General features: G+C 57.6%; 68 protein-coding genes, 3 tRNA genes and 2 pseudogenes (1 of these 73 only partly in view). 49 read left to right on the forward strand and 24 right to left on the reverse strand.

Going from position 1 to position 53,775, the window contains the following annotated elements; translation table 11 throughout:
• Window positions 1-194 (reverse strand): annotated as a pseudogene (locus Q1K07_RS01660) (capsid portal protein); the annotation flags it as partial.
• Window positions 191-1,969 (reverse strand): terminase family protein, encoded by a 1,779-nt coding sequence (locus Q1K07_RS01665; RefSeq protein WP_300306862.1) that lies wholly within the window; start codon window positions 1,967-1,969, stop codon window positions 191-193. The gene Q1K07_RS01665 and the pseudogene Q1K07_RS01660, both read right to left, overlap by 4 nt.
• Before the next feature lie 144 nt (window positions 1,970-2,113).
• On the opposite strand from Q1K07_RS01665, the gene Q1K07_RS01670 reads away from it, so the two are divergent.
• From Q1K07_RS01670 to Q1K07_RS01795, 26 genes and pseudogenes are all read left to right on the forward strand, one after another.
• Entirely contained in the window at window positions 2,114-2,926 is an 813-nt protein-coding gene (locus tag Q1K07_RS01670) for a GPO family capsid scaffolding protein (protein WP_300306864.1), read from the forward strand.
• A 12-nt stretch (window positions 2,927-2,938) separates the two neighbouring features.
• On the forward strand, window positions 2,939-3,949 hold the full coding sequence (locus tag Q1K07_RS01675; RefSeq protein ID WP_300306867.1) for a phage major capsid protein, P2 family: 1,011 nt from the start codon (window positions 2,939-2,941) through the stop codon (window positions 3,947-3,949).
• Between the two features lie 10 nt (window positions 3,950-3,959).
• Entirely contained in the window at window positions 3,960-4,694 is a 735-nt protein-coding gene (gene gpM / locus Q1K07_RS01680) for a phage terminase small subunit (RefSeq protein WP_300306870.1), read from the forward strand.
• A gap of 104 nt (window positions 4,695-4,798) precedes the next feature.
• The gene (locus tag Q1K07_RS01685; RefSeq protein ID WP_300306873.1) at window positions 4,799-5,269 is read left to right on the forward strand and encodes a head completion/stabilization protein; all 471 of its coding nucleotides are present in this window, start codon (window positions 4,799-4,801) and stop codon (window positions 5,267-5,269) included.
• Window positions 5,269-5,478 carry a tail protein X gene (locus tag Q1K07_RS01690; RefSeq protein WP_149282585.1) on the forward strand — a complete coding sequence of 70 codons (210 nt, stop codon included), beginning with the start codon at window positions 5,269-5,271 and terminating at the stop codon, window positions 5,476-5,478. The genes Q1K07_RS01685 and Q1K07_RS01690 overlap by 1 nt, the downstream gene beginning before the upstream one ends.
• Before the next feature lie 37 nt (window positions 5,479-5,515).
• On the forward strand, window positions 5,516-5,863 hold the full coding sequence (locus tag Q1K07_RS01695; RefSeq protein ID WP_149282583.1) for a putative holin: 348 nt from the start codon (window positions 5,516-5,518) through the stop codon (window positions 5,861-5,863).
• A complete protein-coding gene (locus Q1K07_RS01700) occupies window positions 5,860-6,150 on the forward strand; it encodes a phage holin family protein (protein ID WP_300306881.1) in 291 nt (96 codons plus the stop codon). The genes Q1K07_RS01695 and Q1K07_RS01700 overlap by 4 nt, the downstream gene beginning before the upstream one ends.
• Window positions 6,150-6,962, forward strand: coding sequence for an N-acetylmuramidase family protein (locus Q1K07_RS01705; RefSeq protein ID WP_300306884.1), 813 nt, complete (start codon window positions 6,150-6,152; stop codon window positions 6,960-6,962). The genes Q1K07_RS01700 and Q1K07_RS01705 overlap by 1 nt, the downstream gene beginning before the upstream one ends.
• Window positions 6,959-7,330: a hypothetical protein gene (locus tag Q1K07_RS01710; protein WP_300306887.1), complete on the forward strand. Its 372-nt coding sequence runs from the start codon at window positions 6,959-6,961 to the stop codon at window positions 7,328-7,330. Before Q1K07_RS01705 ends, Q1K07_RS01710 begins: the two co-directional genes overlap by 4 nt.
• 105 nt (window positions 7,331-7,435) lie before the next feature.
• Complete coding sequence (locus Q1K07_RS01715) at window positions 7,436-7,924, forward strand: phage tail protein (RefSeq protein ID WP_300306890.1); 489 nt, start codon at window positions 7,436-7,438, stop codon at window positions 7,922-7,924.
• Window positions 7,917-8,363, forward strand: a complete 447-nt coding sequence (locus tag Q1K07_RS01720) for a phage virion morphogenesis protein (RefSeq protein WP_300306893.1) — start codon at window positions 7,917-7,919, stop codon at window positions 8,361-8,363. The genes Q1K07_RS01715 and Q1K07_RS01720 overlap by 8 nt, the downstream gene beginning before the upstream one ends.
• Window positions 8,364-8,424: 61 nt before the next feature.
• A complete protein-coding gene (locus Q1K07_RS01725; RefSeq protein WP_300306896.1) occupies window positions 8,425-8,916 on the forward strand; it encodes a phage baseplate assembly protein V in 492 nt (163 codons plus the stop codon).
• An 8-nt stretch (window positions 8,917-8,924) separates the two neighbouring features.
• On the forward strand, window positions 8,925-9,215 hold the full coding sequence (locus Q1K07_RS01730; protein WP_149282569.1) for a PAAR domain-containing protein: 291 nt from the start codon (window positions 8,925-8,927) through the stop codon (window positions 9,213-9,215).
• 3 nt (window positions 9,216-9,218) lie between these two features.
• The gene (locus Q1K07_RS01735; protein WP_300306902.1) at window positions 9,219-9,554 is read left to right on the forward strand and encodes a GPW/gp25 family protein; all 336 of its coding nucleotides are present in this window, start codon (window positions 9,219-9,221) and stop codon (window positions 9,552-9,554) included.
• Window positions 9,551-10,516 carry a baseplate J/gp47 family protein gene (locus tag Q1K07_RS01740; RefSeq protein WP_300306905.1) on the forward strand — a complete coding sequence of 322 codons (966 nt, stop codon included), beginning with the start codon at window positions 9,551-9,553 and terminating at the stop codon, window positions 10,514-10,516. Before Q1K07_RS01735 ends, Q1K07_RS01740 begins: the two co-directional genes overlap by 4 nt.
• On the forward strand, window positions 10,509-12,287 hold the full coding sequence (locus Q1K07_RS01745; protein WP_300306908.1) for a phage tail protein I: 1,779 nt from the start codon (window positions 10,509-10,511) through the stop codon (window positions 12,285-12,287). Before Q1K07_RS01740 ends, Q1K07_RS01745 begins: the two co-directional genes overlap by 8 nt.
• On the forward strand, window positions 12,284-12,694 hold the full coding sequence (locus Q1K07_RS01750; RefSeq protein ID WP_300306911.1) for a hypothetical protein: 411 nt from the start codon (window positions 12,284-12,286) through the stop codon (window positions 12,692-12,694). The genes Q1K07_RS01745 and Q1K07_RS01750 overlap by 4 nt, the downstream gene beginning before the upstream one ends.
• 15 nt (window positions 12,695-12,709) lie before the next feature.
• On the forward strand, window positions 12,710-13,858 hold the full coding sequence (locus Q1K07_RS01755) for a phage tail protein (protein ID WP_300306914.1): 1,149 nt from the start codon (window positions 12,710-12,712) through the stop codon (window positions 13,856-13,858).
• A 4-nt stretch (window positions 13,859-13,862) separates the two neighbouring features.
• Window positions 13,863-14,447, forward strand: coding sequence for a DUF4376 domain-containing protein (locus Q1K07_RS01760; protein WP_300306917.1), 585 nt, complete (start codon window positions 13,863-13,865; stop codon window positions 14,445-14,447).
• 868 nt (window positions 14,448-15,315) lie between these two features.
• Window positions 15,316-16,371 (forward strand): annotated as a pseudogene (locus Q1K07_RS01765) (phage tail sheath protein); the annotation flags it as partial.
• An 18-nt stretch (window positions 16,372-16,389) separates the two neighbouring features.
• Window positions 16,390-16,899, forward strand: coding sequence for a phage major tail tube protein (locus tag Q1K07_RS01770; protein WP_300306920.1), 510 nt, complete (start codon window positions 16,390-16,392; stop codon window positions 16,897-16,899).
• Between the two features lie 56 nt (window positions 16,900-16,955).
• Window positions 16,956-17,276 (forward strand): phage tail assembly protein, encoded by a 321-nt coding sequence (locus tag Q1K07_RS01775; protein WP_300306922.1) that lies wholly within the window; start codon window positions 16,956-16,958, stop codon window positions 17,274-17,276.
• Between the two features lie 2 nt (window positions 17,277-17,278).
• On the forward strand, window positions 17,279-17,437 hold the full coding sequence (locus tag Q1K07_RS01780) for a GpE family phage tail protein (protein ID WP_300306925.1): 159 nt from the start codon (window positions 17,279-17,281) through the stop codon (window positions 17,435-17,437).
• Between the two features lie 38 nt (window positions 17,438-17,475).
• Entirely contained in the window at window positions 17,476-20,151 is a 2,676-nt protein-coding gene (locus tag Q1K07_RS01785) for a phage tail tape measure protein (RefSeq protein WP_300306928.1), read from the forward strand.
• A gap of 15 nt (window positions 20,152-20,166) precedes the next feature.
• The gene (locus Q1K07_RS01790; protein WP_300306931.1) at window positions 20,167-20,610 is read left to right on the forward strand and encodes a phage tail protein; all 444 of its coding nucleotides are present in this window, start codon (window positions 20,167-20,169) and stop codon (window positions 20,608-20,610) included.
• A complete protein-coding gene (locus Q1K07_RS01795) occupies window positions 20,607-21,620 on the forward strand; it encodes a phage late control D family protein (protein ID WP_300306934.1) in 1,014 nt (337 codons plus the stop codon). The genes Q1K07_RS01790 and Q1K07_RS01795 overlap by 4 nt, the downstream gene beginning before the upstream one ends.
• 5 nt (window positions 21,621-21,625) lie before the next feature.
• Here the strand turns inward: Q1K07_RS01795 and Q1K07_RS01800 are convergent, their stop codons facing one another.
• On the reverse strand, window positions 21,626-22,288 hold the full coding sequence (locus Q1K07_RS01800; protein ID WP_300306937.1) for an SOS response-associated peptidase family protein: 663 nt from the start codon (window positions 22,286-22,288) through the stop codon (window positions 21,626-21,628).
• Window positions 22,289-22,321: 33 nt separating this feature from the next.
• On the opposite strand from Q1K07_RS01800, the gene umuD reads away from it, so the two are divergent.
• Window positions 22,322-22,756 carry a translesion error-prone DNA polymerase V autoproteolytic subunit gene (umuD, locus tag Q1K07_RS01805; protein ID WP_300306939.1) on the forward strand — a complete coding sequence of 145 codons (435 nt, stop codon included), beginning with the start codon at window positions 22,322-22,324 and terminating at the stop codon, window positions 22,754-22,756.
• Window positions 22,740-23,990, forward strand: a complete 1,251-nt coding sequence (locus tag Q1K07_RS01810) for a Y-family DNA polymerase (protein ID WP_300306942.1) — start codon at window positions 22,740-22,742, stop codon at window positions 23,988-23,990. The genes umuD and Q1K07_RS01810 overlap by 17 nt, the downstream gene beginning before the upstream one ends.
• A 124-nt stretch (window positions 23,991-24,114) precedes the next feature.
• On the opposite strand, the gene Q1K07_RS01815 is transcribed toward Q1K07_RS01810, so the two are convergent.
• From Q1K07_RS01815 to Q1K07_RS01830, 4 genes are all read right to left on the reverse strand, one after another.
• A complete protein-coding gene (locus tag Q1K07_RS01815) occupies window positions 24,115-24,852 on the reverse strand; it encodes a hypothetical protein (protein WP_300306944.1) in 738 nt (245 codons plus the stop codon).
• Between the two features lie 48 nt (window positions 24,853-24,900).
• Window positions 24,901-25,254, reverse strand: coding sequence for a S24 family peptidase (locus Q1K07_RS21235; protein ID WP_366945011.1), 354 nt, complete (start codon window positions 25,252-25,254; stop codon window positions 24,901-24,903).
• Window positions 25,255-25,284: 30 nt separating this feature from the next.
• On the reverse strand, window positions 25,285-26,124 hold the full coding sequence (locus Q1K07_RS01825) for a hypothetical protein (RefSeq protein ID WP_300306948.1): 840 nt from the start codon (window positions 26,122-26,124) through the stop codon (window positions 25,285-25,287).
• A gap of 86 nt (window positions 26,125-26,210) precedes the next feature.
• A complete protein-coding gene (locus Q1K07_RS01830) occupies window positions 26,211-26,927 on the reverse strand; it encodes a S24 family peptidase (protein WP_300306950.1) in 717 nt (238 codons plus the stop codon).
• 348 nt (window positions 26,928-27,275) lie between these two features.
• On the opposite strand from Q1K07_RS01830, the gene Q1K07_RS01835 reads away from it, so the two are divergent.
• Genes Q1K07_RS01835 through Q1K07_RS01890 form a run of 12 tightly spaced genes read left to right on the forward strand, consistent with a single transcriptional unit; the run spans window position 27,276 to window position 33,429 of the window.
• Window positions 27,276-27,479, forward strand: a complete 204-nt coding sequence (locus tag Q1K07_RS01835) for a hypothetical protein (protein ID WP_300306953.1) — start codon at window positions 27,276-27,278, stop codon at window positions 27,477-27,479.
• Between the two features lie 36 nt (window positions 27,480-27,515).
• Window positions 27,516-27,710, forward strand: coding sequence for a hypothetical protein (locus Q1K07_RS01840; RefSeq protein ID WP_300306955.1), 195 nt, complete (start codon window positions 27,516-27,518; stop codon window positions 27,708-27,710).
• A complete protein-coding gene (locus tag Q1K07_RS01845; RefSeq protein WP_300306958.1) occupies window positions 27,707-27,946 on the forward strand; it encodes an ogr/Delta-like zinc finger family protein in 240 nt (79 codons plus the stop codon). The genes Q1K07_RS01840 and Q1K07_RS01845 overlap by 4 nt, the downstream gene beginning before the upstream one ends.
• Window positions 27,947-27,969: 23 nt before the next feature.
• Window positions 27,970-28,362, forward strand: a complete 393-nt coding sequence (locus Q1K07_RS01850) for a hypothetical protein (protein ID WP_300306961.1) — start codon at window positions 27,970-27,972, stop codon at window positions 28,360-28,362.
• Window positions 28,363-28,411: 49 nt separating this feature from the next.
• Window positions 28,412-28,834: a hypothetical protein gene (locus Q1K07_RS01855; RefSeq protein ID WP_300306964.1), complete on the forward strand. Its 423-nt coding sequence runs from the start codon at window positions 28,412-28,414 to the stop codon at window positions 28,832-28,834.
• A complete protein-coding gene (locus tag Q1K07_RS01860) occupies window positions 28,831-31,152 on the forward strand; it encodes a replication endonuclease (RefSeq protein ID WP_300306967.1) in 2,322 nt (773 codons plus the stop codon). The genes Q1K07_RS01855 and Q1K07_RS01860 overlap by 4 nt, the downstream gene beginning before the upstream one ends.
• A 23-nt stretch (window positions 31,153-31,175) precedes the next feature.
• A complete protein-coding gene (locus Q1K07_RS01865; RefSeq protein ID WP_300306970.1) occupies window positions 31,176-31,391 on the forward strand; it encodes a hypothetical protein in 216 nt (71 codons plus the stop codon).
• Window positions 31,384-31,605 (forward strand): hypothetical protein, encoded by a 222-nt coding sequence (locus Q1K07_RS01870; RefSeq protein ID WP_300306973.1) that lies wholly within the window; start codon window positions 31,384-31,386, stop codon window positions 31,603-31,605. The genes Q1K07_RS01865 and Q1K07_RS01870 overlap by 8 nt, the downstream gene beginning before the upstream one ends.
• The gene (locus Q1K07_RS01875; protein WP_300306976.1) at window positions 31,598-31,819 is read left to right on the forward strand and encodes a TraR/DksA C4-type zinc finger protein; all 222 of its coding nucleotides are present in this window, start codon (window positions 31,598-31,600) and stop codon (window positions 31,817-31,819) included. Before Q1K07_RS01870 ends, Q1K07_RS01875 begins: the two co-directional genes overlap by 8 nt.
• Window positions 31,812-32,048, forward strand: a complete 237-nt coding sequence (locus tag Q1K07_RS01880) for a hypothetical protein (protein ID WP_300306978.1) — start codon at window positions 31,812-31,814, stop codon at window positions 32,046-32,048. The genes Q1K07_RS01875 and Q1K07_RS01880 overlap by 8 nt, the downstream gene beginning before the upstream one ends.
• Window positions 32,045-32,260 (forward strand): DUF4224 domain-containing protein, encoded by a 216-nt coding sequence (locus tag Q1K07_RS01885; RefSeq protein ID WP_149282505.1) that lies wholly within the window; start codon window positions 32,045-32,047, stop codon window positions 32,258-32,260. Before Q1K07_RS01880 ends, Q1K07_RS01885 begins: the two co-directional genes overlap by 4 nt.
• Entirely contained in the window at window positions 32,257-33,429 is a 1,173-nt protein-coding gene (locus Q1K07_RS01890) for a hypothetical protein (protein WP_300306982.1), read from the forward strand. The genes Q1K07_RS01885 and Q1K07_RS01890 overlap by 4 nt, the downstream gene beginning before the upstream one ends.
• Window positions 33,430-33,522: 93 nt before the next feature.
• Here the strand turns inward: Q1K07_RS01890 and Q1K07_RS01895 are convergent.
• The 7 genes from Q1K07_RS01895 to Q1K07_RS01925 all read right to left on the reverse strand — a co-directional run bounded on the left by Q1K07_RS01895 (window position 33,523) and on the right by Q1K07_RS01925 (window position 38,370).
• Window positions 33,523-33,598, reverse strand: a tRNA-Thr gene (locus Q1K07_RS01895).
• A 63-nt stretch (window positions 33,599-33,661) separates the two neighbouring features.
• Window positions 33,662-33,736: transfer RNA gene (locus Q1K07_RS01900), tRNA-Gln, on the reverse strand.
• A gap of 7 nt (window positions 33,737-33,743) precedes the next feature.
• Window positions 33,744-33,819, reverse strand: a tRNA-Phe gene (locus tag Q1K07_RS01905).
• A gap of 90 nt (window positions 33,820-33,909) precedes the next feature.
• Entirely contained in the window at window positions 33,910-34,185 is a 276-nt protein-coding gene (locus Q1K07_RS01910) for an oxidative damage protection protein (RefSeq protein ID WP_300306984.1), read from the reverse strand.
• A 128-nt stretch (window positions 34,186-34,313) separates the two neighbouring features.
• A complete protein-coding gene (gene mutY, locus Q1K07_RS01915; protein ID WP_300306988.1) occupies window positions 34,314-35,432 on the reverse strand; it encodes an A/G-specific adenine glycosylase in 1,119 nt (372 codons plus the stop codon).
• A gap of 92 nt (window positions 35,433-35,524) precedes the next feature.
• Window positions 35,525-37,924, reverse strand: coding sequence for an AsmA family protein (locus Q1K07_RS01920; RefSeq protein ID WP_300306991.1), 2,400 nt, complete (start codon window positions 37,922-37,924; stop codon window positions 35,525-35,527).
• Window positions 37,921-38,370 carry an acetyl-CoA sensor PanZ family protein gene (locus Q1K07_RS01925; RefSeq protein ID WP_300306994.1) on the reverse strand — a complete coding sequence of 150 codons (450 nt, stop codon included), beginning with the start codon at window positions 38,368-38,370 and terminating at the stop codon, window positions 37,921-37,923. Before Q1K07_RS01925 ends, Q1K07_RS01920 begins: the two co-directional genes overlap by 4 nt.
• A gap of 151 nt (window positions 38,371-38,521) precedes the next feature.
• Between Q1K07_RS01925 and hisB the strand changes: the two genes are divergently transcribed.
• The 5 genes from hisB to Q1K07_RS01950 all read left to right on the forward strand — a co-directional run bounded on the left by hisB (window position 38,522) and on the right by Q1K07_RS01950 (window position 42,001).
• Entirely contained in the window at window positions 38,522-39,115 is a 594-nt protein-coding gene (gene hisB / locus Q1K07_RS01930; protein WP_300306997.1) for an imidazoleglycerol-phosphate dehydratase HisB, read from the forward strand.
• 15 nt (window positions 39,116-39,130) lie between these two features.
• Window positions 39,131-39,772 carry an imidazole glycerol phosphate synthase subunit HisH gene (gene hisH / locus Q1K07_RS01935; RefSeq protein ID WP_300306999.1) on the forward strand — a complete coding sequence of 214 codons (642 nt, stop codon included), beginning with the start codon at window positions 39,131-39,133 and terminating at the stop codon, window positions 39,770-39,772.
• Window positions 39,773-39,851: 79 nt separating this feature from the next.
• Window positions 39,852-40,592 (forward strand): 1-(5-phosphoribosyl)-5-[(5-phosphoribosylamino)methylideneamino]imidazole-4-carboxamide isomerase, encoded by a 741-nt coding sequence (gene hisA / locus Q1K07_RS01940; protein WP_300307002.1) that lies wholly within the window; start codon window positions 39,852-39,854, stop codon window positions 40,590-40,592.
• A 39-nt stretch (window positions 40,593-40,631) separates the two neighbouring features.
• On the forward strand, window positions 40,632-41,405 hold the full coding sequence (hisF, locus tag Q1K07_RS01945) for an imidazole glycerol phosphate synthase subunit HisF (protein ID WP_300307005.1): 774 nt from the start codon (window positions 40,632-40,634) through the stop codon (window positions 41,403-41,405).
• Window positions 41,406-41,491: 86 nt separating this feature from the next.
• A complete protein-coding gene (locus Q1K07_RS01950; protein ID WP_300307007.1) occupies window positions 41,492-42,001 on the forward strand; it encodes a hypothetical protein in 510 nt (169 codons plus the stop codon).
• 20 nt (window positions 42,002-42,021) lie between these two features.
• On the opposite strand, the gene Q1K07_RS01955 is transcribed toward Q1K07_RS01950, so the two are convergent.
• Window positions 42,022-42,606, reverse strand: a complete 585-nt coding sequence (locus tag Q1K07_RS01955; protein ID WP_300307010.1) for a YjaG family protein — start codon at window positions 42,604-42,606, stop codon at window positions 42,022-42,024.
• A gap of 39 nt (window positions 42,607-42,645) precedes the next feature.
• Window positions 42,646-42,939, reverse strand: coding sequence for an MGMT family protein (locus tag Q1K07_RS01960; protein ID WP_300307013.1), 294 nt, complete (start codon window positions 42,937-42,939; stop codon window positions 42,646-42,648).
• Window positions 42,940-42,987: 48 nt separating this feature from the next.
• Between Q1K07_RS01960 and Q1K07_RS01965 the strand changes: the two genes are divergently transcribed.
• Complete coding sequence (locus Q1K07_RS01965; protein WP_300307016.1) at window positions 42,988-43,671, forward strand: type 1 glutamine amidotransferase; 684 nt, start codon at window positions 42,988-42,990, stop codon at window positions 43,669-43,671.
• A 76-nt stretch (window positions 43,672-43,747) separates the two neighbouring features.
• On the opposite strand, the gene mnmH is transcribed toward Q1K07_RS01965, so the two are convergent.
• From mnmH to Q1K07_RS01990, 5 genes are all read right to left on the reverse strand, one after another.
• Window positions 43,748-44,839, reverse strand: a complete 1,092-nt coding sequence (gene mnmH / locus Q1K07_RS01970) for a tRNA 2-selenouridine(34) synthase MnmH (protein WP_300307019.1) — start codon at window positions 44,837-44,839, stop codon at window positions 43,748-43,750.
• Window positions 44,836-45,873 carry a selenide, water dikinase SelD gene (gene selD / locus Q1K07_RS01975; protein WP_300307021.1) on the reverse strand — a complete coding sequence of 346 codons (1,038 nt, stop codon included), beginning with the start codon at window positions 45,871-45,873 and terminating at the stop codon, window positions 44,836-44,838. The genes mnmH and selD overlap by 4 nt, the downstream gene beginning before the upstream one ends.
• Before the next feature lie 149 nt (window positions 45,874-46,022).
• Window positions 46,023-47,396, reverse strand: a complete 1,374-nt coding sequence (gene radA, locus Q1K07_RS01980) for a DNA repair protein RadA (protein WP_300307023.1) — start codon at window positions 47,394-47,396, stop codon at window positions 46,023-46,025.
• A 110-nt stretch (window positions 47,397-47,506) separates the two neighbouring features.
• On the reverse strand, window positions 47,507-47,959 hold the full coding sequence (locus tag Q1K07_RS01985) for a copper resistance protein NlpE N-terminal domain-containing protein (protein WP_300307026.1): 453 nt from the start codon (window positions 47,957-47,959) through the stop codon (window positions 47,507-47,509).
• Window positions 47,960-48,059: 100 nt separating this feature from the next.
• Window positions 48,060-48,956, reverse strand: a complete 897-nt coding sequence (locus tag Q1K07_RS01990; RefSeq protein WP_300307029.1) for an AEC family transporter — start codon at window positions 48,954-48,956, stop codon at window positions 48,060-48,062.
• A gap of 181 nt (window positions 48,957-49,137) precedes the next feature.
• On the opposite strand from Q1K07_RS01990, the gene hisC reads away from it, so the two are divergent.
• Window positions 49,138-50,196: a histidinol-phosphate transaminase gene (gene hisC / locus Q1K07_RS01995; protein WP_300307032.1), complete on the forward strand. Its 1,059-nt coding sequence runs from the start codon at window positions 49,138-49,140 to the stop codon at window positions 50,194-50,196.
• 103 nt (window positions 50,197-50,299) lie between these two features.
• On the opposite strand, the gene Q1K07_RS02000 is transcribed toward hisC, so the two are convergent.
• Window positions 50,300-50,971, reverse strand: coding sequence for a hypothetical protein (locus tag Q1K07_RS02000; protein ID WP_300307035.1), 672 nt, complete (start codon window positions 50,969-50,971; stop codon window positions 50,300-50,302).
• Between the two features lie 286 nt (window positions 50,972-51,257).
• On the reverse strand, window positions 51,258-52,184 hold the full coding sequence (locus Q1K07_RS02005) for a LysR family transcriptional regulator (RefSeq protein ID WP_300307038.1): 927 nt from the start codon (window positions 52,182-52,184) through the stop codon (window positions 51,258-51,260).
• Between the two features lie 185 nt (window positions 52,185-52,369).
• Here Q1K07_RS02005 and Q1K07_RS02010 point away from each other — a divergent pair, with 185 nt between their 5' ends.
• Window positions 52,370-53,146: a ferredoxin--NADP reductase gene (locus Q1K07_RS02010; protein WP_300307041.1), complete on the forward strand. Its 777-nt coding sequence runs from the start codon at window positions 52,370-52,372 to the stop codon at window positions 53,144-53,146.
• Between the two features lie 83 nt (window positions 53,147-53,229).
• Here Q1K07_RS02010 and Q1K07_RS02015 read toward each other — a convergent pair whose 3' ends face one another.
• Complete coding sequence (locus Q1K07_RS02015) at window positions 53,230-53,634, reverse strand: VOC family protein (protein WP_300307044.1); 405 nt, start codon at window positions 53,632-53,634, stop codon at window positions 53,230-53,232.
• Between the two features lie 108 nt (window positions 53,635-53,742).
• Here Q1K07_RS02015 and Q1K07_RS02020 point away from each other — a divergent pair, with 108 nt between their 5' ends.
• Window positions 53,743-53,775: the start of a putative quinol monooxygenase gene (locus Q1K07_RS02020; RefSeq protein ID WP_300307047.1), read on the forward strand. Its footprint extends 270 nt past the window's final position; only the first 33 of its 303 coding nucleotides appear in the window; the start codon lies at window positions 53,743-53,745; its stop codon lies off the right edge, out of view.

The raw sequence follows: 53,775 nt of genomic DNA on the forward strand, positions 1-53,775 counted from the left end.
ATCTCCAGAGGGATCGGTGGTTCGTACCACTCATCCGGAGTGAGCAGCAGCCCTTCATAGAAGATGTCACGCATAGAGGTCACCGGCTCGGCATCGCCGAAGGTGAAGGCTTCGGCCTTTGGCGTACTCGGTGCCGGCTGGTGGCGGTACCCAGAGGGTACGCGGATACGGGGTTTGGCGGCTGTCTCGATCATTCGGAAAACTCCACTACGGATTGGCCGGTGCCCTGAGCGGGACCGTCGATAGGTTCGTGACTGAGGGCATGCATGGTGGCCCAGGCAAGGTCGGCGTGGCCGGTCGCCTTACTGCGGCCCGAGGTGTAGGTATACTGGCGACCGCTGGCGGTGAGCTCTTTCTTGATGGACATGAAGCTCTGGAGGAGATCCCTCCAGCCGGCATCGAACTCGAGGCGGCCCTTACGCATGATCTGCTGTGCCTGCATGACCAGTCGGCCCTTGACTGCGGGGTCATAGCGGAACCGAGTAAGCGTCGGGAACCACTTCTCAACGTGCTCGGCGACCGCTTCGCCCAGTCCGGTGACATCAATGCCGATATGCTCGATGCGGTACCGGTCGAGGAACCCTTTGATGAAGTCAGCTTGCGCCTCGTAGTCCTCGCCCTTGAGGCGGTGGCGTTCGAGAATCCGGTGCTTATCGTCAGCAGTACGCGCCGGCAGCACCACGACAAGCCCGGCACCATCGCCATCCTCTCCGGTGCCTGTGGGGTCGTAACCGATCCAGACACCAGCATCGCCAGCAGGGCGTGGTGCAAACGGCCGGTAGTCGCTCCACACTTCCCAACTGTCGACCATGCAGGGATGCACCATTGTCAAGGGGAAAGCTGACTGGCTGTCGTCGACAAACTGGCACATGAGCAGATTGGCGAATTCCTCGTCGCTGTACTCAAGCCGTAGCTGCTCAAGGTCGAACAGGTCACAGCCACCGGCAATGGCGTCCTCGACGGTGACGATCTGTCGCCACTGGCCATCCGGACATACCAGGCCTCTCGCCAGTGCTGTGTGGGAGACGTCAAACTCGGCCCGGTCCTTCTTCGCCCGGCGCTTGTTGAACATCTCGCCCGACCAGAACGGATAGGCTTCATGCCCCAAGCTGGATGGCGTGCTGAAGTACGTCTGGCGCCACTTCTTGTGCATCGCCATGCCGGAAGTGACCTTGCGGAACTCGGCAAAGCGATGGATCCAGAAGTACTCGTCAAGGTAGACGTCACCGTGATAGCCCTGGGCCGTCTTGCTGTTGGTGCCGAGGAAATGCAGCTCGGCGCCGTTGTCGAGGACCAGAGGATCGCCCTTGAGCTCAATGTCTGTGACTTCCTTCACGAACTGGATGATGTAGTTCTTGAAGATGTGAGCCTGAGCCTTACTGGCCGATAAGAAGATCTTGTTTCGCCCGGACTCGAAAGCATCGACGATAGCTTCGCGGGCAAAATACCAGGTCGCGCCGATCTGTCGGCTCTTGAGGATATTGCGAATCCGGTGCTTCTGACCCGCTTCATGCCACTCGACCTGGTAATCGAAAAGCGAATCCAGAAACGCTGCCTTCAGCGCCTCTACCTGCTCTTCGTCGAGGAAATTACGCCGTGCTTTTCGCTTCCGAGGAGCTTCGTTCCGGGCACCAATGTTCGGATTGAGATCCGACTCGCGTCCGGTCTCGCTGTACTTCCGCACCCGAGCCAATCGCTCGAGCTGTCGGCCGAGCAGGTCGATTTCCTTGTAGTCCTTACCCTCCTTGTCAGGCTTGGCGATCAGCTGAACCATCCGCGCCTCGAGCGTTTGCTCGACACGCTCGATGGGCGCGGCGGCTTCCCAAGCGTCACGGGCTTTCCAACTATGCACCGTAGCGGGCTTTTCGCCGATGAACTCGGCAATACGCGCCACTCGCCAGCCCTGCCAGTACAGGTGGCGAGCCGTCAGGCGCGGCGATTCGGTGAGGTCTGGGGGCATCGTAGTCATGCCGCCAGCCTACCCTCGACTCCCTTCCAACCAATCAGGCTGTTGTTGTAGATCGCGGATTTACAACGCCAGTTTGTTGAGTCATTCGACGGGCACGCGGAACCTGACGGCAACGTTTGCCCCGTACCCAGTCGAGGAAATCACATGCCCTGGTTCCGAGTCGCCACCGAAGGCGCAACAACAGACGGCCGAGAGATCTCACGCGAGTGGATCGAACAGATGGCGGCCAACTACGACCCGAAGAAGTACGGCGCTCGTGTATGGATGGAGCACATGCGCAGCCTGTTTGCCGACGGCGCTTTCCCTGCCCTGGGTGATGTCACCGCCGTCAAGGCCGAAGAGGTTGAGGACGGTAAGCTTGGCCTGTTTGCTGATATTGATCCCACCGATCAATTGAAAGAGATCAATGGCAAACGCCAGAAGGTCTACACCTCCATTGAAGTCAATCCCAGTTTCGCTGATACCGGCGAGGCCTACCTCGAAGGCCTGGCAGTCACCGACTCTCCGGCCAGTCTCGGTACCGAGATGCTGAAGTTCTCTCGCGAGGCTGGAAATGCCTCTCCACTCGCCGCACGTAAACAACACCCAGGCAACGTCTTCTCTGAGGCGGTCGAGGTTGAGTTCGACTTTACCGAGGAGCCGGAAGAGCAAGGCCCCACATTGGCTGAACGCGTCAAGGCGCTGTTCCGCAAGCAAGATGCCAAGACCAAGGAAGGATTCTCTGCCTTCCGTACCGAACTTGAACAGACCCTCGAGATGTTCGTGCAAAAGCACGGAGAGCTGACGGATGAGCTGAGCAAGCGCCCGACCACCAAAGCTTTCGCCGACCTGAAGGCCGCCCACGACGAACTGAAAGGGCGCTTCGAAGAGCTCTATACCCAGCTCGACAACACTCCTGACACCCCGAATCGCGGAACCGCCACTGGCGGCGATGCCGCTGTAACCACTGACTGCTGAGGACCGCCGCCAATGCGCAACGATACACGTCAAGCCTTCAACCAGTTCCGCACGCAACTCGCCAAGTTGTCTAAAGTGGAAAGCGCTGCCGAGCAGTTCAATGTAGACCCCTCGGTACAGCAGACACTGGAATCCCGCATTCAGGAATCCAGCGAATTCTTGAGCCGCATCAATATCATTGGTGTTGACGAGCTCAAGGGGCAGAAAGTTGGACTGGGTGTTACTGGCCCCATCGCTGGCCGAACCGACACCAGCCAGAATGACCGCATCCCTCGCGATGTCACCGACCTGACTGATCAGAGTTACGAGTGTGTCTCCACCGAGTACGACACCTACATCAGTTGGGCGAAACTCGATGCCTGGGCGCGCTTCCGTGATTTCCAGACCCGAGTCCGTAATGCCATCGTTCGCCAGCAGGCACTCGACCGCATCATGATTGGCTTCAATGGCACCTCGGCTGCCGTGGAAACCGACCGGGTGGCTAACCCGCTGTTGCAGGATGTGAATATTGGATGGCTACAGAAGTACCGCAGCCACGCTCCGGCCCGAGTGATGTCCGAAGTGGTGGCGTCTTCTGGCCAGGTCACCGTCGGTGACGGTGCTGATTACGAGAGCCTCGATGCCCTTGTTTATGACGCTGTCAACGAAATGGTCGACCCATGGCATCGTGAGTCTACTGACCTAGTCGCGATCATGGGCCGACAGCTGCTCGCGGATAAGTATTTCCCGCTGATCCAACAGCACTCGCAGACTCCCACCGAGGCCCTTGCCCTTGACATGCTGGTCAGCCAAAAGCGTGTTGGTGGCCTCCAGGCGGTTCGAGCGCCCTTCGTGCCCGATGGCGCCATGCTGATCACCAGTCTGGAGAATCTCTCCATCTACTGGCAGCGCAGTAGCCGTCGCCGCTACATGATCGACAACCCGAAACGCAACCGGATCGAGAACTACGAGTCCAGCAACGACGCCTACGTCGTCGAGGACTACGGATTCGGCTGTCTGGTCGAGAACATCACTCAGGTCTGAGGTCGAGAGAATGACTGACAAGAAAGCTCGCATCAGCCCCGCTCGTCGTCACTTCCAGCGCATCACCGCCGCACAGGCGGCGAGTGATGCGCAACCGGGGAAACCCCAAACCGGCCAGCAGTACGAGCTGTTTGCGGCCGCCCTCTGGGAAGCCCGCCAGGCACTCAAGGGCATCAAGTCCGTCGAGGCCAAGATTGCCCGCAAACGTGAATTGCTGCCTCAGTTCGCCCCCTATGTTGATGGTGTGCTGTCGGCTGGTACTGGTGCCCAGGACGACGTGCTGGTCACGGTCATGCTCTGGCGTCTGGATGTTGGGGATATCGCCGGTGCTCTGGCCATCGCCGAATATGCCATCAAACATGACCTCGACACTCCTGACCGCTTCGAGCGCGATACCGCCTCTCTGGTGGCAGAACAGGTCGCCGAGGAAGCGCTCAAGCAATTGCAAGCCACCAGGGGAGAAGGTGGCGACAGCGATAACAGTGAAGCTGCTGCCCACCTCGTCATGCACCTGGTAACTGCCGAAGCACTGACACGCGACGCCGATATGCACGACCAGGTGCGCGCCAAGCTGCATAAGGCCCTCGGCTATGCCTATCGCGACAAGGGCAACAGCATCGATGAAGCCCTCAAGCATCTCCGTCGTGCTCTTGAGCTCAACGACAAGGTCGGTGTGAAGAAGGACATTGAGCAGCTGGAGCGCCAGGCCAAGCAACAAAACGCCGGTGGTCAGGCTAACACCTGATCATCCAACCGAGTCGCACGCCGACGCCAAGGGGGCGCCGGGAAAGATCGGACCACGGTCCCACATCTTAGATCCCGGCCCACCCCCTTCCTATCGAGGCCGCCATGTCTCTCATCGACGCGGGATACAACCCAGAACCAGCTCCGTCAGCGCCGCTCGATAACAACGGCTTCTGGCCCCAGGTCGAGCCGGACGACTTTCGAAAGGCGGAACGCCTGATCGATACGGTACCCAACGAGCGCATCGAGTATGCCTTGCGCGTGGCCATGGCGGACATCAACCGCCAGCTCCGGACATGGCAAGCCGAGCAACAAGGACAGGGTGCCGCCACCATTAATGATGTCACGCCCCCCAACTGGCAGTCGCCAGGTATCTATCCATTGCTGTATCGCCGCGCGGTCTACGCCACGGCACATGCTTCTCTGCTCGAGCGCTACCGTGAGATATCAGCAACCCGTGAGGGTGACGAACGTGGCGAGGCCAAGGACCTGGCCGCCGATGATTACCGGCGAGACGCTCGCTGGGCCGTTGCTGAAATCCAGGACCGCAACCATACCGTTGTGGAGTTGATCTAGTGCGTACCGTACGTGCCCACCAGGGCGAGACCCTCGACCAGATTTGCTATCGCACCTTTGGTGTGACGGCAGGGATCACCGAGCAGGTGCTCGACCTCAACCCGGGTATTGCGGAATTAGGACCATCACTGCCCCAAGGCACCCCCGTGCAGTTACCCGATACCTCACCCCAGCCGCAGCGCACAAGCACCGTGCAGCTGTGGGATTGATATCGCCTCGAAGAGGCGAGAAGACGCAGAGGACTCCATGGCCGAACCCAGCTCCACTACCTTCGCCGGCATTGCCACCGTTGGCGCCACGCTGTTCGGGATGATGCCCGGTGTCGACGCCAATGCCGTGATTGGCGCTTTGTGTGGTGCCGTCCTGTTCTTCATCAGTTCGAAGCAGGAGTTCGCCCTGTGGGTCCGGATCACCTATCTGCCGATCTCGTTCGTCATCGGCTACCTGGGCGGACCTTCCGTACTCGGGGACTATCTGGAGGCGTCTGCGGTGTCGGCTTTCATCGGTGCCGCCGTCACGGTCACTGCTGGGCAAAGGTTCATTGATGTGGTGCGTACCGTTGACCTGAAAGCCTGGTTGGGAGGGAAAAAGTGAATGTCTTCCTGATCGACATCGCCGTGATGGCCGCCCTCGTCATCGTGGGGCGCATCCTCACCTTTCAGCGCCGCGGCAGTCGCTATCGTCGAGGGATCTCCTTCGTCGCGTGGCTGGTGACCTGCGCGAACTTCACCCTGATCGTCAAATTGCCCGGCATGCCGCCACCTGAACCAGTGACCGCGTTGCTGGCCATCTGGCAGGTGGCCTTCGCCATCCTGCTGCTGCGCCATGACGGCAATCTTGCCCACCTGCTGCGTTCCTTACACCTGACCCGGAGACACTGATGCTGCTGAAACATGGAGATACCGGTTACCGCGTCGAATCGTTGCAGCGCGATCTGCTGCGTGCTGGCCATGACATTGCCGTGGATGGCTGGTTTGGGGAAGCTACCGAGGCTGCCGTGCGGGCAGAACAACGTGAATATGGTCTCGTCATGGACGGGATAGTCGGCCCCAAGACACGCCAAGCCCTGCAGCGACACGCTGACCCCAAGGCGCTGAAACAGATCGACCTGGTCAATGCCGCCGACCAACTGGATGTCGAACTGGCCGCGATCATGGCCGTCAACGAGGTCGAGTCGCGTGGGCGCGGCTTCTACGTGGGTGGGCCTCGTCATGGTCAGCCGATCATTTTGTTCGAGCGTCATATCATGCGCCGCAGATTGATTCATCACGAGGTCAATCCGGTACCGCTGCAGCAGAAGCATCCTGACTTGGTCAACGACAAGCCTGGGGGCTATGTCGGCGGATATCGAGAGCACGACCGCCTTGAGCGTGCTGCCAACCTGCATGTGACATCCGCGCTCGAATCTGCCTCCTGGGGTGCATTCCAGATCATGGGCTTCCACTGGTCGGTACTGGAATACGCCAACGTGGGCGAGTTCGTCGGGGCTATGGAAGAGAGCGAAGCCACCCAGCTCGAGGCCTTCGTGCGTTTCATTGAGGTGGATGCGGGCTTGCACCGTGCGCTGAAGCGTCAGGACTGGCGAGATTTCGCCCGCCGTTACAACGGCCCCGCCTTCGAGCGCAACGACTACGACACTCGCCTTGCTGCCGCCTACCGACGACATGATCGACAACTCGAGGTGGCAGCGTGACTCGTCTGCAGCTGGTGATAGGAGCTGGCCTGCTGGCCGCCAGTGTCGCGGCAGGCTGGTATTCACGGGGCTGGCTCGAGGACAGCCAACGCCTCACGGCCATGCAAGCCGTGGATGCCGCCATAGAAGCGACCATGGTGCGAGAGTCAGATATCGCCCGTCGTGTGGAAGAACGGCTGGCCCAACTGCAGACCAGCGAACGTGTCATCGATCGAGGAATCATCCGTGAGGTCGAGAAACCTGTTTACCGCCGCGTGTGTCTTGAGCCTGACGCTATCCGCCTGCTCAACCACGCCGCCGCCGGCACCGTCCCCGATTCAGCAGACTCTGCTGACGCCTTGCCCTTCAGCACTGCCACCTCTGACTGACGGCACCGGTGGGGATGTGGCGCTGACCATGACTGCCTGGGCCAGCCAATATCACCGCTGTGCCACACGACATAATGGCCTCATCGAGGCGCTGGAGGACCGCCAGTGATCAAACTGCAGTCTCTACGAAAGCACCTACTCGCCAGCATTCCGGCCTTACGAAAGGACCCCGACCGTCTGCTGACGTTCATCGAGCGCGGCGCCATCCAGTTTGCTCGTGGTCAGCACCTGTCTCACCAGTACCGTGTGCCAGCACGCATCGTGATCACAGAACTGGGCGGATCAATCGACGTGGTGATGATTCCGTTACTGCAATGGCTCTCTCACTATCAGCCAGACCTCGATGCTAATGAGGCCGTGCGCTTTGATGCGGAGCTACTGGCCAATGATCGATGGGATCTCGCCATCGAGGTCACGCTCACCGAGCGTGTGGTGGCCAAGGTCAACTGTGACGAAGGCAAAATCGAAAGCGAGCACCGCATGCCGGAATTCCCTATCGATGCTTGCCCGGCCAAACATTGGACGCTCTATGTAAAGGCACCAGGTGAAACCCAACATCAGCTGATCAGTGAATGGGATTCCCCGAATGGATGACCTGCAGCAGTTGGAGGAATGGGTAGCGCCACTGCTGGCGAAGTTGGCACCCAAAGAGCGCCGAAAGCTGGCCCGCACCATCGCCACGGCATTGCGCCGCCGCCAACGTGAGCGAATCGCACACCAACGGAATCCTGATGGCAGCGAGTTTGAACCACGCAAGCCGAAAAAGGACCAGACCGGTTTCGTTCGTCGTCAACCGATGTTCATGAAGATCCGTCAAGCCAAATACATGAAAACCCAGTCAGACCCGCATAGCGCTGAGGTCAACTTCATGGGTCGGGTGGCACGCATCGCACGCATACACCAGATGGGGCTGAGGGCTCGTGTTCAACCTGGTGGGCCATCCTACGACTACCCCCAGCGCGAACTACTCGGTTATAGCGAGGAAGACCAGCGCTTCATCCGGGACATGGTCATCGACCACCTCACGTTGTAGATCGGCCATTTACAACATCCATCGCTGGAGTGCTCAGCGAATGGCGGGGGAACATCCTTGCATGAACAACACCGCCGAACTTCTCCGCCTGATCAACAACCTGATCCGCTTTGGCACCATCGCCGAGGTGGACCATGGTGAGCCCGGCAAACGCTTGCCTTGTGTGCGAGTAAAGATCGGCGAACTGCTCACAACCTGGCTGGTATGGCAGGAAGCCCGAGCAGGGACAACACGAACCTGGTGCCCGCCTACGGTGGGGGAGCAGGTCCTCGTATTGGCTCCAGGTGGAGACCTCGCCGGCGCGGCAGTGTTGCCCGGATTTTTCAGAACACAGCACCCAGCACCCAGCAACAGTCCCGACCTTTTCCATGCCGTCATGCCGGATGGTGCCAGCTTCGAATACAACCACGCGGCACATCGACTGCATGCCGTCACCGGGCCGAGCAGCATCACCATGGACCGCTCCAGAATTCTGCTTTCTACCAACGGCAGCACCCTGGAGATGGACGCCGCCGGCATTCGACTGAATGGCTCACGCATCGACCTGAACTGAGGACACCCATGCCAGCAATCACACGCAAGGGCGACACATGTACTGGACATGGCAGTTTCCCGCCACGCAACAGCACTGGTGGCAGTGGCAATGTCTACGTCAACGGCATTGCCGCTCACCGGCAGGGTGATGGCTGGGCCACTCATTGCAACAACCAACCAACCTGCCACGGCGGTGCTCTGGCATCCGGATCAGGCAGTGTTTTCGTCAACGGCAAACAGCTCGGTCGAATCGGAGATCCCGTCGATTGCGGATCTTCCGTCGCAACCGGCAGCAGCAATGTCCATGCAGGGGGCTGATACATGGCCGGAATGAACGCCACCACCGGGACGTCACTGGATGGGGTCGAGCACATTCGGCAAAGTGTGGGGGACATTCTCATGACACCCATTGGCTCGCGTGTCATGCGTCGCGACTACGGCTCACTCCTGCCTGAGTTGATTGATGCGCCTCTCAATGACACCACCCTGCTGCAGGCCTACTCAGCCACCATCATGGCCTTGATTCGTTGGGAGCCGCGGATTCGCGTCACTGCCGTGCGCCGCCATGTCAGTACTGACCTACATGGTGCCGCCACGCTGGAGATTGAAGGGCAGACCGTGGACGGTGATCCGGTGACGCTGGAGGTTCCGCTATGACCACCGCCATCGACCTTTCCCTGCTGCCCGTTCCCGCGGTCGTCGAGAATATCGACTACGAAGTCATCTTGGCGGAAATGCTGGATGATCTAACCCATCGCTATCCGGTCTTCGACGTGCCAGCAGAATCGGATCCGGCCTACAAGATCCTCGAAGTCGCCGCCTATCGAGAAATGCTGGTACGTCAGCGCGTCAACGAGGCGGCGCGGGCTGTCATGTTGGCGTACTCGCTCGATGAGGATCTCGATAACCTCGGGGCTCTCTTCAACGTGAAGCGTTTGCAGATCGACCCAGGCGATCCGAATGCGATTCCACCGATTTCCCCTACCTATGAAGAGAACAGCGATTTTCGCCGCCGCATCTTGTTGTCGTTGCAAGGGCTAAGCACAGCAGGTCCCGAAGGTGCTTATATCTTCCATGCCCTGTCAGCGGATGGTGGCGTGTTGGATGCCAGTGTCGATGCCCCACGCTTCACCCTCGTTGAGCAGACGGCAACGACGATCACGTTACAGGTGGACTACGATGCCGGACTGGCAGCGCCTCGCCCAGGGGATGTGGTGATCAGCGTGCTGGCTCGTGAGGGGGACGGTACACCTGACCAGCCCCTTCTGGATGCTGTAGACAGCCGTCTCAGTGCTGAAGACGTCCGCCCTCTGACAGATCGGGTGAATGTGCAGGGACCCGAGATCCTGCCCTATACCATCGAGGCCACGCTCTATTTCTACCCTGGCCCGGATAGCCAGGTGGTCCTGGCCGAAGCCCAGGAAATGGCCCAGGCCTACGCCGATAGCCAGCACCGCTTGGGCATGGATGTCACCCTCTCCGGTGTCTATGCCGCTTTGCACCGTCCTGGTGTGCAGCGTGTTGAACTAGCTAGCCCTATCGCCACGATCCCGGCCAACCGTCAGCAGGCCACCTACTGCACGGGCATTCATCTCATTGATGGGGGTGTCGATGAGTGATGCGAGCCTGCTGCCCCCCAATGCCACACGCTATGAGCGGGCACTCACGGGTGTAACCTCTCGGGTATCCAAGGTGCCGACACCACTGCGCGACCTCTGGAACCCCGATACCTGCCCTGCCGAGTTGCTGCCGTGGCTGGCCTGGACCTTGGGAGTATCGGCCTGGAAGCCGTATTGGTCGGATGCCGTCAAGCGGGAACAGATCCGTCAGGCGGTGGAGATTCATCGTCATCGCGGCACCGTGCAAGCTGTCAGGCGCGTGGTGAATTCCTTTGGCGCCGCGTTGTCGTTACGTGAATGGTGGGAGAGCTCTCCGGTCGGTGCCCCCCATAGCTTTGCCATCACCCTGAACGTCAACGATAGCTCAGATCGCAGTGCAGACCTGCAGCAAGACATCATCAACGAGATCACGAGGGTCAAACCAGCACGCAGTTATTTCACCCTGACGCTGGGCATTAATGCCGATGGCGGCATGGGCCTGCAGGGCGTGTCTCGCTTTGCTGTTTACCGTCGCCTCGATATGTTCGAAGGGCCTTTCGCTTGGCGTGGGGATATGGGGCTTCAAGGGGCATCTCGTTCTGCCAACTATCTGCGCCTGAGCTCGGTAGAACACTCGAGCCCTATCGATAACGTTATTGCGGCCTTTGCCAATGGTGAGGACGGTGCCTGTTATATCCCGCGCCCTGTCATGTTGGGCAAACAAGTGTTGTTCCAGGATCAGTGGGGGCGCGAGCCCGTGACCAGCGATGGAGATCCAGTGGGGCTGATGATGGATTTCTCCCGCCGTCAGAAACGCGGTCCAGAACTGGTGTCTGATCCTGGCTTCGACAACGCATCGGTCTGGGTCTACTCCGCCGGCTGGAACGTGTCGAACGGGATTGCCTCAGCCGATGGGAGCCAGGCCTCCAGTTCCAGTATGCCCAAGGTCACCTATGACCTAGTGCAAGGCCGGATGTACGAGGTACAGCTCGAGGTGTTGTCCATCTCTGCAGGCGTGGCCCAGGTCGTGGTCGGCAACCATGGGACCATCATCAACGCGGCTGAACCAGGGATCTACAAGGCGCTCTTTGTGGCCAACTCCACTGCGACACGTACGCTGTTCTTTGGAGGCCGAACCGACTTCGTCGGTAGCGTGGACAATGCTTCCCTGAAGGAAGTCTATGGTGCTCATGCCATCCAGAGTGTCAGTGCCGCACGACCCACCTATCGCACAGATGGTGTGATGCACTGGTTGGAGTTCGATGGCGTCGACGATCACCTCACAATTCCAGGTACCGCATCTACGTGGGCGTTTCTCCATGACGGTAGCGATGCTTATGCCTCGCTCGGCATGGAACTGGCCACCGAAAATCCTTATCAGCAGTTGGCTGGCACGGCAGACAGATCTGTCACTACGTCCATTGGCATGACGATCGGACGCTATGCCTCGGGCGAGCGCTACCGGACCACTATCCATAACGGCCCCCCTTTGGGCTCCATTGCTGCTGACCTGGATGTGTCCGGCTACCCGATTGCCCCCTTGGTAAGCAGCACATTGGTCGACAGCAACGATGCCCAGTTCCGCCTGAATGGAGAGATCGTGGCGGCAGATGCGATCACCTCGCCATCTACCGAGGTAGCGACCTATGACTTCACGATCGGCGGGGATGGTGGTGGAGCCTCTTATGCTGCGCTGACCTTCTTTGGTGCGGTGATTCATGAGGGAGCCACGGGTGTTGCCGATACCGAGTCTTACCTGCAGAGCTTACTGGAGCCAGGAGGAGCACCATGACGGACTATGTACATCGCGTGACGATCGCGGTACCAGAAGCCTGGATGGCCGAGGCCAACCAACTAGCCCTGTGCCTAGGGGAATCCGGCGCCGATAGCACGACATTCACCCTGCCCAGCTACCAGGATGCCGATGGCCATCGTTATGCCGTCTGCTCCACGGTAGTGAAGACCGTCTTTATTGATCTGGCCACCCAAGAATTGATCGCGCCAGAGTTTGCTCCTGATGTTGACCTGGCAGCAGCTGGCCGGGCGCAAGACCTGTTGGTCATTGGGTCGCTGGCCACTCCTGAGATCGCAACTCCAGATCATATTGCTTGCCTCCTGGGGACCAGGACAGAGCGTCCCCAGGACCATATCACCGCCTTGGGGATCTCCCCGATCGGCGAGCTTCCGCTTTCCCAATAGAAGGTGAATGACCACATGGCATCTCTACAGATCACTATCACCGACGCCGGGCGTGCTGAAGTCATCAACGCCGCCAATAATGGTACAGCTCCCATCACGATCACTCAGGTTGGTGTGGGGACGGGGCAATACTCTCCAGACCCAGCCGCTACAGCTCTGCAAGCCGAGCTCAAGCGACTGGATACCATGTCTGGCACCGTGGTGGCGGACGATACCATCAGCGTGACGATCACCGATGAATCGAACGACGCCTACACGGTGAATGAGTTTGGTCTCTACACCGATAACGGCACGTTGTTTGCCGTCTACTCCCATCCGACAGATTCCGTGGTTCAGAAATCGACTTCCGGCAACCTGCTGATGACGGTCGATGTGGTGCTGAGCACTCTGGACGCCACGAATCTCACCTTTGGGGATACCTCATTCAGTAATCCCCCGGCCAGTGAGATAGTCAAAGGCGTTATTGAAATTGCCGATGAGGATGAAGCACTCGCCGGCACCGATGATCTACGGGCCATGACCCCCGCGAAAGTCTTCCAGGCTTTCCAGCAGTTTGGCCTAGGGACGACAAGGCAAGCATTTGTTGAAGACTTCCATGACGCAAGTATTCCATCAGGCTTTTATAACTGGAATGAAACATCCTTGAATCCGCCGCCATTTACCGGGACAGGTGGCACAGGTGGTGGTGCTGTGAAATTCAGTCGCACTCTGGCCAATGATGACCCGAACCAAGCAGCTGGTTGGATCGCATGTTTTGCCTCTGGAAACGGTGCCGATAGCACAGAGGCCGCCTGGTATATCTGTAACTCCAACGCTGCTGGTGAATGGGGGCCGTGGAGAAGGGTTGTTCATGAAGGGGACTTCGACAGTTCCTTTGGTGCCAATGGCTCTTACCAGAAGCTCCCAGGAGGCTGGATCATCCAGCGTGGAAAGCGTGGTGGTATAGCTGATGGAGACACGGTGACATTTACTATTCCATTCCCGGCTGCATGCGAAGGCGTCCTGCTGACAGACGTAGCAAATTCCAACGCCGAGTCGGATGTTGAAATCATGTCTGTCAGGTCAGGCTCTCCGACAAGGAATGGGTTTGTCGTTCACGGACGTCGTTCCGATGGAGTGGTTGTGTCGTATAGCAGTTTGGAATATCTGGCCATTGGGAGATAACGCAGTGTTTTATTTTAGCGCAAGAGAAAATGCTTTCTTCCCGTTTGCACTGAAAGGGGATTATGACCAAGCAGGCACGTGGCCAGATGACGCTATCGAGTTGAGAGAAGATGAGCTTTTGGCGTATGTCATGGGCGAAGCTCCAACAGGTTATCGGCTTGGCAGTGATGGTAATGGCCGGCCAACTTGGACTCCTATTCCTCCGATTCCTATAGAAAAACTCGCCACTCTTAAGCGATCTGAAATCGATTCGGCGCTCATCATGGACCTGGAAAAGGGTATGCCCTGGACGATGCCAGACGGTACCAAAGAAGTCGTGCAAACCCGGCCACAAGATGAACCCAACCTGATTCGCCTGGCCATCGAAGCACGGGATCTACGCGACCAGGACATCACAGTGCCAGCACAATACATTCGTGTTCTGTCCAACAGGATGTATCAGCTGACACCTGGACAGATGATCGAGCTGACAGACTCCGCCACGGCATTCAAGAAACAGTTGCAGGACAAGTCTTGGCAATTGAAAGGCGCTATCGAGCAAGCTCTAACGACCAATGACCGAGAAAGTATCGAAGCTATTACCTGGTAGTCCATCCTAGTCCCTTCCCCGCCCGCTACCCGGCGGGCTTTCTAATGCTTACCTCGCTGACCCGGACTATAGAAGACGGCGCAAAACTGCCTCTTCTAACTCTACACAAAGCGAGGAGGTACCATGCGCAAAGCGGAAGCACTGAGCCTAATACTTGAGTTAGCTTCGTTTCTATGTGAACACACACTAGGCCATGACTGCGGGATAGCCATTTACCTGCCATGGCTACTGATATGGATTATCAATTCGATACTGGACCAGCCCGCCACCCGGCGGGCTGGTCCGTTATTGCGCCTGCTACCCGTTGTAAATCGCCGATCTACAACCGCCAACGCTCGCTCCCCTGGAGGCGAATGGGCAAGCATGTTCGCACATATGCCAACTGCCCGATCCACGCCTGCAGGAGCTGATCATGGCCCAGGACTATCATCACGGCGTCCGCGTCGTTGAAATCAATGAAGGCACTCGACCGATTCGCACCGTATCAACGTCGGTGATCGGTATGGTGGCCACAGCACCGAATGCCGCAGCCGGTACTGCCGCAACCTTGACCATCGACTTTGCCGCGACAGGATCCGGCGTGACCTTTACTGCCGTTGCCGCTGGCACCGATGCCAACGGTATTCGCATCCGCTATACAGACCCCGGTACCGAGTCTGCTGCACTCGCAGTCTCAGTATCCGGCAGCGATATCACCGTCAGTCTGGCCACAGATGTAGCAGGCGATGTCATCAGCACCGCTGCCGAGGTCGCCGCCGCCGTCAATGGCGAACAGGCTGCAGCTGATCTGGTCAGCGCCACCGAGGCAGGCTCTGGCGCGGCTACTGTCTCCGCAGTAGGGTTCCAGAATCTCACGGGTGGACAGGACGAGCCATTCCCGCTGGATACTCCGGTGCTCATCACCGATCCGCGTGGCGCTGCTGGCAAGGCCGGTACCGAGGGAACACTTGCCCGTGCACTGGATACCATTGCCGACCAGACAAAGGCCATGGTAGTCGTGGTCCGTGTCGCGGAAGGTGCTACTGAAGCGGACACCAAGACGGCCGTTATCGGTGGCACAGATGCTAACGGCAAGAAAACTGGCATGCAGGCATTGCTCGCGGCTGAGCAGCGATTCGGGGTCAAGCCTCGCGTCCTCGGCGTTCCTGAGCTGGATGATGCCGATGTGGTCAGCGAACTGATCGGTATTGCTCAGAAGCTGCGTGCTTTTGTCTATGCCAGCGCTGGTGGCAGTGCAACTAAGGAAGAAGCGGCGATGTACCGCGAGAACTTCGGAGCTCGCGAAGTGATGGTGATCTGGCCGGACTTCACCGGCTGGGACACGGCCACCAGCACCACGCGCAACCTGTCTGCCGTGGCTCGCGCACTCGGCATGCGTGCGAAGCTCGACAACGAGATTGGCTGGCACAAGACCTTATCCAACCAACCAGTCAATGGCGTCACCGGCATCTCTGCCGATGTGTTCTGGGATCTGCAGGATCCAGCCACCGACGCGGGTTACCTGAACAGCCACGAAGTTACCACCTTGATCAATCGCGGCGGCTTCCGGTTCTGGGGCTCCCGCACCTGCACTATCGATCCGCTGTTTGCTTTTGAGAACTACACCCGCACAGCGCAGGTGCTGGCCGACACCATTGCCGAAGCGCACCTCTGGGCAGTCGATCTGCCGATGCATCCGTCCCTGGTCAAAGACATTGTCGAGGGTATCAACGCCAAGTTCCGCGAGCTCACCCGTCAAGGTTACATCCTCGGCGGTGTCGCCTGGTTCGATCCCGAGCTCAACAGCCCCGAGGTGTTGAAGGCTGGCAAATTATACATCGATTACGACTACACCCCGGTGCCACCTCTCGAAAACCTGATGCTCCAGCAGCGCATCACCGATCGTTACCTGCTGGACTTCGCCGACCGCGTTGCCGCCGCCTGATCCCTAGGAGACTGAACTATGGCACTTCCGCGCATCCTCAAGGATTACAACCTGTTCGGTGACGGCCACAACTGGCAGGGCCTGATCCCGACACTCACCTTGCCCGAGCTCACTCGCCGTATGGTCGAGTACGAAGGCGGCGGCATGGATGGCCCTGTCGAGATTGATCTCGGCCAGGAAAACATCGAGTTCGAATGGTCACCAGGCGGCCTGCTTCCCGAGATCTTCGACAGCTACGGTAGCCCTATCCACGATGCCGCCATGTTGCGCTTTGTCGGTAGCTACGAGAGCGACGAGGACGGCGAGGTGGTGCCTGTCGAGATCGTCGTGCGAGGTCGTCACAAGACCATTGGCATGGGTGAAGCCTCGAAGGGTGATGCCAATACCCAATCCGTCACGACCACCTGCAGCTACTACAAGCTGACGATCAATGGCCAGGTAAAGATCGAGATCGACAAACCCGGCTATGTGTTCATCGTCGACGGTACCGACCGCCTCGCCGAGCGCCGCCAGGCACTGGGCCTCTGATTCACCACCCCGATTAGTCCCCACCAGGGGAAAGCTGAACCATCAGGAGAATGACTGTGGAAGACAACACCACAACCGAACAGAAGCCCAAAGCTACCTTCGAGACCGTCGAGTTGGACGAACCGATTGCCCGTGGCAAAACCACCATCCGCGAAGTCCAGGTGCGTAAACCGAAGTCTGGTGCGCTGCGTGGTGTAGCTCTGACGGACATCCTTCAGATGGATGTCAGCGCGTTGACCAAGGTATTGCCACGTATCACCGAGCCCGCCCTGACCGAAGCCGATATCCGAGGGCTTGACCCTGCTGACCTCGTGCAACTGGGAGGCACCGTCGCTGGTTTTTTGCTACCGAAGAAGATGATCGAGGGCAACGAGTAGCATTGCCCGAAAGCGTGGATGACGCCATGGCCGACCTGGCCATGGTGTTCCACTGGGGTCCCATGGAAATGGACGACATGGAACTTGCCGAGCTCATGGCGTGGAGAGAGCGAGCCCGCCTTCGCTACGAACCCAAGCCCTCTCCCAAACCCCGCAAGTGAACCCGACCTGATCCACTCCGCCACGGTAAGGAATCCAGATGGCCAACAAGCTCAGTCTACAAGTCATCCTGGATACGGTGGATCGGGCCACCCGCCCCCTGAAGAAAATCACCCAGGGCAGTGGCAAAACTGCTGAAGCCCTCAAGGCTAGTCGCGACCAGTTGCGCCACCTTGAACGTGCCCAGAAAGATCTGCGTGGATTCCGTGACCTCAAGCGACAGGCCGATACCTCAAGCCGCGCCCTCAAGGACCAGCAGCAAGAGATCCGAGACCTATCCCGGCAGATCAAGAATGCCGAGGGAGATACCACGGCCCTGACGCGCAAGCGAGATGAAGCCATTCGTCAGGCGCGCCGACTCAGCCAACAGTACGGGAATGAACAGCGGCAGCTCCAGCAGCTACGTAGCAGCATGACTCGGGTCGACGGTGTGACGGGTAAGCTCGGTGACCAACAACGTGAGTTGCAACGCCGGATCCAACAAGCCAACCAGGAGATGCAGAAGCAACAGCGCCACTTGGGAGAAATTGCCCGCAAACAGCGCTTGGCGGCAGAGGCATCTCGACGGTATCAACGGGGCATCTCACATGCCGGCCGCGTTTCGGGGGCCGGTGCTGCTGGACTTGCCACTGGCGGCGCGACGCTCTACGGGGGCGCTCGAATGTTGGCTCCGGGCGTCGACTATGGTGCGGCCATGTCGCGTGTTCAAGCACTCACCCGCCTGAACAAAGATGATCCGTTGATGGAAGGCTTGCGCAGTCAGGCGCGTGAGCTGGGATCGAGCACATCATTCAGTGCCACCCAAGCTGCCGATGCCCAAGGCTTCCTGGCCATGGCGGGTTTCGATCCCAAGGCGATCATGGCAGCCATGCCCGACATGCTGAACTTGGCCAAGGCCAATGGCACCGACCTGGGGCGCACCGCAGATATCTCCTCGAACATCTTGTCTGGCTTCGGGCTGGATCCCGCGCAAATGGGGCGTGTCGGTGATGTGTTGACCGCGACGACCACTCGAGCCAACGTGAATCTCGAGATGCTGGGTGAGTCGATGAAGTACGTTGCACCACAGGCTCGAGCGATGGGGGTCTCGATAGAAGAAGCCGCCGCCATGACAGGCCTATTGGGGAATGTGGGTATTCAGGGCAGTCAGGCCGGTACGACTTTGCGCGCGATGATGACACGCCTTGCCGCACCGACGAGCAGTGCCGCTGGTGCCCTCAGGGAACTGGGCGTTGATGCCAAGGATGCCGATGGCAATCTACGCCAGGTGCCTAAGATCCTTGCTGATGTGGCCAGAGCAACTGAGAACATGGGTAATGCCGACCGAGCCGCTTATCTGAAAGATATTTTTGGCGAGGAGCCCGGTGCCGGTATGGCGGAGCTCATCGCCCAGCAGGGGTCTGCAGGTATCGAGAAGTTTGTGGAGATACTCGAGAATGCCGCTGGCGAGAACGCCCGGGTAGCCAAGACCATGGCAGACAACATCCAAGGCGATCTGCAAGGGCTGGGTAGTGCCTGGGAAGAAATCGGCATCACCATCACTGATACCAACGAAGGTCCATTGCGTGACCTGATCCAGAACGTCACCGCAATTACTCGCGCCGTTGGCAACTGGATGAAAGAAAACCCTCGACTCACCGGTCAGCTGGCAGTGGCAGCAGCAGGTCTCGCCACCCTGGTGGCGGCGGGTGGCAGCCTGATGGTCATGCTCGGCTCCATTTTGGGCCCCATCGCCATGGTGCGTTATGCCCTTACCTTGCTCTCATTGAATCCTGTCAGCCTGACCATCATGGGCATCGTCGCGGCTGCCACTGCCCTGGCGGGGGTGGCTTACCTGGTGTATCGCAACTGGGATTCCATCGCCGGATGGTTCGGCGATCGGTGGGAACAGATCAAGACCGCCTTTCATGATGGCATTGGGGGAGTTTCGCGCCTGATTATGGACTGGTCGCCACTTGGCCTGCTGTGGCGAGGTATCAGCGCAGGGTTGGAAATGCTGGGGGTGAAAGTCCCCGAGAACATGCGCACGCTGGGCGGTGCCATCATCGATGGGCTGATCGGCGGAATCACCGCCAAGTTGGCACCTCTCGGGGAGTCGATCAGCGAGATGGGCCAGAATGTCATTACCTGGTTCAAAGAGAAGCTCGGTATCAATAGCCCCAGCCGTGTATTCGCCGAGTTTGGTACCAACCTCATCGAAGGTCTGGTCAACGGCATCAAGGAACGCTGGCAGTCTCTGAAAGAATCCATCGGCAATACGGCTGATGCTGTAGCTGACTGGTTCAAGAGCGCCTTGGGCATCCATTCGCCCTCGCGTGTGTTCGCTGAACTGGGTGGCCACACCATGGATGGCTACCAGCAAGGCATCCAACGCAGTGAACGCGGACCACTCGATGAGATTGCCGCCTTTGCCAAGCGCATGACTCAGGCAGGTGCCGGCATTGCCCTTGGGGCATTGGGGCTCACGACGGCCACGGCCGGTGTGCTGGATACCGCCACGATAGCAGACGTGCCTATCGACCACCGGCCACCACTGTCTGCCGGCATCAATGGCGACGTGGCCATCAGTATTGGCGACATCAATGTCTATGCCGCGCCAGGCATGGACGAACAAGCCCTCGCCCGCTATGTCGCCGCCGAAGTTCAGCGCGCCCTGGACCGAGCTGCCCGAGAGCAATCTGCACGTCGACGCAGTGCCTTTCACGATATCGACTGATCAGGAGCTTCACTGATGATGATGGCCTATGGCTTGTTCGTGTTCGGGCTGAGTACCGCCAGTTATCGAGAGCTTCAACGCCGAACGTCCTGGCGACATGCACCGCAGAGCCGAATTGGCAGGCGGCCTGCTCGGCAATTCCTCGGACCTGCAGATGACACCATCACGCTCACAGGAACCTTGCTGCCCCATTTCACCGGTGGTCAGCAGAACCTGGACTATTTACGCGAGATGGCCAGCCAGGGAGCAGCTTGGCCATTGATCGAGGGCAATGGCAGCTACTACGGCCTGTTCATCATCGAAAGTATGAACGAAAGCAAGAGCCACCATATGCGAGATGGTAGCGCTCAGAAGATTGAGTTCGACCTGACTCTACAGCGCATTGATGAGGATAGCGGTGATGCTATCAGCCGCCTCGGCAACGTAACGGCCCGCGCACTGACTGGAGTCCTGGCATGACGGCATGGTTTCTCCAGCAGCAAGGCCGCCCAGCCAGAGTGCCCAGTTACGATATATCCCTGGCTGGCCAGCGCATCAGTCCGGAATTCGGTGCCCGCCTGCAGTCTCTTCGTCTGACCGACCGCCGTGGCCTTGAGGCCGACCAGTTGGACATTGAGCTCGAGGACCATGATGGACGTCTCGACCTTCCCTCGCGAGGTGCAGAACTGCAACTTTCCCTTGGCTGGAAAGGAGATGGCCTGGTGGATCGAGGCACTTATATCGTCGATGAAATCGAGCACTTTGGGGCTCCAGACACCCTCACTATCCGTGCACGTTCTGCTGACATGCGTCAGGATCTCCCCGGCAAGCGTACGCAAAGCTGGGACGACATCACTGTGCGCGACATCATCGCCACAATTGCAGAACGCCATGACCTCGAACCCAAAGTATCGATGGACCTGGCCGGAATCCGGGTGGGCCACATCGACCAGACCGACGAGAGTGATCTGCATTTTCTGACGCGCCTGGCCGAGCGCTACGATGCTGTGGCTACCATCAAAGCTGGCAACTTGCTGTTTATCCCTGCTGGACAGGCCACTACGGCAGGCGGAACAGAGATCCCACCGATTCGGCTCTATCGCCAGGTGGGTGACACGCATCGCTATACCGTCTCCGATCGTGATGCGTATACCGGAGTGAAGGCATTCTGGAATGACACTGCAGGTGCTGAACGCAAGATAGTGATCGCCGGAGAGACCGAGAACCTGAAAAGCCTGCGTCCGACCTATGCCAGCGAGGAGGATGCGCTTGCGGCTGCCCGCGCAGAGTGGCAACGGCTCCAACGTGGCGGAGCTGAGTTCACCCTGGATCTAGCCGAGGGACGACCAGACCTCTATCCCGAAACACCAGTGCAGTTGCAGGGGTGGAAACCGCAGATCGACGAGACCAACTGGCTGATCACCGAAGTAGTGCACACACTGAATGACAGTGCCTACACCACAGCGCTGACAATGGAGGTGAAGGGTTGACCTTGTCAGAACTGACTGGGAATGAGAAATGCCTCTCCGGTCGGTACTTTGCTGTAGGTCCGGTCTATCGGTGTTGCCATCAGGTCGCCACGCAAGGCCGGTTCAAGCAGGTAATCCAGCCGCGATGTATCGATGATCGCGGGTGACAGCCAGTCCTTGTAAGCATCTTCGGGCAGCCATAGCGGCACCGACTTGCGGTGAATGTCTCTCAGGGGCTCAATGCCTGCCAAAGTGATGATTGACGCGGAATAGACCAGTTCACCGGTGACCTGGTCGACCCATTCCTTGTACAGCCCACCAAAAGCGATGGCGCTGCCGTCCGCCGGCTTGAGCAAGTGGGGGTTTTTGCCGTCCTGGCTCTCCACAAAGGCTGTGGCTGGAATGATGCAGCGGCTTTGGCGGTATTCCGGTTTCTTGGGCACTTTCCGATAGTTGGTATTGACCGAGAAGTAATCCTTGTGGGGCTTCAAGCCCTCTGCTGTCTGCTGCAAATACAGCCACCAGATAGCAGGCCGCACGACGTGGCCACCATCGGACCCAGTAACGATGCTGATCAAACTTCCGGGTTTGAAGTTTGTTCCGTAGATCAAATCGTTATGACTCACACCTAGCCTTTCAGCTAGCTGCGTAGCGCCACTTGTCTTGACCAGGACGTAATTGGTACACATACTTTTACCTGTATATATGTCCAGGTTTAGAGAATGTCCGTTACCTTCGTATCACGTAGCGAGGTTGAAAGCGCCTTCGCTGCCCCATGCTTTCTGGCCCGCGTCCGTGCTGGTTTCCCCAGCCCGGCAGACGACTACATGGACCGCCGTCTTGACCTCAATGAGTACCTGATCCACCACAGGGAAGCGACGTTCTATTGCTGGGTACAAGGCGAATCCATGGAAGGTGTCGGCATCTTCGACGGAGATTTACTTATCGTAGACCGCGCGGAAGATGCGCGGGATGGAGATGTGGTGTTGGCTAGCCTGAACGGTGAGCTGACATGCAAGATTCTGGATATTCCGCGCCGGCGGCTGATCGCAGCCCACCAGGATTACCCGCCCATCGTCATTTCTGAGGGTGCCTGTTTCGAAGTTGAAGGGACGGTCATCAGTTCTATTAGGCTATTCCGTGCTCGCCCTCGTTGACTGCAACTCGTTTTATGCGAGCTGCGAGCAGATCTTTCGGCCCGATCTGCGCGGCCGGCCAGTAGTGGTGCTTTCGAACAATGACGGCTTCGTCGTTGCCAGATCGAAGGAGGCCAAGGCGCTGGGCATTCCAGACCTGGAACCTTTCTTCAAGATCGAACGCCTGTTACGTCAGCACCATGTGGCAATCTTCTCGTCCAACTATCCGCTGTATGGCGATATTTCCGACCGTGTGATGACCACGTTGCAGACATTCAGCCCAAGAATTGAGGTCTACAGCATCGACGAGATGTTCCTGGACCTGGCCGGCCTGCAAGTGGACTTCCCGACATTGGGCAGGGAGATCAAGGACCGCGTATGGAAGCACGTCAGAATGCCGGTGGGGGTAGGTATTGCACCCAGCAAGACTTTGGCCAAGCTGGCCAACCGTGCTGCGAAGAAGATTCCCAAGTGCAATGGTGTGTGCGTGCTCGATGAGCCATACAAATGGGAATGGCTGTTGAAACGCACCCCGGTGACAGGGATCTGGGGAATAGCGAAACGCCTGGCCAAACGCCTTGAGGAACTGAGTATCTACACGGCATGGGACCTGGCCACGGCAAATGCCAAGGTGGTTAGGCGGGCGAGCAGCATCAACCTGGAGCGCACGATCGAGGAACTGAACGGGCGCCCGTGCCTCGCCCTGGAGGACGTACCGCCGGCAAAAAAGCAGATCTATTGCACCCGGGGATTCGGTAAGCGCCTGGATACTCTGGAACCAATTCAAGAGGCAGTAACGCTTTATGCTTCCCGCGCTGTGGACAAGCTACGCGCACAGAATGGCCTGGTTACTACCTTGCATGTGTTCTTGCATACTTCGCCATTTGAACCCGGTTTCTACAGTGCCAGCACGGTTGCACAACTGCCTTACCCCACAGATGACGTGCGGCTCGTCGCAAGTACCGCGCGGAAGGCCGTAGCAGAGCTGTATCGGTCTGGCCATCAGTTCATGAAAGCCGGGGTAGGGATGATCGAAGTGCTGGACCGGCGATACCATCAGTTCGATATGCTCGAACCCGGCCAGTCATTGAAATCTGACAAGTTGATGGCTGCCCTTGATGCGATCAAAAAACGACATGGCAAGCAGGCGGTGTATCTCGCCGCCCAGGGCGTCACACAGCCATGGTATATGCGACAGAAATTTAGATCTCCAGAGTACACAACACGTTGGGGAGAACTGCCGACTGTTGTGTAGTGTGTACTGCCTCAGGCCCTATCAAAAGAGATAATCAGAGATCTTTCCTGATTTTCCAATAAAATTGGAGAACAGAAGTAGATGGCTAATAAGACCGCCTGTATGGTACATGATATGAACGCATTCATCGTTGGTGGATAGTATCCAGGACTTCCATAATTTCTCGAACGTCCCTTAACTCGACGAAATGTGCAGAGACTTTACTTCCATGGCTTCTTAATACAGAAGACCCTATAGGTTTAAGTTTGGACCCAGAGACGGAAAACGAAAAAATAAACCCTAATGCAACCCAATGAAATGATGCTTCTTCGTCACTTATCCTATGAAATGGAAGCATAACTAGATCTTTCACCAGCTCTTCACCTGTGATATCTCCAAAATCGTGATTACATACTAGTCTTGAGATTTTAAGTACATAAGGACTATTATGATTAGCTTTCCCATTAAGAATACAATATCGGAACTCATCCATAAGATATTCAGGAAAAAACACTTTATGGGAGAATATGCTTTGAGAAGATAAAGCCGAACGCCAAAATACACTAAGAACAAAAAGATAGATCTTTCTAAGATTAGCTCCTGATGCTCTAACTTTATCTTTATATCTTATGAATTTGACACCTTTTTCCTGTCCTTTAAGAAAGCGAATCGCATAACTTTCATACTCCCTCGACAAGAATTGCTCACAGTCACCGCAAAACATTTTTTCGTGAAAGCTTTCAATGGATTCCCGGACTGGCTCATCAAGATCAGAACTAACATGGGTGGCTAGGCCATTTTGCTTAATTCTCCTAATGAAAGCATTGGGAATAATATGAGAGTTCCTTAACTCAGATTCTTTTAAGCATAGTTTACAGTTCATACATGAGCACCATAATTAATTAACATTATTCAATTAAAAATATATTTATTATATTGCGTGAGGAGATCGATGCTGCGCTACCACTACACCTCTCACATCACAGGGCCTGGCGAATATACCTTGACCACCGCCAGCAGGTATCATGCGAAAAGATCCACCGATACGATGGCAATGGAAGAGGCGAAGCTGGCCTTCAACGTCCATCAAAGCCAGATCGCCATGCTGTAATGCTCGTGCTTCGTCTACTACCAGCACGTCGCTTTCCTGAATTTTTCCTTCAACTCCAGCTTCATCTGAGACTTCCACCAGATAGCAACTGAGGGGAATATCTCGTACCCCAAGCGACAAAACACATGGATCGGTAAGGCCCGGTACTACCGGGCCAAGATATGTAACTAACATAAGCCTTCTCAATACAGAATCTTTGACTACTCAAGACTTCGATTCATTGGGATTTCTGGGTTTTGCAGTGAAATAGTTTCCATTTTCACTCCAGAATTGAAGGCTCCCAGTTTTGTCTATGACGAAATACTCACCGAACTCATCATCGTGTTTTTGGAGGCGAAGAGTTCCATCATCGAGTTCTGATGCACCATAAGAGGTGGTATTTACTCCTTCACCGGGAAAAACATCATCGATGTAATAGTTTCCATCTTTCTTATAAGCTACCGCCAGATAATTGAAGCCTCTCTCAATGACCCATGATCCTAAAATATTTTCGTATTTATCAGATATATCATAGCGCTGAAGAGCATCAAACTCATCTGGATTCAAGCCTGAGATGCTTACATTTAAGTCAGGGTTATAGTGTGTTGTTCCCCAATAAGAAGATCCCGGATTTTGGCCATCAAGCCGATAACCAATGAAAGTGCGATCAACTCCCTGATCACCATTTGATTTAATGGCCTTTCCGATCAACTCAAGAGTTGGTTCATCTACTCTTTGATGAAGTTTAACTTCGACAGTTCTTTTATATGGCCGCTGAACCTTATCGCTCACAATAGTATAAAGTGAAGCTATATTTGGTTGATCAGCTTCCTGTACTTCAACATCATTCGTAGATGCAGTTTTCACTTCACTAGAGTCAGGTTCGGGGCCAAAAATAGCAAAGGCAATAATAAATATAAAAAAGCCGAAAATGGTGCCTGCTATGGACCCAGAAAAGTGGCGTACCAGGAAGCCTCTCCCCTTGTGCTTGAGCTTGTTGTTGACGAACCGCCAAGCAATGACGAGTCCCACAAAGAAAAGCGAAACCAACATTAGTTCTTTCATAGTGTTCCCTACGACTCTGGCCCTCTAGCGGGGCCTGTTTTTGAACATAATCACATCACCAGTTATGCAGGTTCGTGATTATGCTGTTATGCGATCCTGCCAATTTTTACTACACAGCGACCAAGAAGCTCCACAGAAGGCATTTTCTCAGGTGGAATCATTTCTGGCTGATAGTGGCTGTTGTCGCTTAGAAGCATCCAGGCACCACCTGCGACCCGCTGTACTCGCTTGATACGTCGCTCGCCTTCTACGAGCAATAGAAAAACACCCTCTGGACGATCTGGCCGGTCACTGCGATCAACCAACACCCAGTCACCATCGGAAAGTGTCGATTCCATACTGTCGCCACGCACTTTCACGCCAACAACATGGGTAGGGTCCAGCCCCTGGGCAGATAGCTGTTCACCTTCGAAATACAAAGTGGTCTCGATGTTCTCCTGCTCGAGTGAGCGGCCATCACCAGCAGCAGCCTCAATGTCGTACATAGGGATAGAGCAAAAGCCGGGGCTAGGCTTCATGGCCACTGATAGTGGAGCTCCGTCGTCTGCGGAAAAAGCCGCCGAAGGCACCTGTTTCAGTCCCTCTGGTGCATCGCCTTTCCCCAGTATCAGCCAGTCAAGGCTGATTCCTTGAGTAACCGATACTTGGACAGCCTCGTCATACGGAACACTTCCTCGCTGCCGCTTATTCGTCATAGCGGTTTTGCTCCAGCCGAAGAAGGCTGAAAGCTCACTATCGCTTTTTGTGTTCGTAGCCATCTTGAGACGAGTTATCACCTCGTCAGACAGACGTTTCGTGTCCATATAACAACTCGATATAAGAGCTGATCTCGATTCGTGTTGCAAAGATGACGAAATGTGATCAAACTCAAAATGTGTAAAGCGTTACTCAAAGTGGAGCATACATCATGAGTCGCCCTGTCGTCCCGAACGCAACCTATTCCCCACGAGGTGTTGGCAATCGTCCAGTGGGTCTTCGTCTCGCTCCAAATGAACGTGCGTGCCTCATCGAGCTAGCGACACAAGAAGGATCCAGCCTATCTGCGGAAGCACGTCTTCTTGTCATTGAAGGGCTCGAGAGACGGGGCTTCGTCATTAACCCTATCCACCGAGCCTGATTCGTTACCTGCATTGTCGCAAAGGAAAGCTGTCATGTACCCGGACCCCAAACGTGTTCGTCAGAAAGTCACTGTGTATCTCGACCAGTACGAGGCCGACATCGTTGCAGCTCATGCCAACTACCTGGGCGTATCCAGGGCAGAAGTCATGCGAACCATGATCATCAAGGAAGCCATGGAAGTGCTGGGCATCGACCTTGATGACGTAAAGCCGACTATGGCGGCTCGTGCTTCCTGAATGAAGGGGCGAATCCACCGTGCAAAAGAGGTACGCATGCCTGAGCAACCCATACCAGTCGACGACAGGATGGCAGCCATTCTCGACGAGGTTTGCCAGCGCTGTGGCCTGGAAACCCGAGAACAAGCAGCGGAATTCCTGATTCGACGTCGTATTCGCCGAGGAAGTAGCAGCCTCACTGGACGAGGGAGAGCGCTATACCCCGTCAACAACCAAGGAGATAGCCGGTGAGGATCACCTGCCCACATTGCCAGTCACGCACCATCACCCGCTCCAGCCGTCGGCCGGTCCCGGTGTTTATCGAAGCGTATGCACAGTGCATCAACCCGGATTGTGGGTGGGCCGGCAAATTGCAGGTCGAGATGGTACTCACCACCAGTCCCAGCCGACGCCCCAATCCCGAGGTAGCTATCGCCCTCGAGCCTAGCAGCCGCCAAGTTCTGCTCGATCAGCTCCAGTCCAGCTGAATCCCCGTTACAGGAGACATTCCATGAGCACAGTCGTGCCTTTTTCTGCTACCCGAGCCCCACAACTCGACCCGCACAACCTCGCTACTGCTGAACTATTCCGTCAGCGCGGGACGAACCGTGTATCAGCCTTGGCCAACTGCATCGAGCACCTGGTGGTCAACCATGACATGCCAGAGCACGTTGCCGAAATTACGGCGCTTCAGGCGTATGCCGATATCGAGAGCATGAACCAGGTAGCTCGAGTCGACATCAATTCCTCGACCTCCCACCTAGTAGTGCTTCGCACAGAAGGCGGACGTCCTGTGGCATTCACAGTGACTGAGCTACTGCGGTTGCTGGACCGTGCTCGTGATGAAGGTGAAGCGAAAGTGGTGGACCGCGAGTCCCGACGCCCGGTCGTCATAGAGCACTGACCACTGCCTATTCCCGTATCAGATCGATCGAGTACCGGAGGTCATCACCATGGCTGCAACCGTCCATCCATTGCCCACATCTCACCAGAGTTCCGCCGTAAAAGCTGACCGCGGGGATTGGGGAAAGCTGTGTGCAGAGTTGAGAGATCGCCAGGCTGACAAGGACTTGGCAGAGCTGTGGAATGACCTCTCCCATCCAGAGCGTCGCACCTTGATGGCCAGTGCCAATTTTCACCATCTTCAACGTGACCCTCGTCGGGCCATTGAAGACATGAGCAAGGCTGATCGAGATGCCATCCGTGCGTCCATTCATCGCATGAGCCGTTACGCCTCACAGCTTCGTGATCGACTTCATGGGGAACATCAACATCCCAGCCGTGAACTTGCCAGCCATGCCCGTGAGGCTCTTGCTGCAGGTAATACAGAAGCTGCCATGCACTGGCTCTCTATCATCGAGAGAGGCATAGCATGACAGCGCTGGAAAAGTCCCTTCAGTTCGGAAACCACGAGTGTCACAAGTGGCGTGAGGCCAATTTCTGGAGCCCGCTACCCAGCCTGGCAGAGGACCTTGCGGCAGGCTTTGTGCACGTTGCCAGTCGCCACGGTAATGCGGCAGGCAACCGTTGGCTGCGTCGCCATGCCAGTGACTTGATTGAGCCTGGCCATATCTATCAGCGTTTTGCTCCCATCGCTGATGACCTCATGAAAGGTGCTGCAGCGATCCGAGCTCGTGAGAGCAGCTCTATCGAGGGCATTCGGGCAGCCAACGACTGGCTGATCGAAATTGAGAAGCGCCTAAAGGTGGGTGCTTTCACAGCTACTCATGATGATGATGCGCTTGTTTCCTATGCGGAAGCTCAAACCAGGGCAATTGAGCAAGAGCGCGACAGCATCATTGGCAACATCGCTGACTACAACCGGCGGCGGCGCAATGGTCTGCTGCCAGTGCCAGTGCCGCCTTGTGAACTGTCAGGACCGTTATCTGAGAGAGCACGTCAGTATCGCGAACACGTTGCCGATTCACGTAACCCTCTGACACCACCACCCTTGTGCGCACCGTTGATGGCGGTATTCCACTTCAATTATCTGCCACCTATGAGCCTGAGCGTGGCCACAGAGATGGCTCTCAGCCAGGCCCGCAAACGTGCTCGTTTGCATAGCATCGTGCCGCCCCCTTTGAGCTGGAGTAGTGAACGGCAGCTGGCCCGTTTGTCATGTTCATTGTGGTGGCGTCGCCAGTTGCGCCGAATCTGTGGTCGTCGCCTTGAGCAGGTACAGCGCGATGCTCACCGCGTGCATAAGCGTGCGGGTATCTATTGCAGCAACATGACCCTGGCTCGCCGCAGCCAGCAGAAGATCCGTAACCGTGCTTTGCTCGAGACCCTGGAAGCCATCAACCAGGATGGCCAGACATACACTTTGGCCGAGCTCGCCGAGCTGGGCCTGGCCAACGCTGATCATCGTCGTGCCGAGTTGATGCTCCGCATTCGGGATACCGAAGCCGAGGCGCAGCGACTTGGCCACCTTGGCATGTTCTTCACTATCACGGTTCCATCGCGCTTCCATCCGGTGCATGCCAAGAACTGCCACCGCAACAGTAAGTATGACGGCAGTACCCCGCGGGAAGCCCAACAGCACTTGCAGAAAGTATGGGCCAAGGCTCGCGCCAAGCTGGCCCGTGAAGGCTTGGCAGTCTATGGCATTCGAGTCGTAGAGCCTCATCACGATGGAACACCACATTGGCACCTGTTGCTGTGGATGAAACCAGAGGACGAGCCTCGGGTGGTCGAGGTCCTGCGAGAGTATGCCGAGTCCGAGTCACCCGAAGAGCTGTATGACCGTTGGGGCAACAAGTCTTCTGCCCGTTTCAAGGCCGTCAAGATCGATTACAGCCGAGGAACAGCAGCTGGCTATGTGGCCAAGTACATCAGCAAGAACATCAACGGCCAGCAGTTCATGGAGGCCGACAACTACGGCCAGGAGATGGCCTCCAGTGCGCCACGTATCGAAGCCTGGGCGGCTGTATGGGGGATTCGCCAGTTCCAATTTGTAGGGCTGCCATCCGTCACAGTGTGGCGGGAAATCCGCCGTCTGACGGAACAGCAGTCCGAGCAACTGCGTTTGTGGGAAGAAGCTACCCGTCCAATCCCCCGGGCAGCCAGGTGCCTCCATGAAATCCGCAAGGCTGCCAATGCCGGTCAGTGGGATCTCTTTCTACGCCTAATGGGCGGCCCCAACACACCAAGGAAAGACCAACCGATCAAGCCTTGGGTCGTCACTCGGATGGACCCCAATCGAGATCCATTCAGTCACGCCACTGGCGAGGTCATCACAGGTATCGAAAAACGTGGCCGCTATGGCGAAGCCATCAAGTCCACCGTTGGTCTGGTGGTGAAGGATGGTAGAGGCGATGCCTCTGAGTACCTCACACGCCTGTTTCGCTGGGAGATTCGTTCACGCAAGCAGAATGCAGTGGGGCGTTTCGGAGTCGGCGAAGCCGGCGACGCTTGGACTTGTGTCAATAACTGTACGGGGGTCGATATTACCCCCCGAACCCCGCCTCCCGAGATCCTCGCCGACCAGCTCAAGCGGTTCCAGGAGTGGCGAGAAAGCGAAGTTACCCGCGCAGAGATAGAGAGCGCCGATATCGAAGCGCGATATGTCCGAGCTGCAACGCTGCGGCTCATTCAAAACGACCCGACGGCACGGCGTGTTCTCGCCGAGCGTGGGCGATTCATACCGGCACCAATACCTGAGCAGGAAGAGTACTTCCCGCCAGAGCTGTGCTGAGCCAATACGACAGGGAGAAGAGCATGCACACACAACATCACGTTACCCCATCGGCTCCTCTCGGCATCCTGCAGGATGCTGGAGAGCTCGCGGTCCTGTCCGAGGATAACGGCCAGGTACGTCATCGCTACGCCATGGTTATTGCCTTCGACAGTGAAGAAGCGCTGCGCACTGCCCTCGAGGAACACCGCTGCGCGTATCGGGATAGCCAGGCTATCCAGGAGCGCATCCATGAGTGATCGCCTCTACATGGTGTTCGACCCGCAAGGTCGGGTCGATCCCTACAGCACGGCAACCAGCCAGAGTATCGCCATGCAGCGTTTTGCCTCACGCCGCGCAGGTCGCCCCGTGCGCTCTGCCGTTGCCTGGCTGCTGTGGTTCCCCCTGTGGAGCCGTGGCTATCGAATTACTTACCACCCCGCTATCCCTGAGAAGGAACTCGCCAATGGCTGATATCGCCGACATTGCCAGCGAACTGATGGAACGTCGCATGGAAAGTGCCATGGCCACATGCCGCCTGCCGGACACCATGGCTGCAAATGATGAATGTGAAGAGTGCGGGAGTGAGATCCCTGCCGCTCGTCGCCAGGCCGCTCCCTGGGCGACCACTTGCATTGAGTGCCAGGGTATCCGCGAGAAGAAAGCCGGGAGGTATCGCCATGCATGATGCCAAGCGTGAGCGCATCAGCAGCCTGATTCATACCAGTGCCCAGGACGCCTGTGTCAGCCTGATGCTGATGCTCCAGCGTGAAGGCCCAGCTTACACCCTCGAGATCTGTGCAGGTGCCCTGGTCCGCCTCGATGCCACTCGGGTCGAGAAGACCAGCCACCGCAAGGCCTTCGCTACGGCTGCACGCAAGGCACTCAAGCAACTGGAGAAGGGGCCACTGACATGATCAGCCAGCAGACTGTGCTGTCTTGTGAAGACCTAAAGCAGATTACCGGCTACCAGCGTCCCGGCGACGTCGCCCGCTGCCTGCGAGAGCAGGGCGTGAGAGTGTTCAATGGGCGCTCCGGCCCCTGGACCACCATCGACCTGATCAACCAGGCTGGAGGGCTTATCCAGAACGCCAATGATGATGACCTGGACGCAAGGCAGATCATATGACCGGCAAGAAACTGAGCGGATCTCGACGCCGCTATAATCCTGCGATCCCGCGACACATCGACCAAGCCAAGCTGCCCAAAGGGGTCTACTACGACCCCAGAGGCAGGGGACGCTGGTTCACTCAGTACCGGAACGAAGCAGGAACGCTCAAGGGCGTCACTATCGCGGATTCAAAGGCTACCTTGTCGGAGCTCCACCGCATCATGGAGCAACGCCAGGGAATTGACCGGGATACACTGCGCTATCTGGCGGACCAGTTTCACCAGTCGGCCCAATACAAGAACCTCGAGCCCAAGACCCGCAAGGATTATGACTACTGCCGCGATCTGGCTTTGACCATGCCGACCAAGTTGGGTAAGCCGCTGGGCGACCTGGCCACCCGTCATTTCAAACCGGCCCTGGTCCAGCGCATCGTCGACAAGATTGCCGCCGAGGGCACACCTGCCAAGGCAAACCACTTACTGCGCTACCTGCGCCGACTGTTTCGGTGGGGCATCAATCGTGGCTATTGCGACAGCAACCCCGCCCAGGGTGTGGAGTCAGCCAAAGAGCGTCGCCTGCGCCGCCTGCCGGAGCTCGACACTATTGAACGGCTGACAGCCTTTGCCCGAGAGCGTGGCCAACGCAGCCGTGGCGAAAAAGGTGCCTGCGCGCCCTATTTGTGGATCGTCATGGAGCTGGCATACATCTGCCGACTGCGCGGTATCGAGATTGTCACCCTGACCGATGCCAACGCAATCACCGAAGGGGTGATGACTAATCGTCGCAAGGGAAGCCGGGACAATATCGTGCGCTGGTACCCCAGGTTACGCACAGCGTGGCAGGAGGCGACAGAGCTCCGTACCAGGATCTGGCGTGCTCGCATGACCGCCGTGCCAGCCGATCCAGCTCGCAGGAGCTTAATCGTAGCCGCCGATGGTGGCGAGTTGCGGAAGTCGAGCCTGGACACCGCCTGGCAGCGGCTGATCAAGATGGCCATCGAGGAAGAGGTGATTACCAAGGAAGAGAGATTCGGCCTACACGACCTGAAGCGTCGCGGGATCACCGACACCCAAGGCACCCGCCACGATAAACAAGAAGCGAGCGGCCATCGCTCCGCCGCAATGTTGGACGTCTACGATCTCAGCACACCTATCGTACCCTGGCCTGGGGCTGAAAAAGACTCGTAAACTATGTAGTCTGTCTATGTAGATACAAAAAAACCGCCCTCGAAGGCGGTTTTTCATGCTTAGCAAGTGCTTGATTTTAGTGTGTTTTCAGTATGGTGCCGACACCAGGAGTCGAACCCGGGACCTACTGATTACAAGTCAGTTGCTCTACCAACTGAGCTATGTCGGCTCTTGAACGCACTTAACACTTGCTGATGGTACTGCTTCCCAGCACCCTAAAATAGGGTTGGCGTGGCTGGGGTAGGAGGATTCGAACCTCCGAATGCCGATACCAAAAACCGGTGCCTTACCACTTGGCGATACCCCAGCAAAGTTGGTGGCCAGAGACGGAATCGAACCGCCGACACGGGGATTTTCAATCCCCTGCTCTACCGACTGAGCTATCTGGCCCCTTGCCAACGCCGCGTATTAAACCCTAAGAGGTTCTTTCCGTCAACCCCTTTCCTTTCAAAAAGATGGCGATGAGGTGAAAGAGATCCTTCATGGCTGATCGCGAGGTACATAGCCCTCGGCCTGATCAGTTTCCTGGTTGTCGAGGAAGCGTTCCATCTGCTCCATCAGATATTCCCGGGCGGCAGGATCGAGCATATTGAGATGCTTCTCGTTGATCAGGCGAGTCTGCAGTGCCTGCCATTCCTGCCAGGCCTTCTGGGACACCGTCGCTTGTATCTCCTGGCCTTTCTTTCCGGGCAGCGGTGGAAACGGCAGGGCGTCAAGCTCCTGTTGGTACTTGCGGCAGAAAACCGTTTGGCTCATGGATGTCTCCTCATATATGGACAGGGCAATGCAAAATGCGTGATCGGAAGATACAAGTTTGGCGAGCAGCATATCAGTGAGCGGCGCTCTCTTCCTCCGGCTCATGTCCCTCAATCCTGTCCCTCAACTCATTCCGAAGGCGGCTGGCTCAAGGCGAAAGGCGCCAGCGAGCCAAGCAGTTTCTTCACCGGCGCAGCCAGGCCGATAGCAGCCGGGGCTTCGGGGTCGTACCACATACGGGTCTCGGCCACGCTGTTCAGTTGCTCCACCTGCGCGGGCACTGGGGTGATTTCCAGGCGAAAGTGACTGAACACATGCGTAAAGGACTCCCACGCGGCTGAGCGTAGGGCTCCCGGGGCATGCTCGGCCAGCCACGCATCAATCTCGGCATCCGAGTCGAATTGCGGAAGGATCCACAGACCTCCCCACAGCCCCTCTGCCGGGCGCTGCTCAAGCAGAATGCGCCCCTGGGAGTCACTCAGCACCAGCATCCGAGTCGTACGAACCGGGATGCTTTTTTTCGGTTTGGACTCAGGAAAGCGTTTCTCTTCCCCTTGGGCATGGGCAACGCACACATCAGCAAAAGGACAACGCTCGCAGTCCGGCTTGCCTCGGCGACACAGGGTTGCCCCCAGGTCCATCATCGCCTGGGTGAAGTCCACCACTCGTTCGGCTGGCGTATAGTGTTCGGCCAACTGCCAGAGTCCACGCTCCACTGCCGGCCGACCAGGCCAGCCTTGCTGGGCATGCAGACGAGTCAGCACGCGCTTGACGTTACCATCCAGGATTACGGCACGCTGCCCGGTGCTCTGAGCAATGATGGCCCCCGCCGTAGAACGTCCGATGCCTGGCAGTGCCGCCATAGCGTCGAGGCTATCCACGGGAAACTCTCCCGCATGCTCGGCCACCACGACCTGAGCAGCCTTGTGCAGATTTCGCCCCCGCGCGTAGTACCCAAGCCCGGTCCACAGGTGCAGCACTTCGTCCTGGCTGGCTCGGGCCAGAGATGACACATCGGGGAAGCGCTCCATGAAGCGCTCGAAATAGGGAATCACAGTGGCCACCTGAGTCTGCTGCAGCATGATTTCCGATACCCAGACCCGATAGGGAGTACGTTGCTGCTGCCAGGGCAGGTCATGGCGACCATGCACATCGAACCAGTCCAGCAGACGCTTGGCAAAGGTGTCGCGGTCGAGCACCGGCAGAGAAGCGCCGGTACCATCATTCACGGAAGAAATATTTGTCATAGGGGACCTGCACTTATCCTCGCGCAGTGTTCAGCACGCACGAAAAAAAGCGCCGACATGGCTGTCGGCGCAGGGACTGGCTTGCTTGGTGCTCAATTGAATAGACCACGTACTGCGTCACGAAGTTCCTTGCTGGCATCGTCGCCAATACGTTCATCGAGCTTTTCCAGCTCTTTATCAAGGCGCTCTTCAAGCTTCTCCTGAGCTTGGCCCTTGACCTCGTCTCCGGCCAGGCGACCAAGATTATGGCGGAAAGCATCAGTATCGAAGGAACACCATTCTTTGCTGTCCGTACCCAGAGTACCCTCGCAGCGCACCGGGAACTCCAGCTTGGTCAGACGAGGATTGACACTGCAGGCCGCATCGGCGGTATCCACAAAGTGCCCTGCACCTGTGGCCTCAAACACTCTGGAACCAAGATCCAGCTGCCCTTGGCCACGCATTTCAATGCCAGGCAGTGTGATCAACAGATCTTCGTTGTGCGCGACGCCGTCACGAATATCGAAGGTGGCACTGATGTCCTCGAAGCGAGTGTTCTCGCTCCAATCTCGAGTGGTGGACTCGCCTTCCAGGCTGGCCACTGCTGTGCACAGCTGGCGGGAAATATTGGCCCGCGGAATGCTGCCTTCCTTGATCTGCGTTTTCAGGGTGCCATTCAAATGGCGCACCAGCTCATGCGAAGCATTGCCACGCGAAGTGAATTCACCCTCGGCATCAAGCCGACCTTCCAAGGGAGCAGGATCTTCCCCCAGCGAGACCAGCAATGGCGCCAGGCGGACGTCCTGAACCTTGGGTGTCAGCGTCCACTTCAGTGGTTTTTCCGTGGCGTCCAGCTCCCCCGTCGCCTGTAACTTGCCTTCATGAAAGTCCGCATCGAATTGGGTAAGGCGATGCTTTCCATCCTTGCCCTGGGTCTTGAGGATGACATCCTCGTAGGTCTGGCCACCGAGAATCAGCTTCCCGAGTGCGAGGTCCACGTCTTCTTCAACTCTCGCCAGCCATTCAGCCGGAAGAATCGCGGTCGCCTCATCCTGGGCAATGGCCGCAGAAATACCTGGAATACTTGCCGTCGCCTCGCCCTGGGGTTCCTCCGTCGGAGGCAAGTAACTATCGAGGTCCAGGCCCTCTCCTTCAAGGTCGACACTCAGGCTGCCACCATCGAAGCGCGCTGCCAGGTTACCGCTGAACGTCTGATCATCCAGAACCAGCGTCAGGCCCTTGAGGGTCATCTCATCCATGCTGCCTTTCACAGGGCTAGTCAGGGCCACTTCCGACAAGGCGTCGGAGCTTGCCATGCCAGGTAACGCATTCATCCGCGTCAACCAGGGACGCAACGACATCGGCGCCAGACGCAGCTGACCATCGTAGCTCGGTTCACCCGTCAGGTCGGCAACGTTGAGATTACCTCGCAGGGATAGGCCATCCGGACCGGTCAACGCCATATCACGCAGCTGCGCCGTGTCCTCGGCAAGATCGGACTCCAGCTGGAAGGCCAGGGAGAGATCGACCGGCTTTTCACCCAGGCGCGGATCGAGCAGGGAGCCATCAAGCACACCACCGCGCAGCAGCAAGCGCTGCTGGTCCAGATCCAGCACCAGCTTGTTGCCGACCAGGGTCGCCTTCTGGCTGGCACTTTCCCCCTCCAGAAGGGTATCGGTCTGCAAGGAGAAGTCCGTCAGTGCGTAACGCTTGTCCACCAGGCCAAGGGCAACCTGGCCAGTCAGCTTGACACTGCTTTCCAGTTGGGGGCTGCCATTCTCTTGCTCCCCCTGGATTTGCTCTTCCTGCTGTCCTTCTTGCTGCTGCCCTTCCTGCGGTTGGCCTTTCGCCACCTGATCAAATGACTTGAGCACAAAAGATGATGTGACAGGGAAAGCCGACGTCGGATTGACGTTGGTACCATTCACCTTGAGATCCTCGGCCAGCCAGTCACGTCCGGCCTTGGCGTCAACCAGCCGCAGGGTCCCGTTCAACACATCCACACTGGCAATGTTGAGTGCCACCGAGAATCTGCCACTGGAAAGGCTGGGACCGGCACTGGCGGGGGCCAGTGCCTTTTCGGCGCCCTCGCCCTTTCCTTCCAGGCGCTCAAGCAGCGTTTCCCAGTTGCCATTGCCCTGTTCATCACGCTTGAGATTGAGGCTCAGGCCGTCCAGCGTCAGTCCATCGACTGCGACCACACCTTTCAGCAGCGGAGCAAATGCCAGACTGACAGATGCATGGTCGATAGCCGCAAAGGGGGCAGCCTGATCAGGTTGCTGCGGCAACCGGGCTTCAGCCTGGGAAACACTGACGCCCAAGCGGGGATAAAATGACCAGTTCAGCGGCCCATCCAGTTCCAGCTCCAGGCCGGAGTGCTCTTCCACCAGTTCGACCAGCCGTGGCTTGAGATCATTGAGGTCGAAGAAAGTGGAGACATAGACCACCGCCCCAACCGCCACCAGAGCGAGTACGCCGACGACAGCCAGCAAGGTTCTTAACAAACGTTTCATCGACCACTGTCTCCTGTGGGCAGATCGAGCTCAAAATAGTCACCCGTGCGCGTAAGGTGGTATCCCATGCGCTGCAGCAGCACCTGATCGGCCACCTCCAGCTGCGCTGAATCCACTCTCAGACGCATTCCCTTGCCGCCAGCTTCAGCGCTGATCAATGCCATCAGTCGAGAGCCCACGCCGCGGCGACGTGTGGTCTTGCGTACGCAAAGGTCGGATAGACGCCAGGCGTCGCCATCCTCATACACGGCAACGGCGCCCAGCAGGCGATCGTTGAAGCGGGCACCCCAGAAGAAGCCCCTGGCCAGGTGCTGGGTGACATAGGCCCCAGGAGGCAACTGGATACGATTTTCAGGAGCATCGGCATAAATGCGCGTCAGGTCGATGCGCACTTGCTCTTCAGCGTCCCAGACGGTCTGATCGACGCGATAAAGAGTCACCGGCATAAGCAGTCTCCATTGGCCGGGAAGCGACATGAACTGCCGCAAGAGTGGGCGTATTGTAGCGGATGGGGTAAGCGATTCACTATAATGTCTGCCTTGTGTTGCGTTGCACAGCAACCCCATTCTCGATATGCGCCCTGGCGCAGGAGACGACATGTCCGAGCGTATCGCCACGGTCAGCCGTGACACCAAGGAAACCCAGATCACTGTTACCATCAACCTCGACGGCAAAGGCCAGTTGAGTGGTGAAAGCGGGGTTCCCTTTCTCGACCACATGCTGGACCAGGTTGCCCGACACGGTATGATCGACCTGGATATGCAGGTCAATGGCGACCTGCATATCGATGACCACCATACTGTCGAGGATCTCGGTATCACCCTTGGCCAGGCCTTCGACAAGGCCATTGGCGACAAGCGTGGTATCTATCGTTATGGCCACGCCTATGTGCCGCTGGATGACGCCCTGTCACGCGTCGTGATCGATTTCTCCGGGCGCGCAGGCCTGTTCATGGATGTCGAATTCACTCGCGCCAACATCGGCCGCATGGATACGCAGCTGTTCTGGGAGTTCTTCCAGGGCTTCGTCAACCATGCGCGGGTTACACTGCATATCGACAACCTAAAAGGCTTTAATGCTCACCACCAGGCCGAAACTATCTTCAAGGCCTTCGGTCGGGCTCTGCGCATGGCCGCCGCCCAGGATCCGCGCATGGCGGGTCAGATGCCCTCTACCAAGGGTAGTTTGTAAAATAAGGAGCATCCCATGACCATTGCCGTTATCGACTACGGAATGGGCAATTTGCACTCCGTTGCCAAGGCGCTGGAACATGTCACCCATGAAAATGTTCTGGTGACTCGCGATGCCCGTTCGATTCATGGCGCTACCCGCCTGGTGCTGCCGGGCCAGGGTGCCATCCGCGACTGCATGGGTGAACTGGAGCGCACAGAACTACAAGGCCTGGTGCAGGAACTGCTCGCCGAACAATCCAAGCCTCTGCTTGGCATCTGCGTCGGCCAGCAGATGTTGATGGATCGTAGCGACGAGAATGGCGGGGTTGATTGCCTGGGCTTTCTGCCCGGACAGGTCAAGCGCTTCCCCACCGACATGAGCGACGTCGATGGCAACCGCCTCAAGGTGCCGCACATGGGCTGGAATCAGGTCCATCAGCCGCTGGATCACCCACTGTGGGCTGGCATCGAGCAGGGCGAGAACTTCTATTTCGTGCATAGCTACTATGTTGTCGCCGAACATGCCGCCCAGGTATTCGGCACCTGCGACTATGGCGATGTCAGTGCCCACGTCGCCATTGGCCGCGACGCCACCTTTGCCGTGCAGTTCCATCCAGAAAAAAGCGCCCGTGCGGGCCTGCGCCTGCTCGAGAATTTCGTGCAGTGGCAACCTTGACAACACGTTCGCTGCATCACGACCAATACATATAATGACACGTCAATAGCACCGACGAACGGTGCTCCGAGGACACGACATGCTGGTAATCCCCGCCATCGATCTCAAGGACGGCAAATGTGTGCGTCTCAAGCAAGGCCGCATGGATGATGCCACTACCTACGGCGATGACCCTGTGGCCATGGCCGCACGCTGGGTCGACGCTGGTGCTCGCCGCCTCCACCTGGTCGATCTCAATGGCGCTTTTGAAGGCCGTCCGGTCAATGGCGAGGCCGTCACGGCCATTGCCCGCCGCTATCCGGATCTACCCATCCAGATCGGAGGCGGCATCCGTAGCGCCGAGACCATCGAGTATTACCTGAATGCCGGGGTGAGCCAGGTCATCATCGGCACCAAGGCCGTCAAGGAACCGGAATTTGTCGGCGAGATGTGCCGCCTGTTCCCCGGTCATGTGATTGTTGGCCTGGATGCCAAAGACGGCCGCGTCGCCACCGACGGCTGGGCCGAGGTCTCCGAGATTCTGGCGGTGGATCTGGCCAAGCGCTTTGCAGATATCGGCGTATCCAGCATCGTATACACCGACATTTCCCGTGACGGAATGATGAATGGCGTCAACGTGGAAGCCACGGCTCACCTGGCACGAGAAGGTGGCCTGCCCGTCATCGCCTCTGGCGGAGTGACGAATCTGGACGATTTGCGGGCATTGATCACTGCTGGCGAACCGGGCATCCTCGGCGCCATCACCGGCCGCGCCATCTACGAAGGCAGCCTGGACGTGGCCGAAGGCCAGCGTCTGTGCGACGAGCTGACTGCCGGCTGAGGGTATAACCGGCTGTAAGGTATAAAAAGGGCAACGACTATGGCTCTCTCCAAACGCATCATCCCTTGCCTGGACGTGGACGCTGGGCGCGTCGTCAAGGGCGTCAACTTCGTCGGCATCCGTGACGCCGGCGATCCGGTGGAGATCGCCCAGCGCTACAACCAGCAGGGCGCCGACGAGATCACTTTCCTCGACATCACGGCAAGCCACGAGGACCGTGCCACGACAGTGGAAATGGTCGAGCGCATTGCAGGTGAGGTCTTCATCCCTTTGACCGTGGGTGGCGGGATTCGCACCTGCGATGATATCCGTACCATGCTCAACGCTGGCGCCGACAAGGTATCCATCAATACCGCTGCCGTGACCAACCCCGAGTTCGTACGTGAAGCTGCCGAGCGCTTTGGCAGCCAGTGCATTGTCGTCGCCATCGATGCCAAGAAAGTCAGTGCCGAAGGCGAGACACCACGCTGGGAAATCTTCACCCATGGCGGTCGCCGCCCTACCGGCCTGGATGCCGTAGAATGGGCTCGCAAGATGGTGGACTATGGTGCTGGTGAACTGCTGCTGACCAGCATGGATCGTGACGGCACCAAGGCCGGCTTCGACCTTGGCGTCACTCGCGCCATCAGCGACGCGGTTCCGGTGCCGGTGATCGCCTCGGGTGGTGTCGGCAACCTCGACCATCTGGTGGAAGGCGTTATCGAAGGGCATGCCGACGCAGTGCTGGCCGCGAGCATCTTCCATTTCGCCGAACACACGATTCCTGAAGCCAAGCGCTATATGGCCGATAAAGGCATTATCATGCGCCTGTAAGCTCGAGATATCTCTCGCACTTTTACTGGCATGTACCCCCAAGCCGGAGGGCAGCAACCCTCCGGCACCTGATATATGGAACCTTCATGCCAACACCGACAAGGATCGTCGCTATCCTGCTATCGGCATTGCTGCTTGCCCCAACCGGGGCAATGGCTCAAAAGCAAGACAAGCCAATACACATGGAACTGGATCATGTGCTGGTACAGACTAGCCTCTATACCCAACATTATGATCCGGATCCAGATCACAACAATCACCAGAGCCTGATCAGCATCGAGCTCCACAATTCTCAGCGCTGGCTGGCAGGGACCGGATGGTTCAAGAACTCCTATGATCAGCCCACCTGGTACTGGTATGCCGGTCGCGAGTTTCCCTTCTGGCAGCCCAGCAAGAACACTCTGGTTCGAGGCAAGCTGACTGGCGGCCTGTTACGCGGCTACAAGGATGAATATCGCGACAAGATCCCTTTCAACCACTCCGGCATCGCTCCAGCGATACTGCCCAGCATCGGTGTACAGTGGGGCCGTGTAGAGTCGGACTTGATCCTGTTCGGCTCAGCTGGATTGATGATCACCGGCGGCATGAGCTTTTAACCATGGGATTTCAGCCAGAATCAATCGAGGGATAACCCAAGATTGCTGACACCACCGTTACGCCCCAGCTTACGCAGCGACTTGAGCGCCTCTTTGTCGATCACCCCTTCAGCCTCTTCCAGGATGGCATCCTGGAAGTCGTTTTCGTCTTCCATTAGTGGATGCTCCTTAAGTAACTGCGAAAGCGCCTGGGCATCTTCTTCACCTTCGGTCAGCTCGATGAACGCTCGTACTCCAGCCTTGGAGACTCGGCTGACCTCCAGAACCGCCTCTGGGGAAATGCCACGTAGCGTGTCAAGGATGGCCGATAAGGCGACAACGGCATCGGAGGCACGACGCGCACCAAAGCTGTCATCCTGTACTGGAGGCTCCAGCTCGGCGAGCTTCTCCGCCTGCTTGTCGAAATCGATCTTGGCGTTCTTCACCGCCAGCTGTTCCCACACCAGATCGAGAACCGCGCGCATGCCGGAGAGATCCCCATGCCCTGTAGTCTCGGCATAGAGCGCATAGTTGGGTAACAGACGCTCAGTCAAAGCGGCCATGAAAGCCTGCTGCTGGGGTAGAGAAAGCCCCACTAGACGCTGATGAAAGCCAAGCTTAGCCATGCAGTTTCAGTTCCTTTTTTACCTGTCCGTTTCCGGTGCTCATGGCCAGAAACGCTCCACGGGAATTCGCCCGCGCACATCGAAGGCAATGCCTTCATCAATCAAGCGACGACGCTGTTCATCAGCACCACTATGGTCAGCCAGCTTGCGTGAGGAGGTCACTACGCGAAACCATGGCAACTCGTGCCCCGAAGGCAGGTCACGCAACGCCCTGGCCACCATACGCGCAGTGGCGCCATCGGTCATCTTGGCAATGCGCCCATAGCTGGTAACTCGCCCTTCAGGAATCGAAGCGATGATAGTGAGAATCTGTTCTCGAACCAAAGGATTCATGTGACCATTAACACTGATGTCTGATTTGCTTATTCACGCGAGGCCAATATGCATTTTCATCTGCTGCAGCATCAACCACACCAGGGCCCCGCACGTATTGCCGACTGGCTGACAAGCATGGGCCACAGTTTCACTATCTTCCACCTTTACGATGGCGAGCTGCCACCAAGGCCGGCCGACTGCGATGCGCTGATCATTCTTGACGACCATGAAAGCAGCCAGGATCAGTCATGGTCACGCGCCGAAAACAAGCTGATCGACCAGATGCTCGACGGTCAAAAGCCATTGTTGGGACTTGGCACCGGTGCTCTGCGGATCGCTGCGGCACTGGGGGCGCCTGTAGGCAACGGCAGTCGAGCCGAAGCGGGCTGGCACAAGATTCACCTGGCCGATGACAGTCCCTTCGACCTGCCTGATGACTTCACCACCCTGCTCTGGCACCGTCAGGTCTTTGGCCTGCCCGATGATGCACTGCCACTAGGGGGTAGCGAATCCAGCCCAGTGCTGGGCTACTCCTGGGATGCGGGACGGGTGATTGGCCTGAGTTGCCTGTTGCACCTGCATGGTAGCAGTCTCAACGAATACCTGAATGACACGCCCTTGCCCGAAGGGCATGACACCAGTAGCGCCGCACAATCACGCGACGCGATACTCGCCGAAACCAGTCACCTGAACGATCAGGCTTCTCTTCTCGACCGGGTACTGATCCAGTGGCTGGAGAATGCCAGCTGACCAAACACAGCATGCCCCGGGCTCAACCTGCTCCGGGGCAGCCTGGCAAAGATCCAACCCAGACCTTGAAGCGAACCTAGCGGTTCTCCTCACACCACTGCCGAGCGGCGTCAAGACAGCTGTCCCAGTCACCTACATGAAGGAAATGCTGCTCAGCATGCTTTTCCAGCTGGTAACGGTACATGGGGTCGTAATATTCCGTCAGCAATGGCGCCAGCCAGGCCTCATGGGCCTGGCGATTGCCCCGTTCATGTTCACGAAAGGCCAACTGCTGCAATCGCTGGAATCGCGCCAGCCGAGCACTACCAAGACGTTTCTTCAAGCGCCCCAGGGCGGATGACAGCTGCTTGCGCATCAGCGCCCAGCCCAGCCACTCGCCAAACTGCTGCCGATAGATAGCCCACAGGTCATCGATATAGTCCTTGTGGATCTGGCGCAAGCGCCAGTCCAGCGGCATTTCCACCCGCACCCGCGGTGCAGCTTCCATGCTATGCCAGAACTCCAGCGGAATATTGGCCGTCCCTATATGGCGTGATTCATCCTCCACGACCAGCGGACCAGACAGCGACAATAGCCGCAGCCCCATGGCATGCTCGAAGTCGATCTGAGATGGGGCAACCAACGGATGGCGACCAAAAGCAGAGCCCTTGTGACGGGCACAGCCTTCCAGGTCCAGACCTTCGTCAAGCGCCTGTACCAAGGCAGTCTTGGCACAGCCGGTCAAACCGCCCACCACCAGCAATGGCTGTGCGGCCGCCGTATCGACCCGCTCGAGCAGGCCCTGGCGCATGGCCTTCCAACCCCCTTCAATACGCGGACGCAGGATACCGGCCTCATGCAGCCACTGTTGAGAAATCTGAGAGCGCAGACCGCCACGGAAACAGTAGATGATGGCGTCCGGGGTCTTCTCCAGCTGGCTTCGCCAAGCCTCGACACGCGCTTCCTTGATGGCCCCGGCGACCAGCTGATTCCCCAGGGCAATAGCAGCATCCTGACCATGTTCCTTGTAGGCAATACCGACGAGACGCCTTTCCTCATTGTCCATCAGCGGCAGATTGACTGCACCAGGCAGGCTGCCCTGGGCAAACTCCACCGGCGCACGCACATCAATCAGAGTGCGCCCTTCACGCAGCAGGTTCAGATCAGCCGGAACCAGCGGCAGCTTCATCCGAGCACCTCGATCAGCGCCTCACCCTTGGCCTTGATGATCTCACCGAAGGGCACCAGTTCAATGCCATGATCGCGGCCAACACGCTCGACATCGTCCTGCCAGGAAGGATGCACCGTGATAAGCAGACCACCGGAAGTCTGCGGATCACACAGCCATTGCCAATGGGCCTCATCCATATCAGGCAAGGCCGCACCAAGGGCCGTGCGGTTGCGCCCTGTACCGCCAGGTACCGCGCCCTGGCGACGATAGCTCTCCGCTTCGGCCAGGCGCGGCAGACGCCGGAAATCGATCCTCGCCGCGACACCGCTGGCAGCACACACCTCGGAAAGATGCCCAGCCAGACCGAATCCCGTGACATCGGTCATCGCATTCACGCCCTTGATCCGGGCCAGCTCAGCCCCTATGCGGTTGGACTTCAGCATGGTTTCTCGCGCCAGGTTCTGATGACCACTCTCCAGCAGACCGCGCTTCTCTGCCGTCGTCAGCAGCCCGACGCCCAGCGGCTTGGTCAGATACAGCAGGTCGCCAACCTGAGCGCCCTTGTTGAGCTTGAGATGCTGAAGATCGACCAGGCCATTCACTGACAGGCCAAAGATCGGTTCTGGAGAATCAATGGAGTGCCCTCCTGCCAGAGCCAGGCCCAGTTCACGGCACACCGCCTGAGCGCCCGCCATCACATCGCCGGCAATCTCTGCACTCAGCTTGTCCAGCGGCCAGCCAAGAATGCCCAATGCCATGACGGGTGTCCCACCCATTGCGTAGACATCACTGATGGCATTGGTAGCGGCGATACGCCCAAAATCGAAGGGATCATCAACGATGGGCATGAAGAAGTCGGTGGTAGCAATCATTCCGCGCCCATCACCAAGATCGAACACCGCGGCGTCCTCACGTCCCTGGTTACCCACGATCATCTGCGCATGGCCCGCGCCGGGGCCAGCCTGGGCCAGGATACCGTCAAGCACGTCGGGGGCGATCTTGCAGCCACAGCCGGCGCCGTGACTGTACTGGGTCAAGCGGATGGCGCTCATTGCAATCTCCTGAAAACTGAAAGCACTAGACAAGCAAATATTGCCGCCATTCTACACCAGAGCGGGCATCGCACGGTCACTCCCCCAGGAACCTTCTTCTTAGCAGGTACTGCCTATCTGGCATTACCTACTGGCACACCGATCAGGTGCTACAGGACTTCCAGGGCCTCGGACAACTTGTCCACCGCCACAACCTCCATGCCGGGCGGAATGGTCTTGGGCACATTGCCACGCGGCACGATGGCCTTGGTGAAACCGTGCTTGGCGGCCTCAACGATTCTCTCCTGGCCGCTGGGTACCGGGCGGATTTCCCCAGACAGCCCCACTTCGCCAAATACCACCAGTTCACGCGGCAGGGCTCGGGTCTGCAAACTGGAAACCACCGCCACCAGCACCGCCAGATCAGCACTGGTTTCGAGTACCTTGACCCCGCCGACAACATTGAGGAAGACATCCTGGTCGCCGGTAAACAGGCCACCATGACGATGGAGCACTGCCAACAGCATGGACAGACGGTTACCATCCAGGCCGACCGCCACTCGGCGTGGATTACCCATGGACGACTCATCCAATAGCGCCTGAACCTCGACCAGGATCGGGCGCGTACCTTCCCAGACCACCATTACCACGCTGCCAGGTGCCTGCTCCTGCTGACGGGAAAGGAAGATGGCGCTGGGGTTCTTCACTTCCTTCATGCCATGTTCCAGCATGGCGAATACACCCAGCTCATTGACAGCACCAAAGCGATTCTTCTGCCCACGCAGGGTCCGAAAACGGGAGTCTGCCCCACCTTCCAGCAATAATGACGCATCAATCATGTGCTCAAGCACCTTGGGCCCCGCCAGAGTGCCATCCTTGGTCACATGTCCCACCAGCAGCAACACCGTATTGCTCTGTTTGGCGAAGCGAGTCAGGACCGCAGCCGATTCGCGCACCTGGGCCACGCCTCCCGGTGCAGAGGAAATATCTTCCAGATGCATCGTCTGGATCGAGTCAATGACCAGAATTTCCGGGCGCTCTCTCTCTGCTACAGCCAGAATCGTCTCGACACTGGTTTCTGCCAGCATCTTGAGTCCCTGTGTCGGCAGCTGCAGTCGATGGGCGCGCATGGCCACCTGGGACAACGATTCCTCCCCGGTCACATACAACACATTGCATTGCTGGGCCAGCTTGCATGCCGTCTGCAACAACAAGGTCGACTTGCCAGCGCCAGGGTGGCCACCGAGCAGTACTGCCGATCCAGGTACCAGGCCGCCACCCAGCACGCGATCGAACTCGGCGAAAGTGGATGACAGACGAGGTACCTCGGAGAGATCCACATTGGCCAGATCCACGACTTCACGGGACAGGTTGCCGCTATAGCCACTACGCGCAGCTGAGGCACTAGAGCCACCGCGCCCAGGAGACGACAGGCGCACCTCACTGAGGGTATTCCACTCCATGCAGCTGGAGCATTGCCCCTGCCACTTTCGATATTCAGCACCGCACTCAGTGCAAACAAAGGCGCTCTTGGACTTGGCCATGATCCCTGTGCTCACTCGGCATCACAAAAGAAATATGCAGTTGCAGAACATCTGCCAGAAACAGCAAGGGGCGGCCTTGTAGGCCGCCCCCATGACAACAGGACTCGCGATCACTTGCGGGTCAGTTGCAACATGCTGTTGTTCTGGAAGCGACGACGATCGGGATCGATCAGTTCCAGCGTCTGCGGATCTACACGCATGAAATAGTAGGTCTGACCTTCGCCATTCGGGGTCAGTTCATAGACGGTCGCGCTGGGGTCGTCGGCTGTCCCACTCAGCACTTCCCAGTTACCGTTGTATGTCTCGTCCGCCGGATTCTGGGGATGGTTGCGATAGGAGGCAGTCAGGTCAAAGGTACGCTCTGTCGGAGCGCTCGCCTCTGTACCTTTCAGGTCGACGGTCAGGTCGATGCCATCGCAGTTACGGCACGGCAGAGTACCTTGATAAGTCGCTGTTTGCGCCTGCATGGCGTCCTTGGATTCCGTGTCATCGGAACCGCTGCTGGCACAACCGGCCAAAAGGGCAAGCATGGCCGATCCAACCAGCAATGTCCTGAGTCGCATATGAGTCCTCCTAACCTTTGAGCATATGGAACCGTGCCTTGATGACGGTCTCCTGGTCGACAGCATAACCTCCCAAGACGTCCTCGCCCACCCCCTTTGCTTATCCTGCCGGTGGCATGACATGGGTAAAGACCAGCCCCAGCACGATAGGCATTACCACTAGGCTGCCTAGATTACCAATCAACACCAGAGATGCCACCTTATGTGGCTCCTGGCGATACTGCTCCGATACCAGGTAGTTGAGAACGGCGGGCGGTAATGCGGAGAATACCCATAACGATGCAGCCTGCAAGCCGCTGAGGTCGAACAGCACAATCAATGGCCAGGCCAGCACCAAGCCCGATAGCGGGCATAACACCGCACCCAGCAGCCCGCTGCGCCAGTCACTGAAATCGATCTCCAGCATGCGTACCCCCAGAGCAAACAACAGCAACGGCACACATACTCCACCCAGCATGTGCAGAGCCTCGAGTAGCCAGCTGGGCAGCTCAACGCCACTCAAGTTGCACACCAATCCCGCGATACTGGCCAGCACAATGGGCATACGCAGCAAGCGCCACAACGGAGTATGCGGGCTAAGCATGTACAAGCCCACGGAAAAATGCAGCAGCATCTCGACAATGAACAGCACCACCGCGGCCGGTAATGCCTTATCACCAAACGCCAGGACCAGCAGTGGAATTCCCATGTTGCCGGAGTTGTTGAACATCATCGGCGGAATGAAGGTCTTGGGTTCCAGCTTGAGCAGCTTGACCACTGGCCATACCACCAGCCCTGACCCCAGCACCACGATCACCCCAGAAATCGCCAGGCCGGTGTACTCCGCCAAGGGGGCCTGTCGATCGGCCAGCACCACGAAAGCCAGCATCGGAACGAACAGTTCCATGTTCAGCGTATTCAGTACTCGAATATCAGGCGAACGGAAGTGTCCATACAGAGTTCCCGCTCCGGAAATCAGGAATACCGGAAGCAGGGTCGCGAGAATGCTGGCAGTCATGTCGTCCCTTGGATATTAGTCTGCGAACAAAACAGTGCCGCTCAGCGTATCATGCATACCTCTTGCGTGGTGCGGGCTCTCGGGTCACCATGACCAAAGTGTTAGGGAAGCACTGCATATTACTCAGCATTTCCTTAGGCCCGTGTTTCCTCCTCTTTAACTTCCTGCCAAGCGAGTACCCATGAGCCAGTTGTGGAGCCCCGCCGTGCGGGAGCTGACGCCTTACATACCCGGCGAGCAGCCCCGGGAGCGGTTGATCAAGCTGAATACCAACGAAAACCCTTACCCTCCTGCCCCTGGCGTGGAGAAGGTGCTGCGTGAATTTTCTGCCGACCATCTGCGCCGCTACCCGGACCCGACGTCCAATGCTCTTCGTGAAGCACTGGCCAAGGCACTCGGTACAAATGTCGCTCACGTCTTCGTCGGAAATGGTTCGGATGAAGTGCTGGCCCTCGCGTTCCAGGCCTTTTTCCGCCAGGCCAAGCCATTGGCCATGCCGGATATTTCGTACAGCTTTTATCCGGTTTACTGCCGCATGTACGCGATCGAAAGTCAGTCCTTCCCGCTGGATGACGAATGGCGCGTCGACCTGGATGCCCTGGCAGCCTCCGACAATGGAGGCGTCATCTTCGCCAACCCGAATGCACCGACCGGCCACGGGCATGGCCGGGCCGCCATCGAGGCTCTGTTGAAGAAAGTGCAGGACCGAGTCGTGCTGGTTGATGAGGCGTATGTGGATTTTGGTGGCGAAAGCGCAGTGCCCCTGGTGAACAAGTACCCCAACCTGCTGGTCACCGGTACCTTCTCCAAGTCGCGCAGCCTGGCCGGCACGCGCCTGGGTTATGCCGTGGGATCACCAGAGCTGATCGAAGGCCTGACCCGAGTGAAGGATTCCTTCAACTCCTACCCGGTAGATGCCCTGGCCAGTGCCATCGGCATTGCAGCCCTGGAAGATGTCGATCACTTCGAAGCCACTCGTGAAGCCGTCATCACCACTCGCGAGCGCACTTCCCAGCAATTGAGCCAGCTCGGCTTCAAGGTCCTGCCTTCCCAGACCAATTTCGTGCTTGTTTCGCATCCTGAACAGGATGCTGCCCAGCTCTTCCTTGGTCTACGAGAGCGTGGTGTCCTGGTGCGCCACTTCAACACGGCGACGCTACGCGACTGGCTACGCATTACCATCGGAACCGACGATGAAATGGACAGCTTGATCGAAGTGCTGTCGGAACTGTGCCGCTGATAGCAACCCGTCGAGCATAAAACAGGCGTAAAAAAGAGCCGCCAAAGCGACTCTATGGTGATGCTGATGCATGCCCTGGATAACATGTCCTGGGCATGCGCGGCTATAAGCTAGGTTCCTGACGTGGGCCACGCTTAGCACCTGGTCCCCCCTTGACGCCAGGGCCACCTTTGGCACCTGGACCACCATTGGCATTGGGGCCTTTGGCTCCTGGACCACCGTTGCCATTGGGGCCGCCTTTAGCGCCCGGGCCGCCGCTGGCATTGGGGCCTCCTTTAGCACCTGGACCACTGTTGGCATTAGGACCACCTTTAGCACCTGGGCCGCCGCTGGCATTGGAGCCACTTTTGGCACCTGGACCACGTGGCGTGCCTGGCCCATCTTCGGCGATAGTTTCCGCTGCCTTGTCCAGATTGAGCTCGGGCTCTTTATCGCGTCGGCTGGCCAGCGGCTCGGCCGGGCGAGTGACACGGGCATCGCTGACACAGGCACCATCGTCTTCGATGATGCGCGATGGCGCGGTCCAACTCTGCTCGGTGTTGTGTACCGCTGGGCGACGCTCATAGGAACGGGTCACAACGGAGGCAGGCGAGAAGCCCTGGCGGGAGTCAGCCAGGTAGTACGGCAACATCCACAACTCGGCCACCAGGCGGATGCCCACCATGGCGAGAAACATCACCGCCGCACCTATCGCCAACGGAGGCCAGGCATCAGCCCAGCTGATCTCGCTCATCCAGGGAGTGCGCGGCAGCAGCCAGTACAGGCCAGCAGCCATTGTGCCGAGTTGCAGCAAAAAATGGCAAAACAGCAAAACCCTACGGGGCAAGGGTGCGCGCGGAAAGAAAAACTGGCGCATGACTAAGATCCTCGGTTACGGAAGGGGTATGCTACCGCAAAGGAGGTAGGTGTCGTCACTGTGCCACGACAGCGACGCCGGTGTCGCCAATTACTATCAATGCTCAATAAAACTTCTTGTTATCAAACAATTGCTGTCACTCCCAGGCCTTCAAACACTGTCCAGTCAACGACATGTTCTCATGGCATGCTTTCATGTACATGGTCTATGGCATCTGAGGTAGGTCGATTTCATCACTCCGGCGTACACCTTCCGTCATCTGCCGACATTGGCGCAGAAACTCACGCATACCGGCAGTGAGGTATTTATGACGATGCCAGATAAAGGTGAACTGCCGGCACAGATCCAGCTCCGGGGTGGGGATCGGCACCAGACTGCCGCGCCGAAAGGCATCGCGCAGCGCCAGGCGTGAAACACAGCCAATACCCAATCCGGATTCCACTGCTCGCTTGATGCCCTCTGTATGCTCCAGCTCCAGCAAGGTATTGAAGCGACCACGACGATGGCGTGCCGCTTGCTCGAGGGTCATGCGTGTGCCAGACCCTTCTTCGCGCATGATCCATGCCTCTCGCAACAGTCGATCCAGCTCTATGGGACCTTTGCCGGCCAGCGGATGGTTAGGTGCGCAGAACACCACCAGGTCATCCTCCACCCAAGGCTGCGCAATCACGTCATCTTCTTCGCACTGGCCTTCGATCAGGCCCAGGTCCAACTGGTGATGGCGGACGCGATCGATGATCGCTCTAGTGTTACGCACTTCCAGGCGTACTCGACTACCAGGGTGCTGCTGCATGAAATCACTGATCAGCAACGTCGCCAGGTAGTTGCCTATGGTCAATGTTGCACCAACCTCAAGATTCCCGATGCCCTGCTGGCCTCTTAGCAATTCTTCCACTTCCTCGGCTCGATCAAGCAGGGCCACTGCCTTCGGTAGCAGTTGGAACCCCAGGGCATTGAGCTTGAGTCGCTTGCCGATGCGATCAAGCAACTGGCAATCGAACTGACGTTCCAGTTCAGCCAGGGCAGTACTGGCAGCAGACTGCGACAGGGACAACGCCCGTGCTGCCTGTGACACGCTTTCGTGCTGGGCAACGGCAACGAAGACCTCGAGCTGACGCAGGGTATAGCGCATAAGAGCACCTTGTGAAATCGCTCATGAAGTCGAGACAGAAAACTCGTTATTCATATTATAGATAAGCGATATCCATACAATCCATTTAACAGATAACGCCCTACGCCTTAGAATCACCGACAAGCCTATAGACAATCTTATATTCCCAATAGGAATATATAGAGCATCATTCTCAAGGAGTCGGCATGAGCAAGTTTGCCCTGGAAGAAGTTCTCAGTGTGCACCACTGGAACGATAGTCTATTTACCTTCCGTACCACTCGTGATCGCAGCCTGCGATTCAAGAATGGCCAGTTCGTCATGATCGGCCTTGAGGTGGCAGGCAAGCCGCTGATGCGCGCTTATTCCATCGCCAGCCCGAACTACGAAGATCACCTTGAATTCTTCAGCATCAAGGTTCCGGACGGCCCCCTGACGTCTCGCCTGCAGCACCTCAAGGTAGGCGACCAGATCATGGTCAGCCGCAAGCCTACCGGCACCCTGGTATGTGACGATCTGCTGCCAGGTCGTAACCTGTACATGTTGTCCACTGGCACCGGCCTCGCTCCCTTCATGAGCCTGATTCAGGATCCGGAAGTCTACGAACGCTTCGAGAAAGTGGTACTGGTACACGGTGTGCGTACCGTTAGTGAGCTGGCCTACGCCGACTTCATTACCAAGGAACTGCCCGCCCACGAGTATCTGGGTGAGGAAATCGCCGAGAAGCTGGTCTATTACCCCACGGTGACCCGCGAAGACTTCCACACCATGGGACGCCTGACAGATCATATCCGCAGCGGCAAGCTGACCGCTGACGCCGGCCTCCCGGCCATCGACCCCAAGCAGGACCGTGCCATGATCTGCGGCAGCCCGGCCATGCTCGATGAGACCAGTGCCCTGCTCGACGAACTCGGCTTCAACATCTCTCCGCGCATGGGTGAGCCCGGCGATTATGTGATCGAGCGCGCTTTCGTCGAGAAATAAGTCGACACGACCGCCATCGCACTCAGCGATTCATCACGAAAACCCCGAGCGTCAGCTCAGGGTTTTTGTGTTTTTGGCAAGCGTCAAACCAGCCGTTGTCCCGATACACTCGGATGAAACAACGGCTGAACACTGTTGCCATCAGGATCCAGGCAATAAAAGCTGCGCCCGCCGTCCGCATGATCATGTGGACCACGGGTGATATGAACGCCCGCAGCAGCCAGGTAGTCATGCCAGGCATCGACATCCTCGCGCTGGTCGACGACAAAGCCAAAGTGGTCGAGACGCTGCGGATCTCCTCCGGTCGGCTCCTTTGCACGACTGAGGGAAAAATTGTCATTGCCCAGCGTCAGATAGACCAGGTCCGCATGAGCACGACGCAGGATGCGCATGCCCAGCAGGTCGACATAAAAGCGCTCACAAGCCTCGAGATCCTGGACCTGTAGCGCAATGTGGCGAATGCCGTTCAAGGGGGCGGGACGAGACATGTTGCGAGCTCCTGATAGGTTGGATACTGTTTATATGGAAATATTTTCCAAATATCACAGTCTGCGCGGAATGATGCCACCACGCAACCCGCCCCATCAGGAGCCAAGATGTACAGTATTATTGTCAGAACACAATTGAAG

The organism is Halomonas sp., assembly GCF_029263665.1.
Classification (GTDB): domain Bacteria; phylum Pseudomonadota; class Gammaproteobacteria; order Pseudomonadales; family Halomonadaceae; genus Halomonas.

Bases quoted from the DNA above. Each gene is read 5' to 3' on its own strand.
- Q1K07_RS01665 (WP_300306862.1), bottom strand. From the start codon at position 1,969: ATGACTACGATGCCCCCAGACCTCACCGAATCGCCGCGCCTGACGGCT.
- Q1K07_RS01670 (WP_300306864.1), top strand. From the start codon at position 2,114: ATGCCCTGGTTCCGAGTCGCCACCGAAGGCGCAACAACAGACGGCCGA.
- Q1K07_RS01675 (WP_300306867.1), top strand. From the start codon at position 2,939: ATGCGCAACGATACACGTCAAGCCTTCAACCAGTTCCGCACGCAACTC.
- gpM (WP_300306870.1), top strand. From the start codon at position 3,960: ATGACTGACAAGAAAGCTCGCATCAGCCCCGCTCGTCGTCACTTCCAG.
- Q1K07_RS01685 (WP_300306873.1), top strand. From the start codon at position 4,799: ATGTCTCTCATCGACGCGGGATACAACCCAGAACCAGCTCCGTCAGCG.
- Q1K07_RS01695 (WP_149282583.1), top strand. From the start codon at position 5,516: ATGGCCGAACCCAGCTCCACTACCTTCGCCGGCATTGCCACCGTTGGC.
- Q1K07_RS01705 (WP_300306884.1), top strand. From the start codon at position 6,150: ATGCTGCTGAAACATGGAGATACCGGTTACCGCGTCGAATCGTTGCAG.
- Q1K07_RS01720 (WP_300306893.1), top strand. From the start codon at position 7,917: ATGGATGACCTGCAGCAGTTGGAGGAATGGGTAGCGCCACTGCTGGCG.
- Q1K07_RS01725 (WP_300306896.1), top strand. From the start codon at position 8,425: ATGAACAACACCGCCGAACTTCTCCGCCTGATCAACAACCTGATCCGC.
- Q1K07_RS01730 (WP_149282569.1), top strand. From the start codon at position 8,925: ATGCCAGCAATCACACGCAAGGGCGACACATGTACTGGACATGGCAGT.
- Q1K07_RS01735 (WP_300306902.1), top strand. From the start codon at position 9,219: ATGGCCGGAATGAACGCCACCACCGGGACGTCACTGGATGGGGTCGAG.
- Q1K07_RS01740 (WP_300306905.1), top strand. From the start codon at position 9,551: ATGACCACCGCCATCGACCTTTCCCTGCTGCCCGTTCCCGCGGTCGTC.
- Q1K07_RS01745 (WP_300306908.1), top strand. From the start codon at position 10,509: ATGAGTGATGCGAGCCTGCTGCCCCCCAATGCCACACGCTATGAGCGG.
- Q1K07_RS01750 (WP_300306911.1), top strand. From the start codon at position 12,284: ATGACGGACTATGTACATCGCGTGACGATCGCGGTACCAGAAGCCTGG.
- Q1K07_RS01755 (WP_300306914.1), top strand. From the start codon at position 12,710: ATGGCATCTCTACAGATCACTATCACCGACGCCGGGCGTGCTGAAGTC.
- Q1K07_RS01770 (WP_300306920.1), top strand. From the start codon at position 16,390: ATGGCACTTCCGCGCATCCTCAAGGATTACAACCTGTTCGGTGACGGC.
- Q1K07_RS01785 (WP_300306928.1), top strand. From the start codon at position 17,476: ATGGCCAACAAGCTCAGTCTACAAGTCATCCTGGATACGGTGGATCGG.
- Q1K07_RS01790 (WP_300306931.1), top strand. From the start codon at position 20,167: ATGATGATGGCCTATGGCTTGTTCGTGTTCGGGCTGAGTACCGCCAGT.
- Q1K07_RS01795 (WP_300306934.1), top strand. From the start codon at position 20,607: ATGACGGCATGGTTTCTCCAGCAGCAAGGCCGCCCAGCCAGAGTGCCC.
- Q1K07_RS01800 (WP_300306937.1), bottom strand. From the start codon at position 22,288: ATGTGTACCAATTACGTCCTGGTCAAGACAAGTGGCGCTACGCAGCTA.
- umuD (WP_300306939.1), top strand. From the start codon at position 22,322: ATGTCCGTTACCTTCGTATCACGTAGCGAGGTTGAAAGCGCCTTCGCT.
- Q1K07_RS01815 (WP_300306944.1), bottom strand. From the start codon at position 24,852: ATGAACTGTAAACTATGCTTAAAAGAATCTGAGTTAAGGAACTCTCAT.
- Q1K07_RS21235 (WP_366945011.1), bottom strand. From the start codon at position 25,254: ATGTTAGTTACATATCTTGGCCCGGTAGTACCGGGCCTTACCGATCCA.
- Q1K07_RS01825 (WP_300306948.1), bottom strand. From the start codon at position 26,124: ATGAAAGAACTAATGTTGGTTTCGCTTTTCTTTGTGGGACTCGTCATT.
- Q1K07_RS01830 (WP_300306950.1), bottom strand. From the start codon at position 26,927: ATGGACACGAAACGTCTGTCTGACGAGGTGATAACTCGTCTCAAGATG.
- Q1K07_RS01835 (WP_300306953.1), top strand. From the start codon at position 27,276: ATGTACCCGGACCCCAAACGTGTTCGTCAGAAAGTCACTGTGTATCTC.
- Q1K07_RS01840 (WP_300306955.1), top strand. From the start codon at position 27,516: ATGCCTGAGCAACCCATACCAGTCGACGACAGGATGGCAGCCATTCTC.
- Q1K07_RS01850 (WP_300306961.1), top strand. From the start codon at position 27,970: ATGAGCACAGTCGTGCCTTTTTCTGCTACCCGAGCCCCACAACTCGAC.
- Q1K07_RS01855 (WP_300306964.1), top strand. From the start codon at position 28,412: ATGGCTGCAACCGTCCATCCATTGCCCACATCTCACCAGAGTTCCGCC.
- Q1K07_RS01860 (WP_300306967.1), top strand. From the start codon at position 28,831: ATGACAGCGCTGGAAAAGTCCCTTCAGTTCGGAAACCACGAGTGTCAC.
- Q1K07_RS01865 (WP_300306970.1), top strand. From the start codon at position 31,176: ATGCACACACAACATCACGTTACCCCATCGGCTCCTCTCGGCATCCTG.
- Q1K07_RS01870 (WP_300306973.1), top strand. From the start codon at position 31,384: ATGAGTGATCGCCTCTACATGGTGTTCGACCCGCAAGGTCGGGTCGAT.
- Q1K07_RS01875 (WP_300306976.1), top strand. From the start codon at position 31,598: ATGGCTGATATCGCCGACATTGCCAGCGAACTGATGGAACGTCGCATG.
- Q1K07_RS01880 (WP_300306978.1), top strand. From the start codon at position 31,812: ATGCATGATGCCAAGCGTGAGCGCATCAGCAGCCTGATTCATACCAGT.
- Q1K07_RS01885 (WP_149282505.1), top strand. From the start codon at position 32,045: ATGATCAGCCAGCAGACTGTGCTGTCTTGTGAAGACCTAAAGCAGATT.
- Q1K07_RS01890 (WP_300306982.1), top strand. From the start codon at position 32,257: ATGACCGGCAAGAAACTGAGCGGATCTCGACGCCGCTATAATCCTGCG.
- Q1K07_RS01910 (WP_300306984.1), bottom strand. From the start codon at position 34,185: ATGAGCCAAACGGTTTTCTGCCGCAAGTACCAACAGGAGCTTGACGCC.
- mutY (WP_300306988.1), bottom strand. From the start codon at position 35,432: ATGACAAATATTTCTTCCGTGAATGATGGTACCGGCGCTTCTCTGCCG.
- Q1K07_RS01920 (WP_300306991.1), bottom strand. From the start codon at position 37,924: ATGAAACGTTTGTTAAGAACCTTGCTGGCTGTCGTCGGCGTACTCGCT.
- Q1K07_RS01925 (WP_300306994.1), bottom strand. From the start codon at position 38,370: ATGCCGGTGACTCTTTATCGCGTCGATCAGACCGTCTGGGACGCTGAA.
- hisB (WP_300306997.1), top strand. From the start codon at position 38,522: ATGTCCGAGCGTATCGCCACGGTCAGCCGTGACACCAAGGAAACCCAG.
- hisH (WP_300306999.1), top strand. From the start codon at position 39,131: ATGACCATTGCCGTTATCGACTACGGAATGGGCAATTTGCACTCCGTT.
- hisA (WP_300307002.1), top strand. From the start codon at position 39,852: ATGCTGGTAATCCCCGCCATCGATCTCAAGGACGGCAAATGTGTGCGT.
- hisF (WP_300307005.1), top strand. From the start codon at position 40,632: ATGGCTCTCTCCAAACGCATCATCCCTTGCCTGGACGTGGACGCTGGG.
- Q1K07_RS01950 (WP_300307007.1), top strand. From the start codon at position 41,492: ATGCCAACACCGACAAGGATCGTCGCTATCCTGCTATCGGCATTGCTG.
- Q1K07_RS01955 (WP_300307010.1), bottom strand. From the start codon at position 42,606: ATGGCTAAGCTTGGCTTTCATCAGCGTCTAGTGGGGCTTTCTCTACCC.
- Q1K07_RS01960 (WP_300307013.1), bottom strand. From the start codon at position 42,939: ATGAATCCTTTGGTTCGAGAACAGATTCTCACTATCATCGCTTCGATT.
- Q1K07_RS01965 (WP_300307016.1), top strand. From the start codon at position 42,988: ATGCATTTTCATCTGCTGCAGCATCAACCACACCAGGGCCCCGCACGT.
- mnmH (WP_300307019.1), bottom strand. From the start codon at position 44,839: ATGAAGCTGCCGCTGGTTCCGGCTGATCTGAACCTGCTGCGTGAAGGG.
- selD (WP_300307021.1), bottom strand. From the start codon at position 45,873: ATGAGCGCCATCCGCTTGACCCAGTACAGTCACGGCGCCGGCTGTGGC.
- radA (WP_300307023.1), bottom strand. From the start codon at position 47,396: ATGGCCAAGTCCAAGAGCGCCTTTGTTTGCACTGAGTGCGGTGCTGAA.
- Q1K07_RS01985 (WP_300307026.1), bottom strand. From the start codon at position 47,959: ATGCGACTCAGGACATTGCTGGTTGGATCGGCCATGCTTGCCCTTTTG.
- Q1K07_RS01990 (WP_300307029.1), bottom strand. From the start codon at position 48,956: ATGACTGCCAGCATTCTCGCGACCCTGCTTCCGGTATTCCTGATTTCC.
- hisC (WP_300307032.1), top strand. From the start codon at position 49,138: ATGAGCCAGTTGTGGAGCCCCGCCGTGCGGGAGCTGACGCCTTACATA.
- Q1K07_RS02000 (WP_300307035.1), bottom strand. From the start codon at position 50,971: ATGGCTGCTGGCCTGTACTGGCTGCTGCCGCGCACTCCCTGGATGAGC.
- Q1K07_RS02005 (WP_300307038.1), bottom strand. From the start codon at position 52,184: ATGCGCTATACCCTGCGTCAGCTCGAGGTCTTCGTTGCCGTTGCCCAG.
- Q1K07_RS02010 (WP_300307041.1), top strand. From the start codon at position 52,370: ATGAGCAAGTTTGCCCTGGAAGAAGTTCTCAGTGTGCACCACTGGAAC.
- Q1K07_RS02015 (WP_300307044.1), bottom strand. From the start codon at position 53,634: ATGTCTCGTCCCGCCCCCTTGAACGGCATTCGCCACATTGCGCTACAG.